Origin of the sequence: Flavobacterium sp. (assembly GCF_004295795.1) — a bacterium.
Lineage (GTDB): Bacteria > Bacteroidota > Bacteroidia > Flavobacteriales > Flavobacteriaceae > Flavobacterium.
In genome coordinates this window covers 173,014-230,684 of the sequence record NZ_SEBR01000002.1, presented here as the reverse complement: position 1 = coordinate 230,684, position 57,671 = coordinate 173,014, and the positions used below count along the sequence as shown (strand labels likewise).

The window sequence follows — 57,671 nt, the reverse complement described above, 5'->3', positions numbered from 1 at the left end:
CACGCAAAGAGCGATCATCGGAATCCAGGGCACGGAACTGAACACGAAAATCTCGAAAGACCTGAACGTCGGGCGCACGCAAGGTTTCTATGTCAGTTCGGCCACGAAAGGTTCTGGCGCTGAAAAAGCCGGACTCAAAAAAGGCGACATCATCACGCAGGTCGACGGACACGACATTTATACGTTTGCCGATCTGAACTCGGTAATCACGACCAAACGTCCGAACGACATCGTGAACGTGACTTACATCCGCGATGCGAAAACCTACACGACTGGCGTTAAATTGATAAAAACCGAAGCCGCGACCGTTACATTCAAACAGATGGAATTGTCGAATTTGTCTGCCGAAGACAAAAAGCGTTTCCGCGTGAATTATGGCGTCAAGATCGACGAGGTCAACAATGAAAGATTGGCCGAATACAAAGACGAACTGCAAGGCGGCGTGATCCTGTCGATCGGAAACGTGAAACTTTCCGACGTAGAAACCGTTTCAAGTCTGCTCAAAAGATTCGACGACAACCAATCGGTACAAGTGCAGCTCATGACCAGCAACGGAGAATTGGTTCGCGTGATAATGTAAGCAAAAAATCTGACGACTTTACGACTAAAAAGCCACCCGATTTCGCGAGTGGCTTTTTTGTTTCCGACAGGAATCATCTTTTGGACGATTTAAAGATTTCATTGCGAAAAAAGCAGGTTTTTATTTTACGAAAACGATTGAAATATTTTACATTTGCCGAAAATTTCACGAATTCACTAATCTTCACAACTAAATGACTACAGCCAGTTTATACGAGAAGGAAGTTGCCTACCAAGCCGACAGAAGACGCGCCGCGGTAGAATTCATCCGGATCGTGTCCGACCTTTGGTACGACAAATCGATAGAAATGGTCTTGTTCCGCAATCAACTTTTGAATTGCAATGTGAGCGACATCATCAACTTACACGAATATGCGGGAGAATTCGTCGGGAAACCGATTTCGGTATTCGATTCGGTCGAGATTGCAAAAGCGATCTTGTCGATGGATTTGCCGCCTTCCAAACTCGACATCGGCAAACTCACGCACGAATATCGTTCGGAAGACAACCATTATCCAAATGCGACCTCGTTCATCATCGATAAACTCGCCAACGCACGCGATTTCAAGAACAACAAACCCAAAGACGTCGTGCTTTACGGATTTGGCCGAATCGGGAGACTTTTGGCGCGCGAGCTCATGTCAAAAACCGGAAAAGGCACACAAATGCGGCTTCGGGCGATCGTGACAAGGGACAAAAACGACGCGGTTTCACTTGAAAAACGCGCTTCCTTGTTGCGATACGATTCGGTTCACGGCGATTTTCAAGGTTCGGTCATAGCCGATGCCGACCAAAAAGCGCTAATCATAAACGGAACGACTGTTCACGTGATCACCGCAAATTCACCCGAGGAAATCGATTACACAGCCTACGGATTCGACGATGCGTTGGTAATCGACAACACCGGAGCGTTCACCACGAAAGAAGCTTTGTCGCGACATCTCAAATCAGGCGGCGTTTCGAAAGTGCTTTTGACCGCGCCCGGAAAAGGCATCCCGAACATCGTTCACGGAGTAAATCACAACGAATACGATCCGGACGACGTCGATATTTTCTCGGCGGCTTCGTGTACGACGAACGCAATTACTCCTATCCTGAAAGCCGTCGAAGACACTTTGGGCGTCGTGAAAGGCCATCTGGAAACGATCCACGCTTACACGAACGACCAAAATCTCGTCGACAATATGCACAACAAATACCGTCGCGGACGTGCAGCGGCGCTCAATATGGTAATCACCGAAACGGGCGCCGGAAGCGCAGTCGCGAAAGCATTGCCGTCTTTGGCCGGAAAACTGACCTCGAACGCGATTCGGGTTCCGGTTCCGAACGGTTCGCTTGTGGTCTTGAACCTCGAAGTGGAACGCGAAACTTCGGTCGAAGAAGTGAATTCCATCATGAAAAAATATGCTTTGGAAGGCGAACTCGTCGAGCAGATCAAGTATTCGCTCAACAATGAGTTGGTTTCTTCGGATATCGTCGGGACGAACGCACCGTCGATTTATGACAGCAACGCGACAATTGTTTCTCCGGACGGAAAAAGCATCGTGCTCTACGTTTGGTACGACAATGAATTCGGCTACAGCCACCAAGTCGTGCGGCTTGCAAAATACATATCGAAAGTGCGTCGTTACACGTACTATTAAGATTTTACGCTTGACTGACTATGAAAAATCCGTCATCGTTTGGCGGATTTTTTTGTACTTTCCATCGAGCAAAAAAACTACCGATGAAAGAAAAGGACAGAATCATCAAGCTTTTCAAGGAATTGTACAACGGCGATCCTTGGCTCGACAGTTCGATAAGCGGCAATTTGAGCAACATCGATGCCGAATGGGCGGCGCAAAAACCGCGGCACGTCACCAACTCGATCTGGGAAATCGTGAACCATTTGTCGATTTGGCGCGAAGTCGTTCTGGATCGCATCAACGGAGCCGAAGCCGATACACCAGATCACAATTATTTTCTTCCGATTGCGGACAAATCTGAAAAAGCCTGGAGCATTTCGCTTCGGAAACTCGAAAAATCACAGGAAGATTGGCTGGGTTTTCTTGATAAATTGACAGACGAGAAACTTTCCCAACGCTATCTCGAAACGCATTACACGGTTTACGACCTGATTTTCGGGATCATGCAACACGACGCTTACCACTTGGGACAACTGGCTTTACTCAAGAATTATGAGTTGTAGCAGCGCGATTGGTTTTGTATTTTTGCTTTGGACGACTTTCGGGTTTTGCCAATTTGGGATCGTAAATGACCCGGACGGTTTCTGCAACGTCAGAAGCGAGGCAAAATTCGGGAAAAATATAACCGACAAACTCGCGAACGGTTTTGTGGTCTACGTGTTCGAGCCGAAACAAAATTGGAGCAATATCGATTACTACAAGGAAGGCAAAGACAAAAACGGATTCATTTACAAAGACCGGATCAGATTGGTATCCGATTTTCCTCAAATTCCGTTGAAAACGAGTAATTCCGAGAACGCAATTTTAGAAACCGACAAGATTTCCATCGAACTCATCCAAACCAGATTCATTCCGAAAAACCACAAATTCGGTTACTTCCAAAACAACAATGCGATCGTTACCGAAATCGACGGTGCAAAATTCTTCGGAACTGACGGAAATATCCCGAAGCGCGAATACCAATCGATCAAAATCACGATTGACGGAAAGCCGATCGAACTTCCAAAAACCGCATTTCGCGATCTGTACGAACCGACGCTTCACAACACGCGTGCGAACTACGATGAAACCAACGATATTTTATACGTTCATTCGTCAAACAGCGACGGCGCCGGCGGTTATGACGTTGTCTGGATTGTCGAAAAAGGCGAATATAAAACGCGTTCGGTCGAATACGGATTTTAGAAAGGGACGATTAGATCTTTTGTAAGTGTGACAATTCTAATGAACTAAAATGTCCGTAATGGTCAAAATCTAATCCGCAAAAAAACAGCGATACGTATTTTACCTTTCAATCTTAATGAACTTAATGTCCTTAATGGTTCAAAATTTAAGACTCTTTCGGTTTCGTCAGATAGTAAACCGGAATCCCGATCAACATGATCAAAACGCCCCAACCGCAAGTGTCGGTCTTGAACCACAAAAGCGAAATCGAGATCGCCGTGGCAACGACAATATAAAACGCGGGAAGAATCGGGTAACCGAAAGCTTTGTAAGGACGTTCGGCGTTCGGCATCGACTTCCTGAGTTTGAAAATCCCATAAATCGTGAGAATGTAGAAAATCAGGACAATGATCACGACGAAATCGAGTAAATCGCCATATTTTCCGGTAAGACAAAGCGCCGACGCCCAAACGCATTGCACCCAAAGCGCCCACGCCGGAACGCTGTGCTCGTTGAGATTGGCCGCTTTTTTGAGGAAAAGTCCGTCTTTGGCCATTGTGTAGTAAACGCGTGCCCCGGCCATGATGAGTCCGTTATTGCAGGCGAAGGTCGAAATCATGATCATCACCGCGATGATGTAAGTCCCGATTCCTCCAAAAATATATTCCGAAGCCACGACCGCAACCCTGTCAGACGGAGCGTTCGCGATTTCCTGCATCGGCACGACCGCAAGATACATGACGTTCGCCAACACATAAATCACACTTACGGTCAAAGTTCCCAAAAACAAACTGAGTCCGACATTCCTTTGTGGATTCTTGATTTCCCCGGCGATAAAAGTCACGCCATTCCAAGCATCGCTCGAAAAAAGCGACCCGACCATTGCCGCAGAAATCGCGCCCATCAGGGCTGTTCCGCTCACGGGCGACCAGATTCCGGATTCGGTATCGAGACTTTGCGTAAACATGCCCGAGGCGAAATTGGCGTCCCAAACTTCTGACTTGGCCGCGAGCAAAAGTCCGAAGAGAATCAATCCGGCAAGCGAGAGAATCTTGATTATGGTGAGAACCGTCTGCAGGATTTTGCCGTTCTTGACGCCTCGACTGTTGATGTAAGTCAGGAAAATTATCGTCGCGATCGACACCAATTGTGCCGCGCTCAACTTGAAATTATCCGATTCAAAAAGAAAGTTGTTTTCTGAAAACGGTTCATACAGATAAGCCGCGAACTTCGAGAAAGCCACGCCAACCGCGGCGATCGTTCCGGTTTGGATCACCGCGAAAAAACTCCATCCGTACAGGAATGCGGTCAATTTTCCGTAAGCTTCCTTGAGGTAGACGTATTGTCCGCCGGCTTTTGGAAACATCGCGCTCAATTCGCCATAACTCACTGCTGCGATTACGGTTATCAATCCCGTCAACGCCCAAATCAGCAAAAGCCACGAGGCCGATCCGACTTGTCTTACCATATCGGAACTCACGATGAAAATTCCCGAGCCGATCATCGACCCAACGACGAGCATCGTGCCGTCAAGCAGTCCTAATTCGCGTTTGAAGTGTTCTTGTTCTTGCATTTTTCGGTTGGTTGGTTTCGGCTAATATACTCCAAAACGCGTTTCGTTTCCCCAAATTTGTCCTCGCCTATTTTTGCATCCACATCGGATTCGACTTGAGCACTTTGGCGTGAACCGGACAGTTTTCGACGTGCGCGCCTTCGAGATATCCGATGCTCATCAGGAACTCGTTCACGATCTCGCCTCCGGTGAATTTGAAGGTTTTTTTGAACAATTTGACCCATTCTTCCTTGGTTTTGGGATGATTGGCCTCAATCCATTTCCCGAAAGAACCGAATTCCTTTTGCAACTCCAGAATCTTTTTGGCATTCTCGATCGCCGCATTCACTTTGAGCTTGTTTCGGATGATTCCGGGATCTGAAAGCAATCGTTCGCGATCCTCTTCGGTGAAAGCCGCGACCTTCTCGATGTTGAAATTCGCATAAGCCTTGCGGAAGGTTTCCTCCTTTTTGAGAATCGTTTCCCAACTCAAGCCGGCCTGGTTGATTTCCATTACGAGACGTCCGAAAAGTTCGTTGTCGTCTTCGATCGGGAAACCGTAGTGGTTGTCGTGATAGTTTTTGTGCAACGCTTTTCTGGCTTCGGGTTGCATGTTTTCGATGGCGGAACAATAGCTCATTTTACGATTTTTTCTGTTTTGGATAAAAATTCGGTCGTAGCCGATTCGATGTCGATTCCCATTCTGTCGGACAAAACTGTGAGCCACCAAATGCTTTCGCCGATTTTGTGCTTGAGTTCGTCCTGCGTATTTGCTTTTGGCCAGCGACCTTCGTGCGACATGACCTGGCGTCCGACCAAAGCCGCATCGGTCAAAAACGCCAAAGCATCTTCTTCGACCGACCACTTGCTGCCGTGGTGCGCGACTTCCAATTTATGATACGCTTCCCTGATTTCGCGGGAGCGGTTTTTGAGTTCGGAGAAATCCATTGTGGTTGTTTTAGGATGCCAAATTTACGGATGATTGGCGCTGCTATTTTGTTTTGCCGCTGATTTATCGATGTGATTTTGCACTCCAACAATTCGTGCATTGCTTGCGCCAGTTCGCGTTGCTTGGGTCGCGGCGATTATTCTCAACCGCGAATTTGCGAATTTCCGCAGGTTTCCGATTCATGATATCGGTTTCATCCGGACAAAAAAAAAATCCACTCGAAAGTGGACTCATTGTTACTTGCAAAGGTTGATTTCCTTTCCGCTGTCGCTGTCGGCGAACTTCTGCAGCAGTTTTCCGTCGACGTAAACCTCGTAACCTGCTTTTACTGGCACTTTGGTTTTCTCTCCAGATTTGTACTTGCTTGTCGACGAAGATCCGTCGGCGCGAACGCGGACTTCTACTTCTTTTCCGCAGTTGTTTTTTAGGTACACGTCGAAATATCCGGCGTCGACCGTGGCGGACATTGTCGCGAAAGCAACCAACACAAGGGCTGCGAACGATTTGAATGTTTTCATTTTACTGGTTTTAAGGTTGTCAATACTAACAATTTAATTTGGATTGCCAATGCCAAAAACGGATTTCCTGAAATTCCCGACGCTTCTACGACCAAAAGCGACGTTTGTTCATCCGCCCGATTTTCAGCTGCCGAATTCGATAAACTTGCAGTAAAATGGGCACTAAGCAAACTCGGCTTATCGCGTCGAAATCAGCTTGTAACCGTAACATTATTTTCTACATAAAAAAATCAGTAACGCAAAAACCCCAACTATTTATTTCCTATCTTTGCGGGATTTTTTTTACAAAATCCATTCAATCAACGAACAATTAAACTACAACGATTTTGAAACAGAATTACCTTTCCGTGAAGGAAAAAACGTGGCTTTCGCGATTTTCCCTTTTCTCGATCCTGGCGCTTTTGCTTTGCTGCCAGACGGTTTTTTCCCAATTGACGATTCCCGCGGGAAACACTTACAACTCAGTTGACGAGCGTCCATTGGGTTGCTCTTATGCGCACGACCGCGTGGCTTCGATTTACAATGCCGCCGAGTTGAATATGCCTGCCGGATCAATCGTCACAGGCATTCGCTATTACATGCAAGCTTCGTCCGGCACTCCGAAAAATACACCTGTCAAACTGTGCATGAGCAATGCCGGAACAGGTTCAGGCGGTTATACTTCGTCGATTTATTCGAATGTCTATTCGGCTTCGGCCGTGGTTTATTCGGGAACTTTGCCGGCTGCGAATTTCGTGACGGGTCGCTGGATTTACATTCCGTTCCAAACGCCATTTACTTACTCCGGAAACAACATCGAGGTTGTCGTCGAGACGAATGCCGGAACGAACAACACGGAATTTTCGAACGCCAAACAATTCAGGTGGTCTTCGGGTTCGAACAACTGCTCGATGACTTGGTACGCGTTCAGCTCTCCGTTCAACAACAACCAATACGGCGTTCCGCAAAGCAGGAAACCGAACATCCAATTGCTTTACACTGCGACCGGACAAGCGGGCAATGTTTCTTTTGACAACGCCCAATTCAACGCTTCCGAAAACACGACTGCAACCATTTTGGTAAATCGAAATGGCGGATCGACGGGCGCGATCTCGGTAAATTATGCCACAAGCGACGCAACGGCTACCGCGGGATCAGATTACACCGCGGTTGCGGGAACTCTATCCTGGGCTGACGGCGACAACACGCCAAAAACCATAAGTGTTCCTATCAATGCCGACTTTGTGCTCGACAATGGCGAAACGCTTACGCTGACACTTTCAAATCCGACGAACACGACAATTGCCAACGGCGCAACCGCTACACTTACAATCATCGATGTTTTGCCTCCGATGCAGGGAACTTACACCGTTGGAAACGGAGGCGATTATCCGTCTCTTACCAACGCGGGCGGAATTTTCCAAAAGATCAACACGAACATTGCCGGCGTTTCCGGACCGCTTACCATCAACATCATCTCTGACTTGACGGGTGAAACCGGAAACATTCCACTCAATGAAATCGCTGGCGGACACGCTGTTTTGATCCAGCCTTTCGGCGCTGCGAGAACCGTAACCGGCTCGGTAAGCAACAGCATCGACAATCTTGGTTTGATCCGATTCGAAGGAACAGACAACGTAACCATCAACGGATCGCTCACGGGAGCAACGGCTGCAAGTTGCCAGATCGGTGGAGACGCTTCTTTGCGACAACTCACTTTTGTGAACAATACGGCCGGAACTTCTGCGGTACTCTTGTTTCAATCGCAGGCAGCCGGCGCAAACAACAATACCGTCAAGAATGTCAACACTGTAGGATATTCGCCTGCCAACGGCTACGGCATTATGTTCCGCGTGTTTCCAAATTCGATTGCGGTTCCGTCTGCTGCGCACAATGAAAACAACCGCATCGAAAATTGCGCGCCCAGAAAAACCTCCATCGGAATCTACTCGACAGGCGTAAGCACATCGAACCAGAACAGCAATTTGGTGGTTACCCAAAACGACATCACCGGAACGGGAGCAGACCGCGTTTCCAGAAACGGCGTCTACATCTTTTTCGAGGCGAATCCGCAGGTGACGTTCAACAAAGTATACGTGAACAACATTACAGGCAGCAGCGCCAGCGAAACAGTAGGTTTGGCCATTGGGGCGGCCCAGGCGTATGCAAACACGGTAAGCAGTGGCGGAATCAGCGGTGCTTTGGTCGCCAACAACTGGATAACGGGCGTCGTAAGCACCGTAGACTTGGGCGGTTCAACAGCAGGAATCGCGATTTCCGGAACGGCATCAGGCGCTCCGAACGTCGTGCAGAACAACATGATCAGCAACGTATCGGGTTTGTCACAGAATACTTATAATGTCGCTGGAATCTGGGTTGTAGGTGCCGTTGCATCGGTCACCAAACTCTATAACAACACGATCAACCTGTACGGCGATCGCGGCTCGGTTTCCAACCAATCGCCAAGTTACGGCATCGCGCTTTCGGGTCTCGATCCTTCTTTGGAAATGAGAAACAATATCGTTTCAACGACACAGATCGCTACTGGCGGAGGTGCTGTTAAAACTTACGCGTTCGGAACATTGAGCACGACTTTCGTCAACCTTGTTTCAAACAATAACGTATTTTTCAGCGGTGGCGTTCAGGACGGCGGTTTCCGCTCTGGCGGTCTTGTAAACAATGCGGGGACGAGCTATGCGACTTTGGCCGCCTGGACCGCAGCGACTGCAAAAGACGCCAACTCGATCGAAGTGCAACCGGTTTTTGCTTCAAACAACGACTTGCACCTCGTGGCGGGAAGCAATCCGACGATTGACGGCATCGGAGCACCGATTGCAAGTGTCACGACCGACATCGATTGTTTGCCGAGAAATCCTTTGACTCCGACGCCTGGCGCAAGCGAAAGCAACGTTGCCGGATTCGCGATCTCGGCTTCTGCCGGAACAAACGGAACGATTTCTCCTGCGGGAACGACAACTGTTCCTACGGGAATGAACCAAACTTACACCATTACGGCCAACTGCGGATACACGATCCAAAGTGTTTTGGTCGACGGCATTTCACAAGGCACGATTGCCACCTATACTTTTACGGGAGTTGCTGCCAATCACACGATCAGCGCGACTTTCTCGGCAATTTTGCCTGCGATTTCCGCCTCGGGAACGACGACTTTCTGCCAAGGCGGAAGCGTCACTTTGACCTCATCGTCAACCACAGGAAACATTTGGTCAACGGGCGCGACAACGCAATCGATCACAGTTATTTCTTCCGGATCTTACACTGTTTCGGTCAACAACGGAACTTGTACTTCCGCTCCATCGGTTGCGACAGCAGTTACGGTAAATCCTGCTCCGGCAACTCCGACGATTTCAGCTTCGGGAGCGATAACTTTCTGCCAAGGCGGAAGCGTCACTTTGACCTCATCGGCCACGACCGGAAATACTTGGTCAAACGGAGCCACGACACAATCGATCACGGTTTCAGCATCCGGAGCATATTCAGTTACGACAACGAACGGAACTTGTCCTTCGGCAGCTTCGGCTTCCACGACAGTTACGGTTAACCAGATTCCGGCCACGCCGACGATTTCTGCGTCTGGCGCAACGACTTTCTGCCAAGGCGGAAACGTTGTTTTGACTTCATCTGCAACGACAGGAAACGTTTGGTCAAACGGCGCGACAACACAATCGATCACCGTAACTTCTTCAGGAACTTACACGGTTTCGGTCACAAACTCAGGTTGTACTTCCGGAACATCGGCAGGAACGACGATTACGGTTACGCCATTGCCGGTTGCTCCGACGGTTTCAGTTTCGGGCGATACGACATTCTGCCAAGGCGGAAGCGTCACTTTGACTTCGTCGATTGCCACCGGAAATCTTTGGTCAAACGGCGCGACGACACAGTCTATCACGGTTTCGGCTTCTGGAACATATTCGGTAACGACGACAAGCGGCGGATGTACGTCTGCAGCTTCGGCGGGAACGACTGTTACGGTTAACCCACTTCCTGCAACGCCAACAATCACGGCAACCGGAGCTACGACTTTTTGCCAAGGCGGAAATGTGACGTTGATTTCGTCTGCGGCGACCGGAAACCTGTGGTCAAATGGTGCGACGGCGCAATTCATCACGGTTTCAACTTCCGGAACTTATTCGGTTTCTGTAACCAATGGAACTTGTACGTCTGCAACTTCAACCGGAATCACGGTTACGGTCAATCCGACGCCTGCTACTCCGACGATTTCTGCATCTGGCGCAACGACTTTCTGTCAAGGTGGAAATGTTGTTTTGACTTCATCTGCAACGACCGGAAATACTTGGTCAAACGGAGCGACGACGCAATCAATCACGGTTTCAACTGCTGGAACTTATACAGTTTCGGTGTCGAACTCAGGTTGTGGTTCAGCAATCTCTGCGGGAACGACGGTCACGGTTAACCCGATTCCGACTACGCCGACGATTTCTGCATCTGGCGCAACGACTTTCTGCCAAGGCGGAAACGTTGTTTTGACTTCATCGGCTACGACCGGAAATACTTGGTCAAATGGCGCGACGACGCAATCAATCACGGTTTCAACTTCTGGAACTTATACGGTTGCTGTGACGAGTTCAGGTTGCGGTTCAGCGATTTCTGCGGGAACGACTGTTACGGTTAATCCGATCCCGGCCACTCCAACGATTTCTGCATCTGGAGCGACGACTTTCTGCCAAGGTGGAAATGTTGTTTTGACTTCGTCTGCAACGACTGGAAATACTTGGTCAAATGGACAAGCTACACAATCGATCACGGTTTCTGATTCTGGAACATATTCAGTTTCGGTTTCAAATTCCGGATGTTCGTCTGCAACTTCGGCTTCGACTTTGGTTACGGTTAACCCGATTCCGGCCACTCCGACAATTTCTGCTTCTGGGGCGACGACTTTCTGCCAAGGTGGAAACGTTGTTTTGACTTCATCGGCAACGACCGGAAATACTTGGTCAAACGGAGCGACGACGCAATCAATCACGGTTTCAACCGCTGGAACTTATACAGTTTCGGTGTCGAACTCAGGTTGCGGTTCAGCGATTTCTGCGGGAACGACTGTTACGGTCAACAATCCGACGACTCCGAATTTCGTTACTGCCCTGACGTTTTGCGCCGGAAGTTCGGCTCCTTCATTGGCGACGACTTCCCAAAACGGAATTTCGGGAACCTGGAATCCATCGACAATCAACAACTCGACTGGCGGAACTTACACATTTACGCCGAACGCGAACCAATGCGCGACATCAGTGACTTTGACCACGACGGTCATTCCATTGCCTGCGACTCCGACGATTTCCACCTCCGGAGCGACGACTTTCTGCCAAGGTGGAAATGTTGTGCTGACTTCATCGGCGGCGACCGGAAACACATGGTCAAACGGACAAACTACACAATCGATCACGGTTTCTGACGCCGGAAACTATTCGGTTGTCGTGAACAACGGCGGCTGTGATTCTGTGGCATCGGCGGCGACTTCGCTTACCGTAAATCCTGCCCCGAACGCATCGGTTACCCAAAACGGCGGAATCGTCAATGCGACGCAAACCGGCGCGACTTATCAATGGTTCACCTGCTCCACTTTGGCGATTGCCGGCGAAACCGGGCAAACCTTCACTCCGACTGTTGTTGGCGATTACTATGTCGTGATTACGGTTGGCGAATGTTCAGTCACTTCTGACTGCATTTCGGTTACCGAATTGGGAACACGCGATCTTGGGCACGCCAAATTCAAGGTTTACCCGAATCCTGTGAACGACATTCTGAACGTCGAGTACACCGACCAATTGAGCGAGGTGCAGGTTTTCAACATCATCGGACAGATCGTGATCTCGAAAAACGTGAGCGCGACTTCGACACAGCTTGACATGACGCGTCTTCCGGCGGGAACATTCCTCGTGAAAGTTTCTTCGGGCAACGCTTCCGAAACCTTCAAGATCATCAAGAAATAATTGATTTCAAACTAGCTGAAGCCCCGAAAGCAAATTGTTTTCGGGGCTTTTTTTTGTACTAAAATCGTCATAAACCGCCAATTTGTTTAACCGCCAATTCGTAAATTGAGGCATGAAAAAAACGATCGCTTTCATCACGGATACGCATCTCGAGGAAAAACTTCCCGTGACTGTCGACCAAATGTCGCATTGGAAAAAGGTTTTGGCAGATTTATCTCACAGGCAAATCGACCAGATCGTGATTGGTGGCGATATTTCGGATGCCCTGTATTATTCGGATTTCTTTACAGACTTGAAGGCATACGAAGGCCGATTCCAGATCATTCCGGGAAACCACGACGTCGTTCCCAAATTGCTTCAGCATTTCCCGAATCCCGAAAACGTCGATCTGTCGGAGTTGTATTATAGCTTTCGCGACGAGAATTTCCTTTACCTGTTTTTGGATTCTTCTTCGGATGAGATCAGCAAGTCGCAACTGCATTGGCTCAAGGAAAAACTGGACGGGAATCAACTCAAGATAGTGCTGTTCATCCACCACCCGATTTTCGAGGTTGACAGTTATGTCGATCGCAAGTATCCGCTCAAAAACCGCGATGCCGTTCGCGAACTTTTGGAAAATCAGGAGCACGAAGTTTTTATTTTCTGCGGACATTACCATTGCGAGGACGAAACCGGAAGCGGCGCGATCTCGCAATATGAAACGCCCGCGGCTTCCTATCAGGTCAAAAAAGGCACGCAGGAAATCGAAGCCCACGCCGACTATTTCGGGTACAGGATCATCACGCTGGAAAACGGAAATGTAAGAAACGAACTGATTATCCTGATGCCATGACCAACGAAGAGCTACATCATCTGGCTATGCAATTGAGCCATCCGGACGGAGAATTCGGGATTCATCTGGCCGAGAACATGAACGAGACAAACATCGGCATGACGCGGAACTCGATTGCCAATTTGAACCTTGTCAACAACGATTCGGTTATGGAATTGGGCCACGGAAACTGCGGCCACCTTGGCGAATTGCTGGAACGCGCTGACCAGATCCGGTACGAAGGTTTCGAGATTTCCGAGACGATGCATTCCGAAGCCAAACGCTTGAACCAAGGATCAAACGGCATTTGTTTCGAGCTTTACGACGGGGAAAAAATCCCGAGAGCCGACAATTTCTTCGATAAAGCATTTACGGCAAACACACTGTATTTTTGGCCCGATGTCGTCAAAATGCTAAACGAGATCTCACGCGTTTTGAAACCGGATGGCATTTTTTGCCTGACTTTCGCCGAAAGAGATTCGATGGAACAATTGGCGTTCACTGATTGCGTTTTCAATCTTTACATGCCCGAAGACATCGAGAAATTGCTTCCGCAGACGAATTTCGAACTTGCAAGAATCGATCGGCAATTCGAGGACGTCATGAGCAAAACGGGACATCACATCAGAAGGCATTTCGTGACGATGGTTCTAAAAAAATCGCGATGAAATGGGAAAGATAGTCGCCGCGATAAACATGACGATCGACGGGTTTTGCGATCACGAAGGCATGTCGCCCGATGAGCAAATCCACGATCACTACAAAAAGTTGCTTGACGATTGCGAAGTTGTGCTTTACGGACGTAAAACGTTTGGGCTCATGGAATATTGGCGGCCTTTCGTCGAGCATCCGACAGGAGAAAAATCAATGGACGAATTTGCCGCGACGATGGACAAAACGCCCAAAATCGTCTTCTCGAAAACGATGCAAAACTCCGATTGGAAATCTGCGTCTTTAGCCGACGAATCGCTCGAAAAAACAGTATCCGAACTCAAACAAAAACCTTCCAAAGACGTATTGGTTTGCAGCCGAAGCCTGATCGTGCAACTCACCAATCTCGATTTGATCGACGAATTCCAGCTTTGCGTGCACCCGGTAATCGTCGGGAAAGGTTTGCCGCTGTTCGACGAGATCAACGACAGAACTGTCTTTGAGCTACTCAAATCACACACTTTTGATTCGGGCGCAATCCTTCTTTTTTACAAACGAAAAGCTTCCGAAAAAACATAAAACAAAAAAGCCCCCCGATTTCGAGAGGCTTCTTTTTTATAGCGGATGCCGATTAAGCTTCGGCAGCGATCAAATTCAAAGCCGAACCTGCAACGAACCAACCGATCTGGCCGGCGTTGTAAGTGTGGTTTGTCATGATGATGTCTTTCGATCCGTCTTTGTGGACGAATTCCAAAGTCAATTGCTTGTTCGGAGCGAATTCCGTAAGGTCAAGGAAATTGATCACGTCGCCTTCCTGGATCAAGTCATAATCTGCTTCGTTAGCGAACGTAAGTGCCAACATTCCCTGCTTTTTCAAGTTCGTTTCGTGGATACGTGCGAACGATTTCACCAAAACAGCTTTCACACCAAGGAAACGCGGCTCCATCGCAGCGTGCTCGCGGGACGAACCTTCACCGTAGTTATGATCACCAACAACGATTGACGGAATGCCGTGCGCCTTGTAATCGCGCTGAACAGCCGGAACCGCATCGTATTCGCCAGTCAATTCATTCTTGATCGAGTTGGCTTTCATGTTGTAGGCGTTGATCGCTCCAATAAGCATGTTGTTGGAAATGTTGTCCAAGTGTCCGCGGAAGCGCAACCATGGTCCGGCCATTGAAATGTGGTCGGTTGTACATTTTCCGAAGGCTTTGATAAGCAATTTCGCTCCTGTGATATTTTTGTGATCCCACGGATCGAACGGCTCAAGCAGTTGCAAACGTTCTGAAGTTGGACTAACGGCAACCTGAACTCCCGAACCGTCGGCAGCTGGCGCTTGATAACCCGGATCGTCGGCGTCGAAACCTTTTGGAGGCAATTCGTTTCCTGTCGGCTCGTCCAATCTCACTTCTTCTCCGTCTTCGTTGATAAGCGTGTCAGTCAGCGGGTTGAAAGACAAATCTCCGGCGATTGCCAAAGCTGTGACCAATTCCGGCGAACCGACGAACGCCAAGGTGTTCGGGTTACCGTCAGCGCGTTTCGAGAAGTTGCGGTTGAAAGAGTGAACGATCGTGTTTCTCTCTTCTTTTTCGGCTCCTTCGCGATCCCACATTCCGATACACGGTCCGCAGGCGTTTGCGAAAACCGTCGCGTTGATCTTGTCGAAAATATCGATGAATCCGTCGCGCTCGATCGTGTAGCGAACTACTTCTGAACCCGGAGTGATCGTGAACTGCGCTTTGGTCTTTAGTTTTTTGTCGGCGACTTGTTTGGCCAGCGAAGCCGAACGCGCGATGTCTTCGTAAGACGAGTTGGTACAGGATCCGATAAGACCTACCTGGATTTGAAGCGGCCAATCGTTTTTGATCGCTTCCTCTTTCATTTTCGAAATCGGCGTGGCCAAATCTGGAGTGAATGGTCCGTTCAAATGCGGCTCCAATTCCGAAAGGTTGATTTCGATGATCTGGTCGAAATATTGCTCCGGATTCGCGTAAACTTCAGCATCGGCAGTCAGATAATCGGCTACTTCGTTGGCGGCATCGGCTACATCGGCGCGACCAGTCGAACGCAGGTAACGATCCATCGAGTCGTCGTATCCGAAAGTTGAAGTCGTCGCCCCGATTTCGGCACCCATATTACAGATCGTTCCTTTTCCAGTACAAGACATTGCCTTTGCACCTTCTCCGAAATATTCCACGATCGCTCCGGTTCCACCTTTAACGGTAAGGATTCCGGCCACTTTTAGGATGACGTCTTTTGGAGCAGTCCAACCTGACAATTTTCCTGTCAAATGTACTCCGATGAGTTTCGGGAACTTCAATTCCCAAGCCATTCCTGACATTACGTCAACCGCATCGGCACCACCGACGCCAATTGCAACCATTCCGAGTCCGCCGGCGTTTACCGTGTGCGAATCCGTCCCGATCATCATTCCGCCCGGGAATGCGTAATTTTCAAGGACAACCTGGTGGATGATTCCGGCGCCTGGCTTCCAGAAACCGATTCCGTATTTGTTCGAGATCGACGAAAGGAAGTCGAAAACCTCGTTTGATTGTTGTTTTGCGCGCGCCAAATCTGTCTTGGCATCGACTTTCGCCTGGATCAAGTGGTCGCAATGTACCGTAGTTGGAACGGCAACCTTGTTTTTTCCGGCGTGCATGAACTGCAAAAGTGCCATTTGTGCAGTCGCATCCTGGCAAGCCACGCGGTCTGGAGCGAAGTCAACGTAATCCTTTCCACGGGTAAAAGCTTGGGACGGCATTCCTTCCCAAAGGTGATTGTATAAAATCTTTTCGGAAAGCGTTAGCGGACGGCCTACAATCTCGCGAGCTTTGTCTACACGAGCGGGCATATTCGCATATACCTTTCTGATCATTTCAATATCAAAAGCCATAAAATCTGTTTGTTAATTTGTGTGATGCAAATTTACGGAATTGGTCACATTGCTGAAAGATTTTTAATAAAATGAACAAATCGGGATATTATTATTTCCGATATCAAAGAAACTTTGAAATTAATTGCACTAAACGCATTAACCTCTAAAAATATTACCGATTCGTTAATTTAAAATGATTTTATTGCCGATTTGAAAAAACATGTGTTTGAGCAACGCTTTTAAAATCGCTAAGAATGATTCTAAATTACGCACTGAAAACGATTTCGCTGTGAAATTAGTGCTTGTCGCGCAAGCCTGTCATGGGTTTCTCAAAGTTGTGATACAGCAACGCACTTGTAATCGCGGTCAAGCCGAAATAAAGCAAAGCTGTGATTTGCCAACCGACGCGTTCCAGCACAAAGCCATGAAGCAACTGCAGTACGACGCCGTAGTGCAAAAGATACATCGAATAAGAAATCAGGCTCACATAAGTTATGGGCTTGCCGATGCCATAAGGGCGTTTGCGCCAAGCCGACAAAATGGGCAAAACCGACGCGATCGCGACAGAAAGCATCGGAAGGAAAACGACGTTCCAGAAAAAGTGATGCCGCACGACCGAAATGCCAAGAAAAGACGATCCGAAAATCAAAAGCAGTCCGAAGAAAACGCCTGAAAATGCGGCCAACCAACGCGTCTTGTGCCAAAAGTTGGATTTGTTCAGCGAAAGCCACGCACAAATCACGCCCGTACAGATCGCGTCGACCCGATAAATCACGACGCCTTTCAGGTAAATGTTCCATTGCGCCAAATCGTCGAGCGAAGTCGTGAATGTGAAGATGATTTTGGTTCCGATGAAAAGCGCGTAAACAGCAACTATGGTTTTCAAAAAAAGCTTCTGTCCATTCGACTTTCCAAAAACGGAAACTGCAAGCAACAAAGCGAATGGCAACAATAAATAGGCGAATTCCTCAACCGACAAACTCCAACTTTCGGGAAAAAAAACCGGCATCCGATCGGTAAAATTCTGAAGGAAGAAAAAGTAGCGCCACAAACCTTCAATGTCGTAGTCGACGATCCAGAGTGCGATGACGATATTCAACAGCAAAATCAGGAAATAGTTCGGAAGCGTGCGAAACCAGCGGCGTTTGAGGAACAGTTTGACAGCATCGAACGTGAAATCTCCATCGGCGAAAGCACGGAACAAAATCCTCCCGATCAAAAATCCGCTGAGGACGAAGAAAATCTCGACGCCCAAGAAGCCGAGAAGGCTCAAAAGCATGTTGACCGTCTTGAAATTCTGGGGTAAAATCCAGGTCAAATGGCCCAGCAAAACCATGATTATGGCACACGCGCGCATCAGGTCAAGCCCAAAAATGCGGTTGTGCTGCGTTTCGATTTGTCGGCTCATAACTTCTAAATTTGCCATCATGGTCAAATCAAAGGTATACAAAATTCTGGGCGTCGTAGCGCTGATGGGAATTGTCGCCGCAACAACTATTCGCAACTCAGCAACGCCACAAAGCCATCGTCAAGACCGAATTCCTGCATCGCACCGGAATCGTCGACAGCGATTGGCGCGTAAACAATGACCTCAAGAATGCAAAATGCTCTCACCGACGCTGCTGATCGACGGCATCTATAAGTCGATGGAAGGCTCGAAAGCTTCGAATTATGTACAGTTGCTTGGAATCGAGCGCTTTCGATATTGGTATGGCAGAGACGTCGCTATCGCATGGGACGACCGCATAGGGATCAGACAAGACGACCGGAAAACCGATTTTCATCAGCAGGATGACCAATCACAAAAACGCAATCGGACTCGATAAGGTGGAAGATTTTACGTCCGAAAAAGGCATCTGGCTTTTCGAAAACCACGATTACGAACTCGTGCTCGAAGTCGACAATACTTCTGAAATCGAGCAAGACATGATGGGAAGCGCGTTCTTTTTTTTTTACGACAAAGAACTCGAGGACAAAATCAGAACAGCGAAGAAATGATTTTCTCGATCGAGATGTTCTCGGCATCGGCTTTGTAGTTCTTTACGACGCGATGACGCAAAATCCCGATAGCGACCGCTTTCACGTCTTCGATGTCCGGAGAGAACTTTCCGTTGAACGCCGCATGCGCTTTCGCTGCCAAAATCAGGTTTTGGGAAGCGCGCGGCCCGGCACCCCAATCGATATAATTCTTGACGAAATCTGTGGCAAGCTGATTGTCTGGACGTGTTTTGGAAACCAAGGTCACGGCATATTCGATCACGTTGTCGGCAACCGGAACACGTCTTATCAAGTGCTGGAAGTCGATGATTTCGGTATCGGAAAACAATGGAGAAACGGTTTTCTTTTCATCCGATGTCGTGGCTTTTACGACCTGGACTTCTTCGGCAAAACTCGGATAATCGAGCTTGATCGAAAACATGAAACGGTCGAGTTGCGCCTCCGGAAGCGGATAGGTTCCTTCCTGCTCGATTGGGTTTTGCGTTGCCAAAACGAAATACGGAAGCGCGAGTTTGTGGCTTTCACCGGCAATCGTAACCGCGCGTTCCTGCATCGCCTCGAGCAAGGCTGCCTGTGTTTTTGGCGGCGTACGGTTGATCTCGTCGGCCAAAATGATATTCGAGAAAATCGGGCCGCGGATGAACTTGAACTGGCGGTTCTCGTCGAGAATCTCGCTTCCCAAAATGTCTGACGGCATCAAATCTGGCGTAAACTGGATTCGCTTGAAATCAAGTCCCAAAGCTTGAGCGATCGTATTGACCATCAAGGTTTTGGCCAATCCCGGAACACCAACCAACAAAGCGTGTCCGCCGGAAAATATCGAAATCAGGATTTGGTCCACGACTTCTTCCTGACCAACGATGATCTTGGCGATTTCCTGTTTCAGCTTGTGGCGTTTTTCAACTAGATTCTGGATGGCTGTTACGTCTGACATCAAATTTAGATTATGAATTATAAATGTAAGGGTTGTCAATCATGGAAAAATGCGAACGAAAACCCAATTATTAATTACTAATTATTAATTAATAATTATTTCTTCAACCAGTTGTTCGCAAATTCGCAATCGCGGTACTCGCCATTGATCTTGACATAAGTGTCCTTGATCTTGTCGTCGAACCATTTTGCAACCGCCTGAAGCTGTTTTTCTTTCAAAGCCAAAGATTTGATTTTGGTGAAATCTTTCGAATAATCAGCCGTGTGTTCTTCGTATTTGTTGGTAACCGTAAGCAATTTGTATTTCTTTTTGCCGCTTGGTTCCGATTCAAGGATCGGAAGCGAAACCTCGTTGTCTTTGAGATTCACCAAATCGCGGTACAAAGCCGGATCCATTTTGGTCAATTCGAAACGCGTGTCCTGTGTTTTTGGGTTGATCAGAACGCCTCCGTTTACACGGGTGTCCTTGTCGTCACTCATCGTGCGAGCCGCATCAGTAAAAGAAACTTCTTTGTCGTCAATTCTCTTTTTGATCAAGTAGGCTTTTTCGCGGGCCGCTTTCATATCGGCTTCAGACACTTTCGGAACCATCAGAATGTGACGCAATTCCACTTCCTGTCCGCGGATTTTCTCGACCATGATGATGTGGTAGCCGAATTCCGACTCGAAAGGTTCCGAGATCTCGCCTTCGTTAAGACTGAAAGCGACTTCCTTGAATTCCTTGACGAACTGCGTCTTTCGGTTGATTTTATAAAAGCCGCCGGTTGACGACGAACCTTTGTCGTCTGTGTACAAAACCGCTTTTCCGAAGAAACTCGCGCCGTCCTGGACTTCTTTTTTGATTTCCTTGAGTTTGGCGATGACTTTCTGTTTCTCGGCATCGTTCACTTTGGGTTCGACGACGATCTGGGAAACTTCCATTTCGGCTCCGAACGTAGGCAAATCAGCAGCCGGGATCTTGTTGAAGAACGTGCGCACTTCTTCTGGCGTAATCTGCACGTCTTCAATGATCTTGTCGCGTTCTTGCTCCACAAGCATGTTCTGCTTCAGGATATCGAACATTTCCGTGCGGAATTCTTCTTCGGAATCCTTCTTGAAATACTCAGTCACTTTCTTGATATCACCAAGTTGTTCGACCATATAGTCGATTTGCTTGTTCATTTTTTCGCGCACTTGGCTGTCCTGGATTACGATACTGTCCTGGATCGCTTGGTGGGCGAACAATTTGTCCTCCATCAATTTGCCCAGCAATTGGCAACGCGTGATGCTTTTTACTTCGACGCCCTGGCTCTGGATTTCCAGATAGGCTTTGTCTATGTCCGAATCCAGAATCAGATAATCACCGATCGTCGAAATGATGCCGTCGATCTTTTGGTGTTTCTTGAACGCAGGTTCGGTGTTGATCGCGACATCGGTTGAATCTTGGGCGCTTGCGAACATCGGCAACAAAATTCCCATAACCAGGATCAGCTTACTTATAAATCTCATATTTCTTGTCTTTAATGGCATCGTCTGTAATATCTTTTTCAAATTTTTTGATCAGTTCCAGTTTTCTTTTGTTCAGGATGACTTCTTTCAAGGTCGGTTTCACGAATTCGTACGGACTGACCTGATTCTTGTCGAGCACGCTTCTGATTTTCACGAGATAAACATCTAGCGAATCTTCTTTTTGGATGGATTTTCCACCCGAAACATATTCGTTTCTATTGTCCGGATTGATGAAAGGCAATTTTGAATAAACCTGTTCCATATCGACCCAAACGCTGTCGTTCAACGCAAAATCCTTGAGCTGCAAGGAATAGGTATCCCAAAACTTCCTGTCCGATTTCCTGAAATCAAAGAACTTCTGCTTTATTGTCGCATACTTCGGATTGTCTTTCGGCAAATGGATATACCGTAAACGCACCAAAGTGCCGTTTGTTTTAAAATTGTCCTTGTTCTCCTTATAATAGCTGGAGAGTTCGGCTTCGGAAACGACCGTGTCTACCGATTGTTTGACCACTTCTTCGATGTAAGCCTTCGTGTAAAGATCGACTTTGTACTGGCGCACCAACTTGTCGAGGTCGGCTTTGGATGCATCGCCAAGATTGACTTCGGATGCATTCATGAGCAACTTTTGAGCCGCCCAGCGATTGATGAAGCCTTGCACGATCGCGACGCTGTCTTCTTTCGAAGTGCCTTTCGGGACAAGGTCTTTCAATTCCTCTTTATACAAGTAGGACTCGCCTACCCTTGCTACCGCTTTGGGTTTTCGATCTGGCCCGGAGCAACCTATTGCCACGAGCAACAATCCGATACCGAAAACCTTGTACATATTATCCTTTTACTTTCGCTTTCGTCTTCTCGAAAACGTCCTGGTTCACCTTCACGGTAAATTCACCTTTGAGGTCTTTTACCCAGTTTTCCTCGAGGTGCTGTTGGTAATCGTTCACGACGCGACCTCTCGCCTCGTCCATCGTTTTGGGTCCGGCCGGCATCAGTTTGTTGACTTTGGCCACATAGTAATAATCACCGTCCTTGAACACTTCCGAAAGACCTTCCTTGAACGCAAGATTCTTCGGTAACGCGTCGTTTCCTTCCTCGAAAATCCCCGAAGAGGCCATGACGTTGATTTTCTCTTTTGAGTTCAGTTTCTCTTTGATGAACTCCGGCGTCTTGTTTTCCTTGAGGAACTTCTGCGCCTTTTTCACCATGTCTTGATTGATCGATGAAACCAGCACGACATCGACGCGATTTTTCCACTGATACTTGGTTTTGTTGGCTTCATAGAAGTTTCTCAAGCCCAAAGTATCGGTTTTCGAACGATCCCAGATTTCTTTTTCCATCAGGTCGAAAAGCAGCAATCCGTCGCGGTATTCGTCCATGACAGCCGCAAACTCAGGGAATTCGTCTTCGAGGTGATCGTTGTAGTACGATGCCAAAACATCATCGTTGAATTTTGCGTACAGACGATCTACCAATTTGTCAAGCGGCTGTTCGGTAAAACCTGTTTTTTGCTGCGCCAGGATATACTGATGGAAATCTGCGCCCGTAACTTTCCTGTCTTTCACGGTGAAAAGTACGCCCTGGAAATTCTTCGCATCCGGCGCTTCCCATTCGTTTTTGTAGTAAGCTTCAGTTACCGCAGCTTTCGCTTTTTTGTACTCTTTTTCGTCGTTCTTGACGGTGTATTTTTTGTGCAGTTTCTCGTTCAAAGCCGATGTGATCAGGCGCGAACGATCGTCTTTGCTTACTTTGTTCTCGAATTCGGCTTTGGCTTCGTCAAAAGTCTTGACCGGGAATTTGTTGATGAGTTTGATGATGTGCCATCCGAACTGGCTCTCGACAGGTTCCGAAACCGGTTTGTCCTTGGTAAGTGCGAAAGCCGCGTCCTCAAACTCTTCCGAACTCAATTGTCCCGAAGCGAAACGGTTCAAAGCGCCACCTTTCGAAGACGAAGATTTGTCGTCAGAAAACTGCTTGGCCAATTCCTCGAAATTCTCGCCTTGCTTGAGTTTGTTGTTGATCTCGAAGATTTTGTCCTTGGCTTTCCTGGCTTCGGCCGCATCGTCCGTCTTCGGTTTCAAGATCATGATGTGCGCCACCTGAAGCTCGCCGCGGTTTTCGCGGACATCGAAAGTTTTGATCACGTGATATCCGAAACGCGAACGCACCGGCTTCGAAACTTCGCCTTTTTTGGTATGATAAGCGCCACTTTCAAACGGATAAACCATTCTGAATGCCGAGAAATATCCCAAATCGCCTTTGTTTTCCTTCGCCGAGGGATCTTGCGAATACTGTTCGGCCAACTTCGCGAAATCCTCTCCGGCAGTCGCTTTTTTGTAAACGTCCATCGCGAGATTGAAGGCTTTCAAGGTATCGGCCGGCGTCGCGTTCTCATCGGCTAGAATCAAAACGTGGGACGCACGCACTTCCTTGAGTGAGCGTTGGTAAGCTTCTTCGACAAGCTCTTTCGTGACTTTCGAATCGGTCAGGTAGCCTTTTGCCAACTGCGCGCGATATTGGCGCAACTCGTTCTGATAGCCTTGTCCGGCTTCCAATCCAAGTTTGTGGGCTTTGTTGATCTTGAGTTTGTAACCTATGAAAAGCTCGAGGTATTGATCGAGATCTTTCTGGGATTCATCCTTGACCAAATCGAGGTTCTTGTTGTAAACGCGTAGGAATTCGTCAGTGTAGTAAGGTTTGTCGTCGACGGTGAACAAGACTTCCTTGTCGGTCTTTTTGACAGCGGTGGCTTCTTGGTTTTTTTGGACGCCGCACGAAGCAAGCACAAACAACAAGCCTAAAGACAAATGTTTGATTTTCATTTAGTTATCTAATCAATTATGGTTTTGGTTTTCGCATCGCTTCCCAGATGGAAAATCCGACTGACAAAAGTAGCAATTCAAACTTCGCCCGCAAGTATCACCTTTACTATTAACAAATTATTTTGAACGGGTTTTGAACACTTTAGAATTGGTTTTTAACCTGAACTTGCTTTCTCCATTTGAACCTGCCAGGTTTGTGAATGACGAACTTTTTTTTGGGCGTGCCGGCGGCCGTTCCCGCAACACCGAACTTTTTGCTACTGCTTTCTGCTGCTGCAACTGGTTTTGGAAGCCGCCGTCGGGCTGCTTGCACTCGCTTTTTGCCGTGAGAACTATTGGTTAGCCACGAAATTTCGTTGCGGCAAAAGAGCTTAGACAATGCAAGTATCCCTCACGCTTGGGTTTCAGTTGGAATTTTGGGTTTTTGGTGGGTTTTGGTCGCGAAGTTTGCAACTTCGCGAAACGCGTGAGGAAGTCTGTGACTTCCAACTCCGGCACTTCGAAACTCAGAAACTCCGGCACTTTCGCGCTTCCAAAAAAAACCTACCTTTGCCGTCCATTTCACACACCATGAGTTTTTTAAAAGAAATCGACAGACGCCGCACCTTCGGCATCATTTCACACCCAGATGCGGGTAAGACGACCCTGACCGAAAAATTGCTCCTTTTTGGAGGCGCGATCCAGGAAGCCGGAGCCGTAAAAAGCAACAAGATCAAGAAAGGAGCCACTTCCGATTTTATGGAAATCGAGCGCCAGAGAGGAATCTCAGTCTCGACCTCGGTACTTGCTTTCAACTATAAGGACAAAAAAATCAACATTCTCGACACGCCCGGTCACAAGGATTTCGCCGAGGACACTTACAGAACCTTGACAGCCGTAGATTCGGTGATCGTCGTGATCGACGTGGCAAAAGGTGTCGAGGAACAAACCGAAAAACTCGTGAGCGTTTGCCGCATGCGAAACATCCCGATGATCGTGTTCATAAACAAACTCGACCGCGAAGGAAAAGATGCGTTCGATTTGATGGACGAAGTCGAGCAAAAACTCGGGCTTCGCGTCACGCCTTTAAGCTTCCCGATCGGAATGGGATACGACTTCCAGGGAATCTACAATCTGTGGGAAAGGAACATCAATCTTTTCAGCGGTGACAGCCGTAAAAACATAGAAGAGACGATCGCTTTTGACGACGTAGCCAATCCCGAACTCGAGAAAATCATCGGCGACAAGCCAGCCAATAAATTGCGGGAAGAACTTGAGTTGATTTCGGAAGTCTATCCGGCGTTCGACCGTCAGGAATATCTCGATGGCGATCTGCAACCCGTTTTCTTCGGATCGGCATTGAACAACTTCGGAGTACGCGAGCTGCTCGATTGCTTTATCGAGATCGCGCCGTCTCCGCGTCCAAAGGAATCCGATACGCGTCTGGTAAAACCCGAAGAACAGAAACTTTCGGGCTTCGTCTTCAAGATCCACGCGAACATGGACCCGAAACACCGCGACCGTCTGGCTTTCGTCAAAATCGTCTCCGGAACTTTCGAGCGCAACAAACCGTATTTGCACGTGCGCCAGAACAAATCACTCAAATTCTCGAGCCCGAACGCGTTTTTTGCCGAGAAGAAAGAAATCGTCGACATCTCATATCCGGGCGACATCGTCGGATTGCACGACACCGGGAATTTCAAGATCGGAGACACATTGACCGAAGGCGAAAACATGAGTTTCAAAGGAATTCCAAGTTTCTCTCCGGAACATTTCCGATACATCAACAACGCCGACCCGCTTAAGGCCAAACAACTCGAAAAAGGCATCGACCAATTGATGGACGAAGGTGTCGCCCAGTTGTTTACGCTCGAATTGAACAATAGGAAAGTCATCGGAACCGTCGGTGCGCTTCAATATGAAGTCATCCAATATAGACTCGAGCACGAATATGGCGCGAAATGTTCCTACGAACCGTTTCCGGTGCACAAAGCTTGCTGGGTCAAGCCCGATGATGCCAAAAACGAAGAGTTCAAGGAATTCCGACGCATCAAACAGAAATTTCTGGCCACCGACAAATACGGACAACTGGTGTTTTTAGCCGATTCCGATTTCACGATCCAGATGACGCAACAGAAATATCCTTCGGTTAAATTATTCTTTACGTCCGAAATGGATTGAGAAATTTGCCTATATTTAGAAGAAATCAACCCAAGGTAAACACAGATTGAATTCGGACGCAAATTGCGAACAATGCCTTAAAAAACTAGGCTTCAAGTTTCCGTAATTGAAAATGATTTCTATCTTTACACCCGCAAAACGCAGTATATGAGACAGAATTTGACTAAACTATATTTTCTGACCTTCTTCCTTCTCATCGATTTCGTCGCTTTCGCCCAACCGGGTAACGACGATGAAAATGGGGATCTTGAAGGAGACGATCCGCCACCGGCTCCAATCAACGGAAAGTTGATCTGGTTGGCAGTAGTTGGAATCCTGTTCGCTTACTACACTTTCAAAAGATCGAGAAAGACAGCTTAAAAAGCTCGAAAAATCCCATAAAAAAAGCCCCTCAAATCGAGGGGCTTTTCGTTTTACAAGGTCATCGTTTGACAACCCGTATCGCTTTGGAATGCTCACCCTGAACGACAATCACGTTGTAAACGCCAGCGGCAAGATGTGTCCCGAAGGTTTGCATCTCTGTCTCCACCGCGGCAAATTCGCGTGTTTCGACAAGTTTTCCAATCATGTCATAAACCTTAACGGACACTTTGTCCTGAGTCGGCAAATCTACGTCGAGAGCGAAAGCTTCCGAATAAGGATTCGGATACGAAACTGCCCTGAAAGCAACATCAGGTGCTGTCGTGTCGTCTCCTTTGACGGCTTCTCTCGCACCGGCCGGAGCCGTAATAACACAAGCCTCGCTGAAATCAGACCAGACGCCCGCGGTTTGAACGGCTACGCGAACCGCCATCGGGCCGCCTGCAGTGTACGAAGCGACCATGTTGAACGTAAACCAGTTCTGGCTTCTGTCGATGGTCTGCACCTGGAAAGTCGTCATGTCGGCCACTTCAAACCTGTATGAAACCACGCGGTTCAAACTCGTAGTGGAGATAATCGTTCCTTTTGTGGCAATTGTCGCCCCGCAATTTGCGATCATCGGAACCGCAGGAGTGGAGACCTGGCAAGGACTTCCGAATCCGGAGAAAACGCCGTTGGTCTTGACGGCAACCTCAACCATATAAGTCGTGCCGTAAGTATGTTCGGCCAGCATCGTAAGTGAGAACCAGTTGATACTTCTGTCCAAAGTCTGAACCGGATTCGGTGTAGCCGGATTCGAAATATTGGTAATCTTGAATCGATAAGCTGTCACGTTCGCCAAGCTTGTTGTTGCGATAAGCGAGCTGATAGAAGCCAAGGTTTGTCCGCATTGTGACGGGGAAACCTGAGCCGCGCCGGTCGGATCGAGAATTGCCGGAGTCGAAACCAGACAGCTCGGCCCGTAATAACCCAACCAAATACCGTTCCTTCTGAGTTCGACAGAAATCGAGTAAGTCGTCGCATAATCGTAAGTTGGCAGCATCGTCAACTGAAAATGAGGCGCCGGTCTGTCTACGATCTGTTCCACATTGGTCGACGTATTCACGACCTTGAAACGATAGCCGTTTACCGGAGCGCCGTAACTCACCGCGCCAACAACTGAATTGATTGTAGTCAGCGTCGTTCCGCATTGGCTTGGCAATACTTGACTCAACAATTGCATGCCTTCGTCGATTCCTCCGACGCAGTTGTCGTCCAACCCGTTGTAAGGCACTTCGCTCTGACCCGGATTCACCGCAGCCAAAGCGTCGTTACAATCGGTATTGTTTGTAGAATATCCTGACGGCGCAGTTGTCGCATCGACTGCGCAGGCACTGACCAGAGATCCCGTTCCGTAGGTGTCCAAATCGGCATCCACATAAAACTGGAATTCCTCATGGATGGCAGGATTTGCGTCGTTGCAATCTGTTCCGTCAAGCGAATAACCTATTGGAGGCGTGCTGGCGTCAATCGCACAAACTGTTGCAATGGTCGCGCTTCCGAAACCATCACCGTCACCGTCGACAAAAAAGCCGAAAGTCGTATTTATGGCGGCATCGGTGTCGTCGCAGTCGGTGTTGTTTGTGGAATAGCCGATTGGAGGCGTACTAGCGTCAACGGCACAAACCACGGTAAGCGCGCCAGTTCCGAAACCGTCTTCGTCCGCATCCACATAGAACGCAAAAGTCGTGTGCATCGTCGCATCGTTATCGTTGCAATCAGTGCTGTTGGTGACGTATCCGGCCGGAGGCGCAAAACAGGTTACCAATGTCGAGGCAAGATTTCCGTAGGTATCCAAATCCAGATCGGCATAATAAGTCGTATTGGCCAAAACTGCCACGTTTTGAGAAGTCGAATTCGGGCAAGTTCCGTCGTTGTAAGAGTAAGTCACCGAATGGTTTCCGATTCCGGCGGTCGTCGGATTGAAACTCGCCGTTCCGTTGCCGTTATCGGTTATGCCCGGACCCGAAAATGTTCCACCTGCGTGATTTCCGTTAATTGTCACTGCTGACGAACCTGCGCAATAACTGGCCGCGAGGTTGGAAATGCTCACTGTCGGCAAAGCGTTGATCGTGAAAGTCGTCGGAGTTCTACAGCCCGCGACCGTCGCGCATTCGGCATAAAAAGTATAAACGCCTGTCGCCGTATTATTTGGAATGCCCGAATTGGCGACTCCAACCGGATTGAAGCTCAATCCCGTTCCAATGGCCGTTCCGCCGGACGAAACCGTATACCAGTTCATCGCTCCCGGAGGCGTATAAGTTACCGTCATGCGGATGTAGTCTACCGAAATCGTGCGTCCGGCGAGGCTGGAACTCGAGAACGCTACACCGAAATTCGAGGCGTTCACGTCGGCAACGGTCAAGGTCGCGCCCCATAAGTCGGACGTTCCACCGTAATTTGCAACTCCCATGGAAGTTGGGTAAGTAGCCGTGATAATGCCAATCGCTTCACTCGAACCTGTCGTTGCGCCGCCTTTCACCAAACGAACATCGTTGTCATACGTGTTGTTTCCTGACGATTGTCGGTTGATCGAAACCTGGATTCCCACGATTATCGACCCCGCGGGAATGCTGAATCCGAAGTTGGATGCATACAAAAAGTTCGTCGATCCAAAAAGACCGGTCGTGGCCGTTGCATAAGGCGTTCCGGCCGCAACGATATTTCCGGGATTTGACCAAGCTGCGCTTCCCGTTCCCGTGAGATTTGCCGCCGCTCCTGCCGAAATCGCTCCTGTGTTTTGGTTCGGACCGCCCGCAGGACAGACCGTGCTTGAAGTCAGTGCGCCGCTTCCGCCTTGGCAAATGGCGACACTTGTCGTAACCGGGATCGGATTGATGATCAAGGTTTTGGAATCGGTTGCGTTTCCGCAAGGGGAATTCCCGAAGGATGTCACTGTAAGCGTGACGCTACCGGCGGTAACATCTGCCGGGCTTGGTGTGTAAGCTGCGTTCAAAAGCGATGTTGGAGTCGTGAAAGTTCCCGTTCCGCTTGACGTCCATTGCACGCCTGAACTATTGGCAGTCGTAGCACCTGTTCCGATTATGACCGAACCTGTGTTGGCACATGTCGTTATGTTCGATCCGGCGTCGACCGTGGCTCTTGCGATGACCGCGATATTCGAGCCGTTATCTGAACCTATTCTTGCGGATTGGTTGGAAATGACGCGGATGCGATACCCGGTTCCGGCCGCCTGTCCTGTTGGAATCGTAGCGTTGATCGTACCCGAAGCGTTAGTGTTGGCCAATGTCCCGATGGAAGTTGGTGAGGCGAACGAACCCGAAGCGTTGGAAAGTTGTGCCGTGAACGTATTGTTCGCCGCAAAATTCCCCGATATCGTGTACGGAACCGAGATACTTCCGCCCTGACAAACCGAAGCTGCAGAAACGGTTCCGGTTGAAATGCTGGTCAATTGGCGCATTGCGATCAGTACCGCTCCGCCTCTTGTGGCTCCTGTGAGTGTTACGTTTCCTTGCCCGGTTGCTCCTGTTGCGTTCTTGGTTCCCCAAGCCGCTCCGATTCCGTTGTCTAATGTGGAACTTGCGATATCGTGAGGCACGTCGAAAATCTCGGTCAAAGCCGGACTTGTCGCCGTTCCCCAACCGGATTGATTGACGTTGTCGCCGACAAAAGTGAACATCGCCACTCCCGTAAATACTGTTGATGTCGTTATGGAAGTCGCAGCCAACGCGGTCGACGAACCTGATTCCCCGATTGTTCCCGGACTTACGTCGAACGGAGTTCCGCTGACGCCTCCAGATACGTCTACACCTCGGAATGCCGTAATCGCTCCCGTGCTTCCCACCGAATTGTCGTCCACGTCAAAATTGAACGCTGTTGCCGCAACGTCTGATGCATCAGCGACTTTGGCAAGCAATGTGCCCCGACATCTGTGTCCGGTTTGGTTGAACACGTAATTTCCCGTGATTTCCGTCCATCCGGAAGCTGTCGCGTCGATTATGGCCGCGGAACTCGAAGCCCTGGTTTGGGCGACACTCGCAAACATTACGTCACCAACGGCCAGACCAGTCGGTTTTGCTATCGTCAAGGCTGTCGTTCCCGAGGCAGTTTTTGTTGTGGTTTGTGATCCCACTAAAGTGATTTGGGCGAAAGCTTCCGATGAAAAAAGCAAACTTCCAACCCACAGGACCAACAGCGGCAAAGTGTTCCTACATAAATAGAAACAACGTCTACCCGAAAAGAATAGATCTGTTCTCATAAGCATTGTATTAATTAAATTGATTGATATGCGCAAACCCGTAACCTTAAGTCGCGGAGGCTTGTTTTCTAAACGGTTTGGCAGTCAGTTGGAAGAATCTGGGGTAAAGTAAGTTCGGATGTCCGAGCGCGTGAAATATAATCGATAGGATGCCCGTTTCGTCGTTGTACTGCAGGAACATATTGAAGTATTCTGACATATCTGAATTCAAAAATAAATACTTCACATTTTTTCGATGAAAATTCCCACATATCTTCAAATAAAAAAGCCCTTCTGTTTCCAGAAGGGCTTTTAGCATTTATTGGTGTTCCTTTTAGCGTTTGATCACTCTAAGGGTTTTCACGAATCCGGCTTGCGTCACCACGATGTTGTACACACCAGATGGATAACGTTCCCCGAACTGCTGCATTTCGATCGAATCGACCGCGAATTCGCTGTCCTGGATCAATTTGCCAACCATGTCATAGACTTTCACCTGCACTTTTTCGTTGCTAGGCGTATCCATGTCAAGCGCAAAACTTTCGGCATAAGGGTTTGGATAAACCACAGCTCGGAAAGCAACGGTTGGAGCGAGCTCCTCGCCTTTAACGATCGTTCTGGAAGCACCAGGAGCCGTGATCGTACAAGTCTCGCCAAATGGAGACCAGTGACCAGAAGTCTGTACCGAAACGCGAACGCCATACAATGCGCCGGCAACATAACCAGGAACATTGTTGAAAGTAAAGTAGTTCGACGGACGATCGACAATAGTCTGAACAAACGTCGTCATGTTCGTAATCTCGAAACGGTAAGCCGTAGCGCGATTCAAACTAGCTGTCGCTACTACAGTTCCGGCTGCGGACACAGTTGCGCCACAGTTGTTCAACATCGGAACTATCGGAGAAGAGACGTTACAAGGTGCTCCGTAACCTGACCAGGCGCCGTTGCTTGTCTTGATGGCAACCTCAACTTGGTATTGTGTTCCATAATTGAAACGCTCCAACATTGTCAGTGCGAACCAGTTCGTAGTGCGCTCAAGTGTCTGGATGACCAATGGAGCCGTACCGTCTGTGAGGTTAGTCACGCGGAAGCGGTAAGCCGTCACGTTCGGGATACTTGTCGTAGCGATCAAAGTGCTGATGCTGGCCAAAGTGATTCCGCATTGCGAAGGATTGACAGCAGCCGATCCACCCGGATCAAGTACAGCCGGTGTAGAAACAAGACAGCTTGGTCCGTAGTAACCCAACCAAACGCCGTTGCGACGTAGCATGACTGAAATCGAGTAAGTCGTAGCGTAGTCGTAAGATGCCAATTGCGTCAATTGGAAATGTGGTACGTTGGCATCGAAAGTCTGTACCGCGTTAGTAGTAGTATTCACTACTCTGAAACGATATCCATTGACAGGAGCACTGTAGCTGACAGCTCCGATAACAGAACTGATTGAAGCCAAAGTGGTTCCGCACTGAGTCGAGAGAACCTGACTCAACAATTGATTGCCTTCGTCCAGGTTACCGTCGCAATTGTCATCAACCCCATTGTAAAGGATTTCAGGCATCCCCGGATTGATTGCAGCAATGGTATCGTCACAATCTCCACCTACAGCAGCCGCGTTTGCAGGCTCGGTACAAGAAAGCGTTGTTGGCAAAGCCGAATTTCCGTAGTTGTCATTATCAGCATCCACATACCAGACAGTCGCTGTGTTCACAGTTACTGTGGTCGTTCCTGTTCTTACACATCCGGCAGCAGTCGTTGCTGTGATGGTGTAAGTTTGGGTAGCCGATGGTTTTGCATAAACCGATAGTGCAGCGCCTCCTGAATAAGGAACCGTCGCCGCCGCATCTGTATACAAACCTGTAGTTGGAGACCAAGTGACCGAAGCCGCCGGACTACAAGTGAAAGAACGTGATCTGGCTGTATTCTGAGCCGTGCAGTTCGACAATTGCGAATAGAATCTAACGTTGCCAGCAGCTGCTGATACGTAAGTCAATGGAGACGGTCCGTATGCCAAAACTGCTGTTCCGGCTTCGTTACTGACCGTTACATAATCACCAGCACCAGACGACGTGAACACGTATCTCGTGTTAGCCGTAACAGTTACTACCGAATATTCCGCAGTCCATGCGTTCGTTGTAATTACCGTAGCGGTAACTCCGTCGCAAGTCGTAGACGAGAAAGTTCCGGCAGGAAACTGAGCGTTTGTAGACAGCAAGCAGCCTGTGGTCACGTTGGCGGCAAATGGAGAAAGTCTCACGGCAGCATCTGTAGAACAAAGTGTTTGCGGTGCGACAGTAAAAGCGTCAGGCAAAGCATTGACCGTAACAGCAACCGTAGCTGTGTTCGCACATCCTGAAGCTGTGTTGGTAGCAGTCAAAGTATAAGTTCCGGAAGCGGCAGGATTGAAAGTAAATCCAGACGCTGCAGAACCGCTTACTCCAGTTGCAGGTGACCAAACATAAGAGTCGTAGTCAGCGGCGTTAGAAGTTACTGTTACGGCAGAAGAAGGACTTCCGGCGCAAATAGTGGTACTTGCACTGCTAAGTGTAAGAACCGGCGGAGTGTTCACAGTCGCAACAACTGCAGTTCTCGCAGATTCGCAAGGAGCGACCACGAAAGTGTAATCTTCTGTTTCAGATGATGTACTGGTTCCGCAAGCTGTCGGCGTCGTGCTCAAGAAATCGGCTCTAACGCGCATTCTTCTGTTTCCGGCAACTGCCGATGCAGGAACCGTGAACGATCCCGTGTAAGGCGTGGCGGCATAAGAAGTAGTTCCGGCGACTTTCTCTCCGGCATCGTCGAAATCACCGTCGTTATTCCAGTCGACGAAGACGCTGACACCATAAGTGCTGCTTGGCCAAGTAACTGAGAAGTTGACTGTTCCACCCGCAGTTTGGCGAGCTGCCAAAGCAGTGTAATTGCCATAACCTGCTGCCGATTGAACCGTTCCCGTATTGGTGATGTTCGATTGGGCGCCAGTCGTTGAGAAACCTGTGATGTAGTAAGTCGTACTTGTCGAAGTAGACGCACAATAGGTCATCGCAGGAAGCGTAGAAGCCGTAGCCGAAGCGGCAGCATAATAAGTCGTGGTCGCTGTGAGTGAAGGCGTCGTGAAAGACGTTCCAGAAGCGATAGACGCACCACCGGTTGGCGTTGTATACCAGTTGATAGTGTTTCCGGTGCTTGGCGTTCCGGCCAAAGTTACCGTACCAGTTCCACAACGCGTTGCAGGAGTCGTTGACTCAAGAACCGGGTTGCTGATCGTAACGTTTACGGTATTGGAATCAGAGAACGCACCACCGTTCGCACAAGTGACTCTTACGAAATAAGAAGTCGGTGCGGACAAAGTTGGAGTCGTATAAGTGGCACTTGTCGCTCCGGCGATTGCGCCTGACGCGGTGTTATACCATTGCAGGCTCAAACCTGTAACGTTCGTTGCAAATCCTGTCGCAGTCAAAGTGACAGCACCAGATCCGCACACGAAACTTGACGATGAAGAAGCCGTTGCGGCTACAGGCGTTCCCGAACAAGCCGGTGCGGCCGTGATGTTTACTACATAATCTTCTGTTTCACCGAATCCGCTTGACGATACGCCACAAGCCTGAGCTGTCGTAAGCGCGCTGTCATTTCCACCTCTTACGCGCATTCTGGTTTGACCCACAGATGCACCGATAGGAACGGCAACGTTGATTACGGTTGTTCCGCTGGCTCCCGCGTTCACGGTAGATACGAATCCTTCCGAAGCCTCGAAAGTTCCGTTTCTGTTGAAATCGACCCAAACGGCGGCATATTGCGTTCCATCTGCCCCAAATGAAATCGAGACAGGAACAGTGGTTGACTGTTGGATGCTAGGAACTGTAACGTTCGAGAAGAAAGTATAATAAGGTGCAGCTGACGCTCCTGACGGATTGTTCAAAGTACCCAAAGTAACGTTCGTGATCTGGTCTGTCGTGCCTGGACCGTTCGCGTAAGTTGGGGTACAATAATTCGTCAACGTCAATTGTGCAGCTGTCGAGTTAGCCGAACAACCTGCCGATGTAACCACGGCACGATAGTAATAACCCGATCCCGCAACCGCAGTTCCCAAAGTGGAAACCGTCAAAGTCGACGTCGTTTGGTTACTGTAGTTCACACCTACCGGAGTTCCGTTGGCTACGTCGCTGTAAGTGCCGTTTGCCGTAGTCGAAAACTGCCATTTGTAAGTTGGATTGGACGCGCTGGTCGCCACACTGAAAGTAGTCGATGTTCCGATTGGAGTCGAAGCCGCTACCGGTGCAGACGTAATTTGTGGCGAAATGATAGACAATTGCGCACCCAAAGAAGTCGCGTTCGGACAAACTCCTGTCGAAAGCGCAATAGCTCTGTAGAAGTAAGTTCCGGCGGCCGGAGTTGCAGCCGTTGTGGTTACCGAAAGCACCGCCGTAGACTGACCTGAGTAAGTCGCACCCGCGGGCGTTCCGTTGGCTACGTTCGCAAATGTCGTATTGTTGGTAGAATATTGCCATTGGTAACCGTCTACTGTTCCTGTGGCAGCCACAGTGAAAGTCGCCGTTCCTCCAGAATAGCAAACACTTGATCCAGATGGATCTGTACCGATCGCAACTTCGTTGGCAACGCTGAAAGTAGCGATGTTGGAAGAAATCGTGTTGGCCGGGCCTTCCAAAGTAACGCGGAACGAATAAGCCGTAGCCGAAGTCAAGCCCGAAACGGTCAATTGAGCCGAAGTCGCACCTGAGTAAGTGATTCCGGCATCGTTACCGTCTGTAATCGATACAAAACCGAGGCCTTTGTCGACCTGCCATGCATAAGAAACCACAGTTCCTGTCGGAACAACCGTAAACACGGCATCTGACAAGCTTGTAGAACATTGAACGACGCTTTGCGGTTGTTCTGCGATTCCTGTTTCGCCTACGATCAAATCAGCGCCTGCCGTTTCGAAATCAGCGCAAGGTGCTGTTCCGAATGCGATCAAACGATACATGTTCTCGTTGAATGATTCAGGTGTGTCGGTGATCGTCAGTGTAGTGGTTTGGGTTCCGCTATATGGCGCCGATTCGTCAAGATCTTCGAAAACATCTCCACCATCAGTGGAAACTTGCCATTGGTAACCTGTCGCCATCCCGGTAACGGTAGAAGAGAAAACAGCGTTGTCTCCGGTCAAGACCGTCTGTGAAGTCGGATTGGTTGCACTTACAGGCGTATTGACCGTGATTGACGTAGTGACCGTCGCGGTACATCCGTTATCGGTTACGCTGTAAGAAATTGTCGCTGTTCCTGCGCTTTGAGCCGTTACAAGCCCTTCTGCATCTACAGTAGCCACTTCAGTATCGCTTGATGACCAAGTTCCTCCGGGAGAAGCCGTGTTCAGGTCTGCAGTTTCGCCTTCGCAAAGCGCAGTGTTTCCGCCAGTGATCGGCTCAACTACTGGAGTTGGATTCACGATTACGCTGCTTGAACTTGAAGCCGATCCGTTAGCACTTGGCGAACTGAATACTACGATCGGTCCTGCGATATCTCCGGCAGGAGAAACCGCCGTGACAGAAGTATCGTCGTTTACGACAAAAGAAGTTGCCGGGATTCCGTTGAAAGTGACATTGGTAGTTCCCGTGAAATTGGTACCCGAGATGTTGAACGATGTTCCGCCCAACTGACCGCAGACAGAAGCCGGCGTGAACCCGGTAACGGTAACTGGCGGCGGAGTCAACGTCCAGGCCAAAGTATATTGTCCCGTTCCCGTCGACCAAGCGTCCTGAACCCAGTAAACCGTTTGGGTAGCTCCAGTTGTGTTTGCCCAAGTCTGGTTGATCACTTCTGTGTCGACACAGGCAATCTGCGTTTGAGTACCGCAACTTCCATAGAAAATGGCGTGTACTGAATCGTAGTTCGAAGCAGTAAGACCGATCACCAAGGTATAGTTGGCCGGAACGGTGATGCTGTAAAACAAGTCTGGCCCGACACTGCCCGAAAGACCACATGAAGGCGTGAAATTATCTGACGCTCCATAAGTAGAACCTGAGATCGGCGAAGTCAGCGCATCCAAAGAAAGTGCTCCCGAACAAACGTCGTTAGCCGGAAGTGCGCCTGTCGTAAAACTGAACGTCTGGCATCCCGCAGAAGTATCGGTTCCGTTCGACGATACAACTGACCAATAATAAGTCGTGCTGTAATTGAGGTTGACGATTCCTACCGATGTTCCCGTAACGCTTCCGATATTGGTAAGCGCAGTAGGGCTCGTTCCGAAAAAGACATTGTAAGACGTCGCATTCGCGGCAGCTGCCCACGAAACAAGGACTTGTCCGCCATCAAGCGCGACATTGGTAGCCGCGTTGGCCGGAGCTTGCAAAACCGGACAGTCGAGTACCGCGAAGGTGTGCGGTCCGTTCCAAGAGCTGAATCCGTTGGCCAAACAGTTGGCGCGAACATAGAATTCGTATGCTCCGGAAGCAAGTCCAGTAACTGTGTAAGGTGAAGATGCTGTTGTACCGGCACCAGTCGGAACTCCTGCTCCGGCGGCCTGTACCACAACTTGCCAATTCGTTTCCACACAACCCGGATTCCATGTGAAATGAATTCCAGATGCATCTTGCGTATGCGCCAAACCACTAGGCTGCGGACAAGCATCGGCTGCCGTAATAGTGATCGTATAATCTTCTATCTCGCCGTAAGAGGAATTTCCGCAAGCGGTAAGATCGGCACCGCTGGTATTGAACTGGCTACGGACTCTTAGTCTGTGCTGCCCAAGTGGCGGATTGCACGAAAGTACGATAGGGAAAGTGGCCGAAGACCCCAAAACGCCTACACTTCCGCTTCCCGTGACCATTCCGTTGGAAAATCCGATTCTTTCAGAAGCAGAAAACGCCCCGTCATCGTTGTAATCGATCCACGCGGCGTAGCCCTGAGAATATTGTCCGGCATAAACGGTACATCCGTATGTGCTTCCGGCTTGAAGCGTCGTCGTGAGCGACGAGTTTGCCGAATAGTTGGAATAACCCGCAGTTCCGCTAGGACATCCAGTACCGGAATTGTTGTCAAGTGTATTAAGGACGACTCTTGCGATAACGTCTCCGTCAGTACATCCGTAAGTAATTGTCGGTTGGCAATAATTGAGTGCTGTTCCCGTGGTGAAAGAATTTACCGCACAACCCGTTGCCGGACCGTTGCCGTTTCTGGGAACGACTTGCCAATAATAGGTCGTAGAAGCACTCATTGTAGCTGGCGTGTAAGATGTGCCGACGACATTTGCGACAAATGCCGGAGTGGCGCTTGTCCCGAAATAAACATCGTAGCTGCTCGGACTTCCCGTGGCAGCAGTCCATGTGAGTGTCGAATTTCTTACGACTCCCGTAGCCGCAGTGGCCGGAGTGAATCCCGTAGCGCAGTTTGGAGGAGTTACCGCGACTTTTGAAAATTGAGCGTTTGGACGATGGCGTCTGTTTGCTGCGGTAGCCGAAGTTCCTGTCGCAATGGAACAACCTGCGGCACCATCGGCATAAAATCCGAAAGTGTTCGAAATTCCGGCAGCGAACTGAGTTGTCTGGACTGTGGAATTGGAGCTCCAGGCAGCGTTGTCAAAACAAGCCTCGATGAGAATGTTGCTCGTTCCGTCCCAAGCGAACGGAGCCGAAAACGTCCAAGTGTTCCAACCTGTAACGAGCGTTGGCCCGGCGGTCGAAGAAAACACCGTTGTCATAGGCACAGTCGTGTTGATGGCGCCAAGAGTCGTCAGTGATGAGCTTTGACCGATTTTGAGGTTGAAATTGGAAGCCAGAGGCGAGCCTACTGCGGTGATGTTAAAGGCAAACCGGTCGTAATTCCCGGCTGTCATACCCGCGGCTGTCAATTCTGAAGCCAAGTAGAGGTATTGCATCCTGCCGTCTTCGTAAAGCGTACCGAAAGGTGTTACTCCCGATGTCGCACTTGTCGTCGTTCCGGAGCCTATCGTGTAGGTTTGCCCAAAAGACGAAATGCCTGTCATTAGAAAGACGAACAGCAATAAAAAGTTGAACATTTTTGAGGTTTTCGACCTCGATTCTTGCGGAGGCGGACCATAATCCGACGCCACAAACACTTCTTTCCTGGGCACGACAGATGAGTCTAGCCCAAAAACATGGTAGTTTTTAGTCATAGTTTAGAAATTGAGTTAAAATGCATGGGTAAATTATGCATTAGTTAACTATTTGTTAAACTATTTTTACTGATTTCGACTAAAAACCAAAAAATCCGATTAACTGCAACCCGCGCTATTTCAGTAAGATATATCGCGCTTTTCTCAAGAAAGGCATTCCTTACAAAAGATTGCGTTTCGAAACGAAGCATTCGTAAATGCGACAACATATAACAATCCGATTTTGCGGAATTCACAATGCGACAGCATTTTCCAGATTCGATCCGCTGCGTAACGGCCAACGATCATATCATCCGACAGGACATTTTGCAATCCGTTGAAAGAAACAAATCTGACCTAAAAAAAATCAAAATGACTTTAAATTCAAATCAGCAAATAGGTGATCTGGATATTGTCAGACTTCATGATGGCGACGATGTCCTTGTGAAAAAATGACTTGAGTTTTTTCAGAATGGCCGGGCGGATTTTCTTTACAGGCTGCGAAAAACCAACGGTGACGAACAAAGCTTTGTTGCGAAGCGCCTCGGCAACCGCATCTTCTTGAGGAATCGCAGGATTTGGGATTGCATCCTCCGCTCCTATGTTGAAAAGCTTTTCCAGATATGCGATAATGTCCGAGCGAAACGGAATGGTACATTCGCACTTCAACTCGAGTGAAGTAGTGTTGTGCATGGCCGATAGATTTAGGGAACATGAAATTACGAAATCAGGCCCTGCGCTATTTTACACGATTTCTACGTTTTTTTTTAATGAGTTTTGGATTCGGAATGATTTTGTTTATGGAATCGGACGATAGAGCTATCTCAGTAGCTCCAAATGCAGGAAATTTATAATATCGAATTGTTGCGCTCCCATCCAATCACCTCGTTCTAACAAACCGAAGTTCATTTGTTCTCGTCGATAAGCCGAACCATATTTTCGTTGAACGAAGCCAGTTTGTCTTGCAAACCCGCGAAAAAATCAAGATCGGCAGTTTCGATTTCGACAAGCCCTTTTTGCAAAATGGTTTCGCCTTTGGAAGTAAGCCGGATGGTTTTCGCCCGCGTATCGGTCTTGTGTTCCAGTCTCGTCACAAAACCTTTTTCCTCCAAAGTTCGCAGTACTTTCGAAACCATCATCCTGTCGGCATTGCTTTGGTTGGCGATCTCGACTTGCGTAACGGCATCGCTCCTTTTCGATAGCCACGCCAATGCGGCCATTAATGCGAATTGCGTCTGTGTCAAATCTAAAGGATCCAAAACCTTTTTTTGTTTGCGTTGCCATAACATCGTCAATTGCCCAAGCAAATAACCCGGACTGTCATTTGGACTTTTAAAATGGAATTCTATTTCTTTAGCCATGCTGGTTTTAGAACATTTTTGCTGAAATTACGTCAAAATCTTCTTTGTGAACGATCATTTCGACTCCAGAAACGTGAGTTTGTAACCATCGAGGTCTTTTATATGGAAAGCTCTTCCGAAAGGCGTTTCGATAGTTGGGCCGATAGCAGTTACACCGTTCGATGCGAATCGCTCTTTAAGATCGTCCACGTTTTCATCTACGGCGAACCAAAGCGCCACTCCGATTCCCAATTCTCTACCATCAAGCGGTTCAAGTGGCGTCCGGATGGCAAAACTCGCTTGTCCCTTGTCATACTTGAAAATACAAGCCTGCGGATTCGTGTCTCCAATTTCAAAACCCAATTTCTGGCTGTAAAAGTCTTTAGAGGCTTCGATATCTTTCACTTGAAGCGAGGCAAATGTCAATTGTTTCATGTCGTCAAATTTTATTGTAGTCACAAATATAGTATATGCGACAACAATAAAGCGTCTTTTTGGTTTTTATTTTGTTCCGATTTAAAAAATGTGAAGATTGGAAAACTTTTCTGCGCCCGAAATTGAGTTAAACACGCGGGCTATACCTGAAAATCCATATCCAATAACTGGGATGGCGTAACTTCAAGTCCTTTGGCCAATTCGAGCAAAGTACTGAATCCGAAATTCTTCGCGCCAAGTTCGATAGCAGTGACGTCTTTCACCGACAAAGTCGTATTGGCAACGATATCCTTGATCTCGACACCGCGTTCACGCCTCAATTCCTGAACATGTTTCCCGAATGCAACGAAGCGTTTATCTTTGAAATACATTTTGCTATTGGTTTTACTCGCACTAAAAATAACTATTATGAAATGGGGATTTTGGCGTTTGTACAGTTTAGATTTGTTATAAATCCAAATAATGATGTTACGCTTTTTTTTGGAGCTTTTTCCGGCTAACTGGCACTAGCTTTCTTTAAAAATCCGGTTTTTCTAAGGCTTGAAACGAGCTTCCTGCGGTCGCTGTTTCGAGCCAAGAAAAGCTCGGTTTTTTCTGCGAAAGGCTAGTTGCCGTTATCCGGGCTATTTTCTTTTAGCCGCGAAATCTTTTTTCTTTATTATTTCCAATGTAACCGGATCTTCTCACTCTCGAGCCGCAAAGAACGAGCTGCGCTCGTTTGGTGTTTTTCGCCGGCTGCGCCGTCGCTTGCTTTTAATTTCTTTCGTCGACTTCCGCGGGAGTTCTTTTGTCTGGCAACAAAAGAACCAAAAATGCCCTGCGGCTGAACCAAAAACGCGACCCGACAGCGTTGAAATTTGGACCCGAGCAACGCGAACTGACGGAGCTTGCGGAGTAAAAGAGGCGAACAATGCACTGTGCCGTTGACGCCTCTTTTTACCAAATTTCAAGACGTCAGGTGCCCGCGTTTTGTGCTTAGGCCGCGGACTAATCGGAAGTGTTTATTTGCTTTTTAGCTTGCTTCGCGTCGCTAAAAACGGCTTCATAGCAAAAAACAGGTGTGTCTTTGACGGAAACAATCGGTTGGCTTTGGTTGGGAACCTTGGTTTTTACGTTTGCGCTAAACAACCATTCGGCTCAAAAAGCTTAACATTTTCTACAGAAAATCTATAATCAACTCCCGATTTTTTCCCCGAACTTCGCCCAAACCTAACAAATCTTCGAGATTTGTTAGGTCTTAGGAAACTGCGGCTTGCGACAGATTTTTGACAGGCTTTTTGGACGTTTCGAAGCACTGGTTTTAGAAGATAGAAGTTTCCAGTTGTCCATAAGAAAAAAAACTATGTTGCTAACGGCGAAAATGGGTTAGCGTTGATAGAGAATCGTGAGTTCTTAAGTTTGCTAGAAATAATTTTCAGGATCAAAAACCTTAACATTTTCTAAAGAAAATCTGTAACCAAATCCCGGTTTTTTCCCCGAACTTCGGTCCAGACCTAACAAATCTCAGAGATTTGTTAGGTCTTAGGAAACTGCGGCTTCCCACCATTTTTTGACTTGTTCTTTGGTTGTTTCGAAGCACGGGCTTTCAACGCCAAAAGTTTCCGGTGAGACGTCATGGAACCAATTCTGGCGATTGAGGAAATTTGGTGTTCGGAGACGCATTTTTCCAAAGCGACAGCGAAGGAAATCGAGGCCCGAGCAGATAGCAAGTCGTTTCACAAAAATCTCCGGGCCCGAAGATTCAACAAAGTTAAAAATGTCAATAAACACTTCCCAATTAGTCCGGCATTTGAGCGTTTTGGCGGGCACCTGACGTATTGGAAATTCGTTGACCCGAGCAACGCGAATTGACGGAGCTTTGCGGAGTAAAGGAAAGGCTGTTTGAGCGACCCAAAAAGGAGGTCGTTACACAAAAACCTTCCCGCGAGTTCCTTTAATTCCCGAATTTCCAAGGCCGTCAGGTCGCCAAAATCGGTCGTGCCGCGAGCCTTTTTGGTTCTTTTGTTGCCAGACAAACCGAGGTACGAGGTTCACTGAGCCGAGCGTAGCGAACTGGCGAAGCAATCCTTTAAAAAACAATAAAAATCAATGAAGTAAAAGAAGGCCTGCGGAAGGCGACGAACTACAACATCCGGCAGCGCAGCTGCCGCAAACACCAAAAAAAGCGCAGCTTTTTCAATCGACTTCGAGAGTGAGATAATTTCTGTAAACACAGAAATACTAACAAAAAAGATAGATAGTCTTACGACACTCTTAGCCCGGATGCGGGCAACTAGCCTTTCGCAGAAAAAACCGCGATTTTTCTTAGGTTGCAACAGCGACCGAAGGAAGCTCGTTGCAACCTCCAGAAAAACCGGATTTTTCAAGAAAGCTAGTGCCCGGCAGCCGGAAAAAGCTCCTAAAAAATCCAACCAAAAATCTGTACCTAAAAAAACGAAAGTATAAAACGAGAAAAGCCGACGGCAAAATCCCATCGGCTCTCTGTATCTCTCCCATATCAATTTGTAGAGACAGCATAAATGTAATAAGCTTAGTTACTATTCCATACCGTTTTTAACAAATTCTTACCAACGAAGCCAAAAAAAACCCGCCTCATTGCTGAGACGGGTTTCTTAAAAAGAATCGGAAGTTACTTAGCGCTTGATCACGCGAAGTGTTTTCACGAATCCGGCTTGGGTCACAACAACGTTGTAAACACCCGACGGATAACGCTCACCAAACTGCTGAGTTTCGATAACATCAACAGGATATTCGCGGTCTTCAAGTAGTTTTCCTACCATGTCGTAAACTTTCACCTGTACTTTTTCGGCACTTGGTGTGTCCATGTCGATGGCAAAACCTTCTACGTAAGGGTTCGGATAAGCAACTGCGCGGAAATCGATAGCCGGCTGTTGTTGCTCCTCACCTTTCACGACAGTTTTGGCAGCTCCCGGAGACGTCACTGAACAAGCCTCGCCAAATGGAGACCAGTAACCTGAAGTCTGGATCGCTACGCGTACTGCGTAAACCGTGCCCGGCGTATAACCAGGAACGTTGTTAAACGAGAAGTAGTTGTTCGATCTGTCGATAGTCGTTTGCACGAAAGTCGACATGTTGGTGATCTCGAAACGGTAAGCCGAAGCGCGGTTCAAGCTGGTTGTAGTAACCAATGTTCCGGCTGTGGCGATAGTCGCTCCACAGTTTGTAAGTGTTGGAACGATTGGAGAAGAAACGTTACAAGGCGCTCCGTATCCGGACCATGAACCGTTCGTCTTAACCGAAACTTCAACCTGATACTGTGTTCCGTAGTTGAAACGAGTTAACATCGTCAAAGCGAACCAGTTCGTAGTGCGCTCAAGTTCCTGAGTTACGTAAGGCGCCGTGCCATCTGTGAGGTTAGTCACGCGGAAGCGGTAAGCTGATACGTTAGGGATACTTGTGGTAGCGATCAATGTGCTGATGCTTGACAAAGTGATTCCACACTGGGATGGATTGACCGCAGCCGATCCTCCCGGATCAAGGATTGCCGGTGTTGAAACCAGGCAGCTTGTTCCGTAGTAGTTCAACCAGATGCCATTGCGACGCAACATTACCGAAATGGAGTAAGTCGTTGCATAGTCGTAAACTGCCAATTGAGACAACTGGAAGTGTGGCACGTTTGTACTGAAAACCTGAACGGCGTTTGTAGTTGTGTTAACCACTCTGAAGCGGTAACCGTCAACCGGAGCACCAAAGCTTACAGCACCAATTACCGAGCTGATTGAAGCCAAAGTAGTTCCGCACTGCGTAGGCAATACCTGGCTCAAGAGCTGGCTTCCTTCGTCAATGGTTCCGTTGCAGTTGTCATCGATTCCGTTGTAAGGAACTTCGGCATGACCTGGGTTGATCGCAGCAATCGTGTCGTCGCAATCCCCGTCAAGTACAGCATAACCTGTTGGAGCAGCAGAAGCGCTGGCCGCACAAAGTGATACTGGCGAACCTACACCATATCCGTCTCCGTCTGCATCTGCATAGAAGTTGTAGAATTGGTTGACCGTAATCGTAGCCGGAGCGCTCGTTTTGGAACATCCGACAAAATTACTGACAGTAGCGGTGTAAGTGGCAGAAGCCGTAGGTTTGGCATAAACCGTTCCCGTGCTTCCTCCCGTGTAGGCGATTGTAGCAGCCGAATCGGTGTACAAACCTGTGGTCGGAGCCCAAGTAACTGTGGCTGGAACAAGTCCGAATCTCATGTTTGGTCTGAGCGCACTTGCAGCACTGATGCTATAAGTTGCTTCTGCATCAAAACCTGCAATCCCGTTGGCGACGTTATCTTTCGCTACCGTGAAGACAGTATTCGCGGTTGTGGTCGTCGTACGGGTTGTCGTTCCGGTTCCATTTCCACCGTTTCCGGCATTGTGGACCGTTTCTACGATCACGTTAGACGTACCATCCCAAACATATGGAGTCGCAAGCGTAAAGGATACGATACCTGTAGCCGATGGCGTGAAGTTCGTAGGTCCATAAACCGCGGTTGTTCCACCTACGATTCCGGTCAAAGCCGAAGCCGAAGTAGTACCCATACGGATCGTGAAATTGGCAAGCGTACCTGCTGTAGCAGTCGCGCTGACGTCAAAACTCAATGATCCAATCGCTGATCCGGCCGACAAGCCTTGAGCCGTAAGCTCCGATGCCGTGAATAGGATTTGCGTTTTCGTACCTCCGTAATAAGCACTCAAAGGATTAGGATAACTTGTCGTAGAAGGCGAAGTCGTTCCGTTTCCGAAAATAGCCGTCGCTGCGGCTGTTGAAACACCTACAGTAAGCGGCGTAATACCTCCCGCACAAACAGTTGTATTTGCTGGAGTGATCACTGGATCAGCAGGAGCCGCATTGACAGTCACAGTGAAAGTGGCTGAATTGGCACACTGAGAACCACCAGTTTGAGTAGCCGTCAAAGTGTAAGCGGTAGAAACTGAAGGGTTGAATGTCCAACCACTAGTTGTATTTCCTGTTACACCTGTAGCTGGCGTCCAAACATAGTTGTCATAATTCGCAATTGGAGACGTAAGTGTCACCAATGATGACGACGTACCGGAACAAAGCGTAGCTGAAGAGCTGCTTATTGTCAATGCCGGAGCGGTGTTTACCGTAGCTGCCACAACTGTGCGCGAACTAATACAAGTTACCACATTAGAAGCTCCAAATGCGATTTTAGCACGCGTAGCGCCAACATCGAAAATTGATGTGCCTCCTGCACCTGCAGTAGCACCAGTAAACGCAAGCATAGTAGCGGACGTTACGTTATCCTGACGGTACGACTGGCTACGGTTTCCTGTAGTTGTGTCATACTTGATGGTAGCACTGGTATTAACTGTGTTGTTGTTACTCCAACTTACGGAAACGATCACGTTGGAAGTTCCATCCCAAGTAAAGTTGTTGTTGAAGTTCAACATGTTTACACCCACGGCTGGAGTGAATGTAACGCTGTTTACGACAGTAGACAATCCGCCTTGGATGTTCGCCGGTGAAGGGAAATTTGTCAAAGACGTGTTACCCATCTGAACAGTCAAACCTTGAAGCGCAGAACCTACGGTAGTAAATTCGAAAGCGATGGAAGACAAAGTTCCCGGACGCAAACCAGCGGCAGACAATTCTGCAGCGGTAAACAAATATTGAGATTTAACACCTCCGTAAGTTCCGTTCGCGAAGTCGTAAGGAGCGCCTGTCCCTGTTGTAGCACCAGCACCAATCGATGCGATTCCGGCGCCCATAGCTTGGGCAGCGACGTAGTAATTCGTCGTAGTCGAGATGGAAGGCGTCGTGAAAGTGTTCCCGAAGGCAAGAGCAGTTCCTCCTGTTTGTGCAGCATACCAAGCCAAAGAAGTTCCGGCAGAAGGCGTAGCAGAAAGCAGAACCGTTCCGGCTCCACATCTTACTCCTGGAGTCGTAGCTTCAACAACTGGATTCGTCACAGTGATATTCACAGTGTTTGAATCAGATGAAAGACCAGAATTAGCACAAGTCACACGAACGAAATAAGACGCACTTGCAGTCAAAGTAGGAGTCGTGAAAGTAGCGTTAGTAGCGCCAGCAATCAATCCTGTCGCAGTGTTATACCACTGGAATGAAATTCCGGCATCAGGAGTCGTGAAACCAGTAGCCGTCAAAATTGACGTTCCCGATTGGCAGATTGATGAAACCGAAGCTGAAACAGTGCCGGCAACAGGAGTTCCCGAACATGCCGGAACAGCCTGAATGTTGACATTGTAGTCTTCGTACTCACCATACGCAGATTGGCCTGTACAATATGCAGTAGCTCCAACAACAGTGTTGTATCTCGATGCTACACGCATACGCGTCACACCTTGAAGCACATTGGCTGAAAACGCAGGGATTGCAATAGTTCCAGTAGCATTTGTAGGTGCAAAAGTTGCAGTAGTCGTAGCAAATACGCTTTCACCTGCATCTTCAAAATCACCGTCTTGGTTAAAGTCGATCCACACCCTGAACTGTTGCGCACCGATAGAAGTCGTTCCGCCAGCAGTCAATGACACCGGATAAGATTGACCTGCGTAAACATTCGCCGTAAGGTTGCTGTAATACGTATAATCAGTAGCTGTATCTCCAGAGTTATTGTTGGCGATGTTGGCGAAGTTAAAGTTGTTGATGTAATCTCCGGAAGCCGATACAGTAGTCATAGCAGGAATACAATAATTCCTGATAGTCAACTGAGCCGAATTCGAAGTTACGCTACAACCTCCAGAAGTAACGATTACCTTGTAGTAACGCGCAGTGCTTGGGGCGGCAGCGCTTGTAGCATTTACCGTTAGGGAAGCTGAATCTGCTCCAGAGTAAGAAACACCGGCAGGCGTTCCGTTTACTACAGGAGAATAAGTTCCACCGGCAGTTGTTGCATAAACCCACTGATAAGTTGGAGCCGGAGCCGATGTAGCCGCAGTAAAGACAGCACTTCCACCATTAGCCGCCAGTACTGTCGCAGCTGCTGGCTGAGATGTGAACTGAGGCGTGAAAATCGTCAATTGGGCTGCATCAGAAGTAACAGCAGCACAAGGAGCGTTCGCCCCGATAACCGCGCGGTAGAAATAAGTACCAGCAGCCGGAGTACTCGCAGTTGTAGCAACTGTCAAAGTAGCCGTAGTAGCGTTAGTGTAAGTCGCTCCTGCAGGTGTTCCGTTCACGACATTGCTGAACGTAATTCCGTTTGCAGAATATTGCCACTGATAGCTAGCGACGCCGCCAGATGCATCAACAGAGAAAGTCGTGCTTCCTGAAGAATAGCAAGTAGATGAACCAGCCGGTTGCGTGTTGATTGCAATACCTTGGTTAACTGTCAAGCTAGCTGGGTTCGAAGTCGCTCCATTGGCCGGACCAGTAACGATAACGCGGAAGTTCAAACCGCTGTTGCTGAAATTGATTCCGTCGACAGTCAATTGAGCTGTGGTTGCGCCTGAGTATGTCAAGTTTCCAGAAGCTCCGTTAGCGATAGTCACGTAACCAAGTCCTGAGTCAACTTGCCAAGTGTAAGAAGTCACCGTTCCAGATGGAACAACTGTAAATACAGCCTGACCATTACCTGAAGTACAAAGTGTTACACCTGCCGGATCTTGTGTGATTCCAGTGTCTCCAACATTCAATGTAGCTGCGGCAGATTCGAAAGCCGCGCAAGGAGCTGCAGCCGAAATAACTACCATATACATGTTCTCGTTAAAAGTGTCCGGAGTGTTTGTGATTGTCAATGTGTTTGTAGTTGCTCCAGAATATGGCGCACCGTCAACAACATTTTCGAACACGTCTCCACCATCTGTAGAAACCATCCACTGATAACCTGTAATAGCGCCAGAAGCCGTTACAGAGAAACTAGTATTGCTTCCCGTAACTACAGTTTGTGTAGTTGGATTGGTTGAAGTGATAGGTGCATTTACCGTTACAGTAGTATCGGCGTGGCCTGTACATCCCAAATCAGTTACTGAGTAAGTGATCGTGGCAGTTCCAGCACCAGTAGCAGTAACAAGCCCGTCTTGGGTTACAGTAGCAACTGCAGTATTAGACGAAGCCCACACACCGCCTGGAGAAGTATTGCTCATTTGAACAGTTCCTTGCACGCAAAGTGTAGCGTTTCCGTTTTGGATAGGATTTACCGAAGGAGTCACTCCTACTGTCAAAGACGCAGAACTTGTTCCAGAAGCAACGGCCGAAGAAACAACGATCGTTCCTGTAGTGGCATTTACCGGAACAACCGCAGAGATCTGAGTATCGCTATTCACTACAAAAGAAGCAGCGGCAGTTCCGTTGAAAGAAACAGCTGTCGCTCCCGTGAAATGCGTTCCAGTGATCATGACAGTGCGCTCGGCCACACTTCCGCCATTACAGACAGCCGTCGGAGCGAAAGAAGTGATTGTAGGAGGCGTAACGATTACAGAAATATCATCAACGATCAGATAAAACTGGTTCGCAGCCGAATAGGCTTGGAATCCGAAGTAGAAAACCCCTGATGTCTGAGGCACAAATACCACAGAAGCAGTAGATGGCGTAGCAGTGTTGAGGTTCGGATAATCACCTATGACGTTTGTCATTGCAGATGCAACAGGAGAGTTTCCGTAAGCAACTTTAAGTTTCTCAACGTAAGTTGTACTCGAGGATCCGTACTTGTAAGAGATCGTATAGCTTACGCCAGCAGTCAGGTTCAAGCCTCTCGTGTACCACCAAACATTGGCTGCATTCGAAGTGTTCCAAGAGTAACGAAGCGCTTTCGAGGTGAAACCGTAGGCTGCAGGCGAAGCTGTTACCCAAGCATTACCTGTTCCAACATTCTGAACAGTCGTACAAGTTGGCAAAGCCGGAACCGTAACAGACTCGAAGTTTTCAGCATAAGGCAAGTCCAAACTCGCACATGGTGTCGTGAAAGTCATCGCTGTCGACCAAGCTGAATAATCCGTACCTCCACAGAAAGTTCTGATGTAAACACTGTAAGAAGTATTCGCAGACAATCCGTTGGCAGTAGCCGTAAGGGCTGGCGCATTGACGTTTCCAGAAGCAACAAGACCCGTCGCTCCTGAACCGGCGGCGCCAGACGAGCGAACTTCATAGAAGTACGTTGCAGGACTTCCCTGCGAAGGAGCAGTCCAGTTCAATGTTACACCTGTAGTGGTCATATTACTTGTAGTAACTGCCGTTGGCGGATAACAAGTAGGCGTAAGCTCCCAAACAACATCGTCAACGTACACAGTTGTATAAGTTGAAGTATTGACGCGTTTAAGCGCGATAAACTTATTAGTACCTGTATAGCCGTTGAAAGGAACGATAAATTCCTGCCAAGAGGCAGTAACATCGACTGTCTGCAAAGGCGTAAACACTGCCGATGCACCAGATGTATCAAGAGTTCCGACGATAATATCCTGAGATGCCGTCGAACATATCGCCTTGAAACGCAAACGGTGAGTGCCGGCAGCGAGGTTGGACACGTAAGGAGATACCAAGATGATATCTTCTGTAGCTCCGGTTCCTGAATTGTAAAGTCCAACCGCGTTTGGAGCCGACGCAACCGGAGAAGTACTCGTTCCTACAGTTACATACTGCAAGCTGGAGCTCGTACCTCTAATGATTTTACTCCAGCAAGATGGCAAGTTAGGAGTTGTCTGTGTATCGAAGTTCTCGTTGAATGCAGTCAAAGGATTGCAAAGCGTGGTAAATGATGATACGACAGTCCAAATCGACTTATCAGATGTAGAGCAAACGCTTCTCACCCAGTAGTAGTAAGTCGTATTGGCGTTCAAGCTACCCAGCGATGCCGAAGTTACCCCAGCCGCTGTCGATCCTGAAGGAGTCGCAGAAACAGAAGGTTCAGCATTTGTTGTAGCGTAATAATACTCATATCCATTGGCCGGAGCCGAAGTAGGAGCCGTCCAGGAAATAGTGGCGCCATTATTTGTCACTGCAGAAGAAGTCAACGCTGTCGGTTCAATGCAGGTTGGGGACAATTTTAAGTTAAAATCATCGAATCCCATGTAGTATGGCGCTGACGACGACGCCAAAGATCGTATCGCAAAATAGTAAGTCCCCGTAGTTCCCGGAACAAACGTTCTTGTTGTTTTTGCGTAAGTTGACGTTGTGGTAGCAGCGGCCGCAACGAATGAGCTTCCCAAAGCAGTCGCCCCCGTAGCCGACGTCGCCGAATTTACCAGCACATCGCCAACCCAACCAGAAGTTCCGTCTCCGACCCAATAAAACGAGAAATCATAGCTTGTGCCCGCTGTCAATTGGAAAGGCGGACTCCACAAGTATGCAGTTGTCGATGGATAGTAAATGGTCACGTAGTTCGGAGTCGAACGCGGATCATTATAGGTCTGGGAGGCCGCATTCTGAGTAGTATGCATGTATGAACTCGAAAGGCCTCCTTGCGTTACCCAACAAGATGGCAAAACGCCATTCCCGATAGTTGACATGGCATCAAAGTTTTCATTCCATGGCAAAGAAGTGATGCTTGCGCACGGCGCCACGAATGTAGTTGCAGCAGACCATCCGCTGTAGACGCCTGTTCCACAAACCGAACGCACATAAATGGAATGTGTCGCACCTGGTGTCAAACCAGTGACGTTCGCAGTAAGAGAAGTCGTAGCGCCACTTGCTGACAAACCTGTTGCACCCGATCCCGCAGCTCCGGAAGTACGAACTTCATACTCATAGCCAGAAGATGGGACAGGATTCGCTGCAGACCAACTTATCGTTGATGTCGTTGGAGTCGTAGCCGATGCCGTTATGACAACGGGTGCGGCACATGAAGGTGGTGTAAAAGAGTACGTAAGGCCATTAGCCGGAGCAACCGTACTCGAAATTGGAATCGTTGCCGAATTAGTAGTTCCGGCAGTTGTCGATGCCCAAGAAGTCGTGGTGGTTCTATTATTGAAAGCAGAAGTTGACGAACCTCTTAGACCAACTTCTCCACCTGTTGAAGTAGTACTGCTCGGCGTTGGCCAACTGTAAACTAAATTGATAGCATTAGAAGTCTCATTAAGAACGATCTGAAAATTCATCTCGTCTCCATAAGCAAGTGAAGTCGTGTATCGCGAAAATCCGGTAAACTGCACAACCAATTTGCGGTTAGGGGCAGTTCCGGTCGTTTGGTAACGAATCCCGTAGTCACTTTCCCAAGCACGCAAATGCGAACCTGTTCCAGCCGAAGACGCATTGGCCGACATTGTGATAGTCGTTGCAGTTACAGCAGTTACGGTAGCGCCCGAAGCGATTCCTGTTCCGCTTAAAGTCGCACCGATCGCAAGGTTGGCCGTATTACCGGCTGTAACAGTCAAAGTCGGACTGCCGCTTGTGCGGTTTACGACGAAATGCTGTCTTGCAATCAAATCGACACCAAATGCAGAGATGACATTATTTGTCGAACCCGAGCTGATTGGCGTTGTAGACGAAACCGGCGCAGTCGACCCCATTGAGATCCAACCGTTGGCGTTTATACCAAAAGTTGTGTAATCTGTGCCCGAATAATTGAACGTAAACCCAATCGGCAAAGCCGAATAGACATTGTCATCCAGTGCAAGTGCAGACGTCGAAGCCGTGTTTGTACCGCCAGTAATTGGCGTATACGTAGACGATGACGACGAAAAAGTGTACCCGGACACCTGAGCAAAAGCCGAATTCTGCGCAAGGCAAAAAACCGCGATCACCAAACTAAAAAGCCATGACTTCATGACTCTGGAAGAATGCCACAGCGGAGGGCCGCCGACATCTTCCACACTTTTTCCGGCCCGAGCACTCGTTGCCCGATCGGAAGCATTGTAGTTTAACATCATAAAAAATAAATTGGTTAAAATAAAATCGATAATTCAGTTGATGGCGCTAAAGTGTAAGCGCACGAAAAAGCCGTCCGGATTTGGACTGCTTTTATTAGTGGAGAGGAATCTGTCTATGTCAATGGAAATGTTTCAGGGGATTAGAAGAATCTTTGTGGTATAAATCCGACAGACGGTCCCTAACCCGTCTGTCGGACAATGTCTTTGTTCCGTTATCAGAACACAATCTTTTTACTGACCACTTTCTGGTCAACCGATGTCACCTGAACGATCAAGACTTGATTGGCCGCTCCAAGATGAGCGATCTGCGTCTGATTGTCGGAAACATTTTTCTTCTCATAGACCAAACGGCCGCGAGTATCGAAAATCTTCACGTTATCCATCGTCGCGTTTCCGCTGTTCACGTAGATTACGTCGCTGTTTTTGTAAACGATTACCGAATTCTCATTGAATACGTGATCTGGCGTTTGAAGCGCTTGTGTCGTATATCTCAAAACGAATCTTGTATCGAAAGTTCCGGCTGTGGTAGCGAAACTGTATGAACCTGTTTTTAGGTTGTGGATAGTTCCTTGAGCCAAGTCTTCCAGGTAGATGTTCTGGCTGTCATCGGCGAAAATCCCGTCTGTCGTCTGGATCGAGATCGTATAAGTTCCGGCCACATTGGCTCGGTAACCCATCGGAACCTGATCGTTGCTGTCGAAAGGAAGCGGACGCCCTTGAATCGTCAACTTATTGGCCTCGACCAAAGAGTAGAAGCTGATGGAGTTCATGGACTCGATCACACCTCCGTCAAAATCGCGGTCTATTCCCGTAGTCGCATTTGTCACGTATCCGACAAGCGCCTGTTTGAACGCATTCGCACCTCCGACCATGTTGAGCCAGATACGGTGCTTTTCAACCGGAGCCGCATCCATTGAAGAGCGCTCGGCAGCAGGTCTGAAGAAGTTGTCGTTCGAGCCCGCAAGACGCATGCTGTTGTTGAATACGACGTTCCCGTTTGCGGTAGCCGTTGCAAAGAAAGCATTGGCAGACGCAATATTCTTGGTAGGCGGATTGTTGTTTCCGTCACCGGAATTGGCCGCAGCCGTTCCTCCAAGCAAGTTGTAAGAAGCGTAGTCGTTATTGTTGTAGACCTGAGCCGTGATTGGCGTGTTGTGTGTCCAGAAATAGATCGTTCCGTTCAACAAGGCCGCGTTTGTCGGGTTCGACAGGAACAAGTCTGCATCTAGAGCCGACGGATACGGGTTACCCAACAAATTCAGGTTCGTGGCCGGAGCCGATAGCGCCACAGGATAATTGATGATTCCGTTATTCGCATAACCCATCGTCATTACTGATGTATACGGAGTGGCGATCGACGTGTAAGTATCCGGAGCTCTCATGATGTAACCGCGTCCCGGAGTCGCGATCGTAGTGTTCGGAACAGTCACGAAGTAGCCTGTAGAAACATTGAACTCGTGGTATTTGTCGACGCGTGTATCCGGACAGATGTCAGAAAGCGGAATGTTGTACAACGGAGACGACCAATAAGTATAATCGTATTTTTTCATCGGAGTCGTCGTGCGGATGTAAGTGATTACTCCCGAATTCACCGCCGCATTGTTGATTTGCACCAAGCTTGAATTGTTGTTGAAGATCAATTGCCCGCCGGTTACGTTCACTGCATTTTCCACGATCATTGAATGACCCGGCTGAATGTTTACGTTACCCGACGTGACCGCCACGCTACAAGCGCTGACGTTGCCCGACGAAGTGTAATTTCCGGCGAAGATTACGCGCTTGGTCGCCGTTGGCAAACCGTTGCTCCAAGTTGATCCGTTCCAGGTTGTACTGGTCACCGACAATATCACCGTGTTCGTGTAAGAAATACAGCTTCCGTTGGTGATTTGAGCGCGGATGTAAGTCGTCGTATTGACTGGTCCGAGCACAGCTGAAGTCAGCGTGTTCAAACCTCCAGATCCCGCGATGTTCGTCGGCGTAGTAAAAGCCGAGTCTGCAGAAGATTGCCATGTAGCAACCGTGCCGCTTTGTCCGGTAAGGGTAAGGGCTGTGATCGTTCCTGTACAAACGGTTTGATCTGCGCTGATTGTTCCCGCAACGATAGGCGTTACCGTAATGGCCTGAGTTGTAGTAGTGGAACAGATTGAAGGCGATGGTGTACTTGCACTTGCGGTGTAAGTCGTAGTAGCCGTTGGCCAGGCGTAAACCGTTGTGGTTCCAGCGCCTGCAACGTACGGTGTCGTATGTGCCAAGTCGGTGTAAAGTCCTGCAACTGGCGACCAGGTAATGGCAGATGTCGCGTTTCCTGAGACCAGGAAGTTGTCTATTCCCCAAGCCCAGCCCCAAGGCGCTACATACTTAAATTTTATTCTGAGGTTGGTCTGTCCTAAATAAGCCGCCAAATCGCGTTGCACCTGAACAAAACCAGAAGCCGCACCTTGATTTGAGTTATAGGTCAATCCTCCAAGCAAAGCATAAGTCGTACCACCATCGGTCGAAATCTCGACCCTTGCATTACTTGTTGTCCATTGTTGATAGAAGTGCCAGAAGCTCAAAGACGCAGCCGTGTATCCGCCAAGACTGAAGACAGGCGAAATCAATTCAACGTTCGTTGTCGAACCAATGCCTTGAGCATCCGAATCAGACAACATAAAAGAAGAAGCGTCATTACTGTGAAAAGTCGTACCGAACCAAGTACCCGCAGGCACATATCCGTCAGGTCTTATCATCCAAGCCGAAGCGGCAGTATTTCCTCCTACGCTTGCGCTATTGACAGTTGTCCAACCTGGCGCACCGGCGTTGAAGTTTTCCGAAAGGATAGGCAATCCTGAAACAACACCGCCTGTCGCAGTTAGTTGAACCGCACTTCCACCTTGGCAAAGTGTAGCAGTAGAAGGTGTTGGAGTAATCGTGATTGGCGTTGGAAGCGGATTCGCCACATAAGTGTACTGAGCAGTGTTTACGCTGAAATCGCCACTTGTTTGCGTAGCGGTCAAGGTATAAGTAACCGTTGATCCGTTGTTGAAAGTGTATCCGGCTGCTGGACTTCCTGAAACTCCGGCAGCTGGCGTCCAAGTGAAAGTATTGTAACTTCCCAATCCTTGGGTGATGTGAACCGTCGGGCTAAGCGCTCCGGCACATTGGGTTGAAGTCGTGATGTCCAAAGCCAGAGTTGGCGGCGCAGTAACGACTTTCAAACTGTAGTCTTCCAACTCACCCGCTCCTGAGAAGGAACAAGAGTTCGGGTTTGTATTCAGGTAATCGATGACGACACGCATGCGTTTTACGCCGAGGGTCGTTCCCGCAGGAACCGTGATCAAACCAGTTACCGTACCTTGGTTGCTGGCAGTATAACCGGTGGTGTTGAACACTTTTTCTCCGGCATCGACGAAATCCCCGTCATTGTTCCAGTCGACGAAAATAGCGACACCGACACCAAGGTTGACACCTGCCGGGGCAGTTCCGTCGTCAAGTCCGACAGAAAAGTTGAAATTTCCACCTTGGGCTTCTATAACTGTCTGTGCCGTATAATCGGCGTGTCCTGGCGAAGTCCATGCAGAAGAATTGTTGATGTTCTGAACAGCATTCGTGATAGTCACGTTGCTGATATAAGCTTGCGGACTTTGACTTGTCGTAGGAAAACAGTACGGCGGCAAAACCGGAGTGTTGAAATTCGTGACCGGCGACCACATACTGAAATCACCCGCAGTACAATTTCCTCTAACCCAGAAATAGTAAGCCGTTCCACCAGTCAATCCGGCGAGGTTTACCAATGTAGTTCCCGCGCTTGTATATCCTGTAGGAGTTGTGTTGTTTGTTGGGGTTGTCGGCGAAGTTGACACATAGTAAGCATATCCGCCTGCCGGAGCCGGCGTTGGAGCGGACCAGGTCAAACTCGCTGCCGTAGCAGAAAGTGCGGTAACTGTAGCAGCCGCGGGTTGAATACAAAGTCCCGGCACCAACTGTATGTCGTCCAGGAAAATCTTTCCTTGGTTCGCGATCGAGTAAGCATGATAACCCAAATAGTAAGTTCCCGTAGTCGCCACGGTAAAGTTGACGTAGTTCATTATCGCGCCGTGCTTGATGTTCGGATGATCGTCAAGCGCCTGGGTCATGAAAGTATTGTAAGGAGCGGTTCCGAGTTTGACTTCAAGCCTGTTCGTAAGGAATGAGAAGTTCGTCGAACCTCCATACAGGTAAGACAATTGGTATGTTTTACCCGCAATCAGGTTCACACCTTGCGAATAGAACCAAGCGTTTGCAGGTTGAGAGTTGGCGTTGTACTCCAAGTGTTCGTCTGCAAAGCCATCGACAGGCGAACCGATCGCAGCTGTATACCAGTTTGATCCGGCACCAACGTTTTGAATGGAATGGCAAGGCTGGATGGCCGGAGCCGTGTAAGGATATGTAGGATCGCCTTGATCGAAGTAGTTGAAATATTCTTCGTTCAACGGACTGCAAAGCGTATTGATGTTGACCGGTCCTACCCAAGGGCTGAAGCTTCCGCCGCAGTTCGATCTTACCCAAACGTAATAGCTCGTTCCACCGTTCATTGTAGTAATTGTCGCGCCGTTCGTCGCAGCTGCGTATGTTGGAGTTGCCGATGAACCAGGAGTTGCAGCACTCGTACTATAGTAATATTGGTAGCCATTTGACGGCGCAGGTGATGTTCCCGTCCAAGTGATTTGCGCGCCGTTTCCGGTTGTGGAACCTGGAGTAACCGCTAGAGTTGATGGCGTCAAACAGCCTGCCGGCGTCCATGTGAAGATTCTTGGGGAGGTGTTGGCGATTCTGATCGAACCTGTACGAACAATCATTGCACTAACATTGGTGTTCGCACCGTTGTTGACTAATGTTGGAATTGTCCATAGCCCACTTGGGTGAGAGTAATTGTTAAAATCAGCATTAGTATTTCCTCTTAAGCCTAACTGAGCCAAATTCAGGTTATTTGCAACATTATTTGCTTGAGTATTGAAACGAACTTCTATTAAATTCGTCCCTTCATAAAGCCAAATTTGAAAATCGAAATAATCTGTAGTATTGGTTGCGTCATTTCGACGGACATTTCTCCACTCTATTTTCAGAATACGAGAACCAGGAGCACCTGACAACTCTTTTCCGACAGAGTTGGCTTGAGGCGCAGGTAAACCTGGAGCATTGGCGTATACAGCCCAATTATAACCAAAGGCTGATATTGCGCCAGCATATGCCTCAGTCGATGATAGAGGTGCGGAATTTCCCACTGATGGCAGAGTCGCTCCAAACGTCACAAACCCGTTAGC

The 57,671-nt window shown here is 48.5% G+C and carries 30 protein-coding genes (1 of these 30 running past the window's edge); 11 read left to right on the top strand and 19 right to left on the bottom strand.

What is annotated here, in order from left to right:
* The 4 genes from EOO49_RS02025 to EOO49_RS02010 all read left to right on the top strand — a co-directional run.
* A protein-coding gene (locus EOO49_RS02025; protein WP_290842237.1) for a trypsin-like peptidase domain-containing protein crosses the window boundary here: on the top strand, window positions 1-580 show its 3' portion. The gene continues 818 nt to the left of window position 1, outside the view; 580 of the gene's 1,398 nt are visible here — the last part of the coding sequence; the start codon falls outside the window, past its left edge; the stop codon is at window positions 578-580.
* Window positions 581-773: 193 nt separating this feature from the next.
* Window positions 774-2,222 carry a glyceraldehyde-3-phosphate dehydrogenase gene (locus tag EOO49_RS02020; protein WP_290842235.1) on the top strand — a complete coding sequence of 483 codons (1,449 nt, stop codon included), beginning with the start codon at window positions 774-776 and terminating at the stop codon, window positions 2,220-2,222.
* Window positions 2,223-2,305: 83 nt separating this feature from the next.
* On the top strand, window positions 2,306-2,767 hold the full coding sequence (locus EOO49_RS02015; RefSeq protein WP_290842233.1) for a DinB family protein: 462 nt from the start codon (window positions 2,306-2,308) through the stop codon (window positions 2,765-2,767).
* Complete coding sequence (locus EOO49_RS02010; RefSeq protein ID WP_290842231.1) at window positions 2,757-3,449, top strand: hypothetical protein; 693 nt, start codon at window positions 2,757-2,759, stop codon at window positions 3,447-3,449. Before EOO49_RS02015 ends, EOO49_RS02010 begins: the two co-directional genes overlap by 11 nt.
* A 145-nt stretch (window positions 3,450-3,594) precedes the next feature.
* Here EOO49_RS02010 and EOO49_RS02005 read toward each other — a convergent pair whose 3' ends face one another.
* From EOO49_RS02005 to EOO49_RS01990, 4 genes are all read right to left on the bottom strand, one after another.
* Window positions 3,595-5,001 carry an amino acid permease gene (locus EOO49_RS02005; protein WP_290842229.1) on the bottom strand — a complete coding sequence of 469 codons (1,407 nt, stop codon included), beginning with the start codon at window positions 4,999-5,001 and terminating at the stop codon, window positions 3,595-3,597.
* Window positions 5,002-5,068: 67 nt separating this feature from the next.
* The gene (locus tag EOO49_RS02000; protein WP_290842227.1) at window positions 5,069-5,620 is read right to left on the bottom strand and encodes a DNA-3-methyladenine glycosylase I; all 552 of its coding nucleotides are present in this window, start codon (window positions 5,618-5,620) and stop codon (window positions 5,069-5,071) included.
* Window positions 5,617-5,928 (bottom strand): MazG-like protein, encoded by a 312-nt coding sequence (locus EOO49_RS01995; RefSeq protein WP_290842225.1) that lies wholly within the window; start codon window positions 5,926-5,928, stop codon window positions 5,617-5,619. The genes EOO49_RS02000 and EOO49_RS01995 overlap by 4 nt, the downstream gene beginning before the upstream one ends.
* Before the next feature lie 237 nt (window positions 5,929-6,165).
* A complete protein-coding gene (locus EOO49_RS01990) occupies window positions 6,166-6,447 on the bottom strand; it encodes a hypothetical protein (RefSeq protein ID WP_290842223.1) in 282 nt (93 codons plus the stop codon).
* 326 nt (window positions 6,448-6,773) lie between these two features.
* Between EOO49_RS01990 and EOO49_RS01985 the strand changes: the two genes are divergently transcribed.
* From EOO49_RS01985 to EOO49_RS01970, 4 genes are all read left to right on the top strand, one after another.
* Complete coding sequence (locus EOO49_RS01985) at window positions 6,774-12,401, top strand: Calx-beta domain-containing protein (RefSeq protein ID WP_290842221.1); 5,628 nt, start codon at window positions 6,774-6,776, stop codon at window positions 12,399-12,401.
* Between the two features lie 112 nt (window positions 12,402-12,513).
* Entirely contained in the window at window positions 12,514-13,233 is a 720-nt protein-coding gene (locus EOO49_RS01980) for a metallophosphoesterase (protein WP_290842219.1), read from the top strand.
* A complete protein-coding gene (locus EOO49_RS01975) occupies window positions 13,230-13,880 on the top strand; it encodes a class I SAM-dependent methyltransferase (RefSeq protein ID WP_290842217.1) in 651 nt (216 codons plus the stop codon). The genes EOO49_RS01980 and EOO49_RS01975 overlap by 4 nt, the downstream gene beginning before the upstream one ends.
* A 1-nt stretch (window position 13,881) precedes the next feature.
* Window positions 13,882-14,442: a dihydrofolate reductase family protein gene (locus EOO49_RS01970; protein ID WP_290842215.1), complete on the top strand. Its 561-nt coding sequence runs from the start codon at window positions 13,882-13,884 to the stop codon at window positions 14,440-14,442.
* A 52-nt stretch (window positions 14,443-14,494) separates the two neighbouring features.
* Here EOO49_RS01970 and EOO49_RS01965 read toward each other — a convergent pair whose 3' ends face one another.
* The gene (locus tag EOO49_RS01965; protein WP_290842213.1) at window positions 14,495-16,756 is read right to left on the bottom strand and encodes an aconitate hydratase; all 2,262 of its coding nucleotides are present in this window, start codon (window positions 16,754-16,756) and stop codon (window positions 14,495-14,497) included.
* Window positions 16,757-17,033: 277 nt separating this feature from the next.
* Window positions 17,034-18,146 carry an acyltransferase gene (locus tag EOO49_RS01960; RefSeq protein WP_290842212.1) on the bottom strand — a complete coding sequence of 371 codons (1,113 nt, stop codon included), beginning with the start codon at window positions 18,144-18,146 and terminating at the stop codon, window positions 17,034-17,036.
* 383 nt (window positions 18,147-18,529) lie between these two features.
* On the opposite strand from EOO49_RS01960, the gene EOO49_RS01955 reads away from it, so the two are divergent.
* Window positions 18,530-18,736 carry a hypothetical protein gene (locus EOO49_RS01955; protein WP_290842211.1) on the top strand — a complete coding sequence of 69 codons (207 nt, stop codon included), beginning with the start codon at window positions 18,530-18,532 and terminating at the stop codon, window positions 18,734-18,736.
* Here EOO49_RS01955 and EOO49_RS01950 read toward each other — a convergent pair.
* The 4 genes from EOO49_RS01950 to EOO49_RS01935 form a co-directional block, all read right to left on the bottom strand.
* The gene (locus tag EOO49_RS01950) at window positions 18,717-19,670 is read right to left on the bottom strand and encodes a MoxR family ATPase (protein ID WP_290842209.1); all 954 of its coding nucleotides are present in this window, start codon (window positions 19,668-19,670) and stop codon (window positions 18,717-18,719) included. The two genes, EOO49_RS01955 and EOO49_RS01950, sit on opposite strands and share 20 nt — an antisense overlap.
* Before the next feature lie 95 nt (window positions 19,671-19,765).
* Complete coding sequence (locus EOO49_RS01945) at window positions 19,766-21,157, bottom strand: peptidylprolyl isomerase (protein ID WP_290842207.1); 1,392 nt, start codon at window positions 21,155-21,157, stop codon at window positions 19,766-19,768.
* Entirely contained in the window at window positions 21,141-21,983 is an 843-nt protein-coding gene (locus tag EOO49_RS01940; RefSeq protein WP_290842205.1) for a hypothetical protein, read from the bottom strand. The genes EOO49_RS01945 and EOO49_RS01940 overlap by 17 nt, the downstream gene beginning before the upstream one ends.
* A 1-nt stretch (window position 21,984) precedes the next feature.
* Window positions 21,985-23,976 carry a peptidylprolyl isomerase gene (locus EOO49_RS01935; RefSeq protein ID WP_290842203.1) on the bottom strand — a complete coding sequence of 664 codons (1,992 nt, stop codon included), beginning with the start codon at window positions 23,974-23,976 and terminating at the stop codon, window positions 21,985-21,987.
* 570 nt (window positions 23,977-24,546) lie between these two features.
* Between EOO49_RS01935 and EOO49_RS01930 the strand changes: the two genes are divergently transcribed.
* Window positions 24,547-26,136 (top strand): peptide chain release factor 3, encoded by a 1,590-nt coding sequence (locus EOO49_RS01930; RefSeq protein ID WP_290842201.1) that lies wholly within the window; start codon window positions 24,547-24,549, stop codon window positions 26,134-26,136.
* A 147-nt stretch (window positions 26,137-26,283) separates the two neighbouring features.
* Window positions 26,284-26,496, top strand: coding sequence for a hypothetical protein (locus EOO49_RS01925; RefSeq protein WP_290842199.1), 213 nt, complete (start codon window positions 26,284-26,286; stop codon window positions 26,494-26,496).
* Window positions 26,497-26,557: 61 nt separating this feature from the next.
* On the opposite strand, the gene EOO49_RS01920 is transcribed toward EOO49_RS01925, so the two are convergent.
* The 9 genes from EOO49_RS01920 to EOO49_RS01880 all read right to left on the bottom strand — a co-directional run bounded on the left by EOO49_RS01920 (window position 26,558) and on the right by EOO49_RS01880 (window position 57,206).
* Complete coding sequence (locus EOO49_RS01920) at window positions 26,558-30,754, bottom strand: MopE-related protein (RefSeq protein ID WP_290842198.1); 4,197 nt, start codon at window positions 30,752-30,754, stop codon at window positions 26,558-26,560.
* A gap of 313 nt (window positions 30,755-31,067) precedes the next feature.
* Window positions 31,068-38,735, bottom strand: a complete 7,668-nt coding sequence (locus EOO49_RS01915; protein ID WP_290842196.1) for a GEVED domain-containing protein — start codon at window positions 38,733-38,735, stop codon at window positions 31,068-31,070.
* Window positions 38,736-39,215: 480 nt separating this feature from the next.
* Window positions 39,216-39,524: a hypothetical protein gene (locus EOO49_RS01910; protein ID WP_290842195.1), complete on the bottom strand. Its 309-nt coding sequence runs from the start codon at window positions 39,522-39,524 to the stop codon at window positions 39,216-39,218.
* 212 nt (window positions 39,525-39,736) lie between these two features.
* Complete coding sequence (locus EOO49_RS01905) at window positions 39,737-40,192, bottom strand: MarR family transcriptional regulator (protein ID WP_290842193.1); 456 nt, start codon at window positions 40,190-40,192, stop codon at window positions 39,737-39,739.
* Between the two features lie 54 nt (window positions 40,193-40,246).
* Complete coding sequence (locus EOO49_RS01900; protein WP_290842192.1) at window positions 40,247-40,606, bottom strand: VOC family protein; 360 nt, start codon at window positions 40,604-40,606, stop codon at window positions 40,247-40,249.
* Window positions 40,607-40,746: 140 nt separating this feature from the next.
* Window positions 40,747-40,977, bottom strand: coding sequence for a helix-turn-helix domain-containing protein (locus EOO49_RS01895; RefSeq protein WP_290842190.1), 231 nt, complete (start codon window positions 40,975-40,977; stop codon window positions 40,747-40,749).
* Window positions 40,978-42,636: 1,659 nt separating this feature from the next.
* The gene (locus EOO49_RS01890) at window positions 42,637-43,080 is read right to left on the bottom strand and encodes a hypothetical protein (protein WP_290842189.1); all 444 of its coding nucleotides are present in this window, start codon (window positions 43,078-43,080) and stop codon (window positions 42,637-42,639) included.
* A 159-nt stretch (window positions 43,081-43,239) separates the two neighbouring features.
* Window positions 43,240-52,287, bottom strand: a complete 9,048-nt coding sequence (locus EOO49_RS01885) for a fibronectin type III domain-containing protein (RefSeq protein ID WP_290842187.1) — start codon at window positions 52,285-52,287, stop codon at window positions 43,240-43,242.
* 317 nt (window positions 52,288-52,604) lie between these two features.
* Entirely contained in the window at window positions 52,605-57,206 is a 4,602-nt protein-coding gene (locus EOO49_RS01880) for a GEVED domain-containing protein (protein ID WP_290842185.1), read from the bottom strand.
* Window positions 57,207-57,671 lie beyond the last annotated feature (465 nt).

Coding starts and splice junctions, on each gene's coding strand:
- EOO49_RS02005 (WP_290842229.1), bottom strand. CDS start 5,001: ATGCAAGAACAAGAACACTTCAAACGCGAATTAGGACTGCTTGACGGC.
- EOO49_RS01940 (WP_290842205.1), bottom strand. CDS start 21,983: ATGTACAAGGTTTTCGGTATCGGATTGTTGCTCGTGGCAATAGGTTGC.
- EOO49_RS01955 (WP_290842211.1), top strand. CDS start 18,530: ATGACCAATCACAAAAACGCAATCGGACTCGATAAGGTGGAAGATTTT.
- EOO49_RS01920 (WP_290842198.1), bottom strand. CDS start 30,754: ATGAGAACAGATCTATTCTTTTCGGGTAGACGTTGTTTCTATTTATGT.
- EOO49_RS01990 (WP_290842223.1), bottom strand. CDS start 6,447: ATGAAAACATTCAAATCGTTCGCAGCCCTTGTGTTGGTTGCTTTCGCG.
- EOO49_RS02020 (WP_290842235.1), top strand. CDS start 774: ATGACTACAGCCAGTTTATACGAGAAGGAAGTTGCCTACCAAGCCGAC.
- EOO49_RS01995 (WP_290842225.1), bottom strand. CDS start 5,928: ATGGATTTCTCCGAACTCAAAAACCGCTCCCGCGAAATCAGGGAAGCG.
- EOO49_RS01890 (WP_290842189.1), bottom strand. CDS start 43,080: ATGGGATTTTGCCGTCGGCTTTTCTCGTTTTATACTTTCGTTTTTTTA.
- EOO49_RS01945 (WP_290842207.1), bottom strand. CDS start 21,157: ATGAGATTTATAAGTAAGCTGATCCTGGTTATGGGAATTTTGTTGCCG.
- EOO49_RS01970 (WP_290842215.1), top strand. CDS start 13,882: ATGGGAAAGATAGTCGCCGCGATAAACATGACGATCGACGGGTTTTGC.
- EOO49_RS01960 (WP_290842212.1), bottom strand. CDS start 18,146: ATGAGCCGACAAATCGAAACGCAGCACAACCGCATTTTTGGGCTTGAC.
- EOO49_RS01930 (WP_290842201.1), top strand. CDS start 24,547: ATGAGTTTTTTAAAAGAAATCGACAGACGCCGCACCTTCGGCATCATT.
- EOO49_RS01975 (WP_290842217.1), top strand. CDS start 13,230: ATGACCAACGAAGAGCTACATCATCTGGCTATGCAATTGAGCCATCCG.
- EOO49_RS01900 (WP_290842192.1), bottom strand. CDS start 40,606: ATGAAACAATTGACATTTGCCTCGCTTCAAGTGAAAGATATCGAAGCC.
- EOO49_RS02000 (WP_290842227.1), bottom strand. CDS start 5,620: ATGAGCTATTGTTCCGCCATCGAAAACATGCAACCCGAAGCCAGAAAA.
- EOO49_RS02015 (WP_290842233.1), top strand. CDS start 2,306: ATGAAAGAAAAGGACAGAATCATCAAGCTTTTCAAGGAATTGTACAAC.
- EOO49_RS01880 (WP_290842185.1), bottom strand. CDS start 57,206: ATGATTGTTCGTACAGGTTCGATCAGAATCGCCAACACCTCCCCAAGA.
- EOO49_RS01915 (WP_290842196.1), bottom strand. CDS start 38,735: ATGTTCAACTTTTTATTGCTGTTCGTCTTTCTAATGACAGGCATTTCG.
- EOO49_RS01925 (WP_290842199.1), top strand. CDS start 26,284: ATGAGACAGAATTTGACTAAACTATATTTTCTGACCTTCTTCCTTCTC.
- EOO49_RS01965 (WP_290842213.1), bottom strand. CDS start 16,756: ATGGCTTTTGATATTGAAATGATCAGAAAGGTATATGCGAATATGCCC.
- EOO49_RS02010 (WP_290842231.1), top strand. CDS start 2,757: ATGAGTTGTAGCAGCGCGATTGGTTTTGTATTTTTGCTTTGGACGACT.
- EOO49_RS01910 (WP_290842195.1), bottom strand. CDS start 39,524: ATGCACAACACTACTTCACTCGAGTTGAAGTGCGAATGTACCATTCCG.
- EOO49_RS01895 (WP_290842190.1), bottom strand. CDS start 40,977: ATGTATTTCAAAGATAAACGCTTCGTTGCATTCGGGAAACATGTTCAG.
- EOO49_RS01980 (WP_290842219.1), top strand. CDS start 12,514: ATGAAAAAAACGATCGCTTTCATCACGGATACGCATCTCGAGGAAAAA.
- EOO49_RS01905 (WP_290842193.1), bottom strand. CDS start 40,192: ATGGCTAAAGAAATAGAATTCCATTTTAAAAGTCCAAATGACAGTCCG.
- EOO49_RS01935 (WP_290842203.1), bottom strand. CDS start 23,976: ATGAAAATCAAACATTTGTCTTTAGGCTTGTTGTTTGTGCTTGCTTCG.
- EOO49_RS01885 (WP_290842187.1), bottom strand. CDS start 52,287: ATGAAGTCATGGCTTTTTAGTTTGGTGATCGCGGTTTTTTGCCTTGCG.
- EOO49_RS01950 (WP_290842209.1), bottom strand. CDS start 19,670: ATGTCAGACGTAACAGCCATCCAGAATCTAGTTGAAAAACGCCACAAG.